Source organism: Actinopolymorpha pittospori (assembly GCF_014873875.1).
In the GTDB taxonomy this organism is placed as follows: Bacteria; Actinomycetota; Actinomycetes; order Propionibacteriales; family Actinopolymorphaceae; genus Actinopolymorpha; species Actinopolymorpha pittospori.
Window position 1 is genome coordinate 2,398,332 of sequence record NZ_JADBEM010000001.1, and the last position, 57,671, is coordinate 2,456,002.

Genomic DNA, 57,671 nt, shown 5'->3' on the forward strand with positions numbered 1-57,671 from the left:
CACCCGATATGAGGACCAGGTGGCCGCACTCAGCGGCGAGCCCTCTACCCAGGCCTACGTCTTCTCCTACGAGCCCGACCACGGCAAGCCTTGCAACCCCGATGGCGTCAGCCACCGCTACGCCGCCATGTGCGCCGACCTGGGCATCGACAGCCACCTACACGCTCTACGCCACTACTCCGCCACCGAACTCATCACCGCCGGCGTCGACATCCGCACCGTCGCCGGCCGCCTCGGACACGGTGGCGGAGGCACCACCACCCTGCGCGTCTACACAGCCTGGGTCGCCGAGTCCGACCGATCAGCAGCCAACATCCTCGCTAAGAGGATTAGTTTGAATCGCCCCGAAGCCTAATTCTGCATTGGTCGATCTGTCTCCTGATCATTGGTCAACAAGGAAAACATTCGGGCTATCTCTTCGTCATGGGCTTCATCTTCACCGCTCTCCTCGGTCGAGCTGTGGAGGGCTCGCGTGGGGCGTCGCGCCTTCTCTTGTTCGAGAGCTTGGAGCGCCAATCCATATCCGGGATAAAACTCATCTGGATCGCTAACTTGAGATGCCCAATTGAGCACATCCTCCAGGTCGCTAATAGCCCCCCTGCCAGTCTCAACGAAGTACTCTATCTCTCCTCTAGCCAAGTCGTCCAAATGATCCCTTGCGGATGAGATCATGGAACTCGATACTCCGTATTCGAGTCTCTCGAGCAAGTCGTATGCATACTCGCTGTTAGCCCAATCACTCAGGTCTTCATTGATCCACTTCAACGCTGACTTTGCGACCATCGCAGCCAATCCCCGAATTTGGGGGACGGTCGAGGCGGCTACCTCGTTAACTAGGTCGACGAGTGAATCACCGTCGATAGCGAAATCGTCAAGATCTAGTCCTTCGATAATCTGTCCAGTCTTAAGTTGGAAATCCTGATCGCCCCAATGGTGGGCGATCCTCAGCAGGTCGACTGCCCGCTTTACATGATCACCGTCGCCGTGCGAAGCGGCCTCCTGATAGGTTCTCAATGCGACCTCTCGAAAGACTGGCAGTGAAGACCGGAGCGCTAGTCTAAAAACCTGTGAATTCGCGTCGACGCTAACTTGGGAGATTTCTTTGACCTGATCGAAGAAGACTGCACTCTCTACCAGAGAGGCAAGGATATTCGGATGTGCCGCGAGATGATTTCTCATGTAATCTCGGATGGACGGATTATGGTAGGCGATCCTCGCGCGGTTCTGCTGCCCCGCCGTAACTCGAACCATTGTCCCCTCGAGATTCTTGATCGCCTTCCGGAGGCCGACCACGCTCCCATCGGCCCCTACGACCTGACTGGAATAGCTTGACCAAGCGACTGCAAGGTCGCTCATTGCGGCGGCTGGGAAGGAGAAAAGAAGTTCGAGTAATGAAACCTCTGTTGTAGAAAGTTGATTCTCTACAACATGACTCCACAAGTTCTCGGGATTTTCAAAATGGTTCATCAGAAGGGCGGATGGGTCTTCTGATCCTTCTTGAATGTCTGCGGGAACTGAGCCGCCGAAGGTCAGCGAAACTAGGCGCGGATTGAAGTTTCGGTGGTTGATGAGTGGCAAATAGACTCTAGGGTCGGCGAAGGTTGCTTTCGATTCTGGGGGGAGTTCTGAGAAGTAGACGTGGTTATACAGTATCTGGGCTCGGATTAGTGACGTGTATTCGTTGAGATCGAGGATGCAGGTGAGCGGATTGAAGTTATATCTGCTCAAAATTTCGTATCGATGCTTTGCTTGTGCGAGGATATATTCCCGCGTCGTCAATATGAATCGCTTATTACTCGACTTGTTAATCCTCTTCAGTAGTCGCAGGAGGCGGCTGTCTTCATTCTTTTGTAGCTTGTCGTCAAGGGAGGTCTGCCCCAAGAAGTCGTCGTAGTAAAAGAACTGAGGGACGTCATCGTCCCATGCCTTATTGATTTCGTCTATGTCCGAGGAAACTTCAATAAGTTCGTATCCCGCCGCCAAGTGATCCGCGGCGAGGACCTGGGCAAGGGTGGTCTTCCCAATGCCCGGCACTCCGGCGATCACGCAGGCGTGATGGCGCTCCAATAAGTCCGTTGCCCTCGAGTAGCTTGCGTTCGGGACGAAGACGCGCAAACTCTCGCTAACGTCGTTAACCAGATCCCGTGAACGGATAAGAATCTCTTTGTGTAGAAGGCTCTGCAAGACTGCGGAACTGCTGAGCCATAGTCGGAGGTGACTGCGCACAATATGCGGGCTCCTTCTCAGGATCGCTTCAATCTCCTCTAGGCCCAGTATGTCGGCTGGTGATTTCAGGTACGGGCTGAGACTGCGCTGGAGTGTATCTTTCGCCATAGGCGTCATCCCAACTGAGGTCGCTAAAATGTAACGCCTGGGACGAAGGCTCCTAACCTTCGTCGCTTCTACATTCTGCATGTGTCTAAGCAGTGCAGAACGACCACTCTTGAGCCAATGCTTACATTGAACAATGAGTGGTTCGACGCCGCCTTGGTGATCGCTCAAGTGACGTAAGTCGATGCCGCCGTCGGGTCCCGGTGAGAAGAGTTCTAAGTCTATGTCGAGGAGTTCCTCAAGGATGTCCTTGCAAACTGCCTCGAAGTCGAAATCCGTGAGCCGGCCCAATTCGAAGGAGTCCACAGGTCCTGTCCTTTGTGCTTGACGGGTTCCGTGCCAGTGAGGATAGTCCTATCAGAAGGGCAGGGTGCAAAGTTTGATCTACATCCCCCCGCGTCGGGTCGTGTGGAAGCAGATCAGCGCTGGCCAGTGTCCGCTCGGGAAGTCGGTGACCCGTTCGGGCTCGCGCATGGTGAGTACAGCTGTCTCACTCGGCACAAGGTGTACAGCGATGGACCGGGGATCGCCGAGCTTGAAGCTGATGGTCGAGTCGCTGGTGGAGCTTGCGCCCTCTATTGGGCTCCTCGCGATGAGGAACTGCACTCGCGCCCACGTCGGGATGGCGGGCATTCGACCCATGGTCTCATCGCTCCTGAGTCGCCGGAGCGGCCTCGGTATGTTCGCTAACGAGCTGTAGCTGATATCCCTACGGCTTGTAGCCGCCGAACGCGGGACCGGTAGGCCAGAGCTCACGCAGATCCTCAGGACTGAGCGGGTCGCGATATGTAGCCGTGAGCACGGCCTGGATAGCGGCGTCATCAGCGTCAGCGAGGTTGCCGAACCAGTCGATCCCTGTGGGGTAGGACCAGAGGTAGGAGCGGAGCTGTGGGTTCGCTCCGCGGTCGGTGAGGAAGTCTGAGATCTGGGCGTCGGTCCAGTAGGGCACGCGGGCGCGCACATGCTCTGCGCACTCCTGGATCGTGGCGCCGCTGTTGATCGCGAGGTGCAGCTCGCCACGGACGAGTTGGGTGTAGTGGTCTAGCCGGACCCGGGTGATGAGCAGTTGGTCGTCGGGAGCGATGAACAGCGGTAGGGCTTGGGCGAGGCCTTCGAGGAGGACCTGCTGGTTGGCGTGCACGGACATCAGGCGTACCCAGGGAACGTCCTCGCTGGCACAGCGGGCCGACCAGCTGGCGCCCTGGAGTCCGTGGCCGAGAACTTCGTGGAGGGCGAACTGCCGCGCAGCGACCTCAGTGAAGGTCGCTTGGCGCAGGTTCAGCCGTAGCCGTACCTGGTCGCCTACGCCGTCAAGCCAGTACGCCCAGTAGGCGTCGACGTCGGCGGTCTCGATGGTGAGCTCGAAGGGCGCGTCGGAGCCGGTCTCGCGGCGTACGGCCTTCTCGTAGGTGTCGACGGCTGCGCGGATGGCGTCCGGCGCGTCAGCGGTGTCGATGGGGCCCTCGACGGCCCTGAACTCCTTGTCGGTGTCCGGCCCCCATGCGACTCCCACGTCCGCGAGGGCGGCGCGTGCGATCTCGCCGCGCTCGCGCACGTACTCATCCGACCAGCCGGCGGCGCCGCAGCCTTGGGTGGCGCGAACATAGGCAGCGAACGGAGGACGTTCACCGAGCAGGCTGCCGAGGTATGCGAGGTCGGCGTTCAAGCGCGCTGCGACATGCGGCGTGCGGTAGTCGTCCGCACGGCCGCGGAGTTCCTGGAGCCGGCGGTAGACCTCGAGACGGCTGCCTGCGGGCTGGATGCTGTCCGTCGTGGGGTGGCAGTCGAAGTCGATGACCGCTGCTGATCCGCGGTTGACTTCGTACAGGTGCCAGGCCCTGAGGACCGACTCAAGCTCGTCCCGGAGGTTCACGGATCACATCCCAGTGCAGGCTGACGTACTGGTTGGGACGGAGGTAGTCGCGAGTCAGGGTCATGATCGCGTCCTCGCCCTCGTAGTCCCAGATGAGCGTATCCGCGGCTGACTCCTCCGATCCATCCGGGCGCTCCTCGATCGCTGAGCAGCTGCCCAGACGGATGCTCTTCTGCCGTACGCGCATCGTGAAGTGGCGGGTGAACCTGGGGAAGAACTGGCGCCAGTAGTGACTGACGTCGAACTTGCCGCCGCGGCAGGAGTAGCCGACCCGTGCCGTCTCGCCGGGCTTGATGGGTGGCGAGACCTGGAAGGCGAACTTCGACATGTCGGCGGTGTCGTGGATGCGCTGGATCGCGACTCGGCGCTCCGATCCGGCAGTGGGTTCGATCGCGAGCGATTCCCCATCCACGCACTGGAACCAGATGTCTCGTGGTACGCGGGCGAGGGGCCGGTTGCTGAGGTTGAGGAGGTCGAAGCCGTAGACGACGGTGGCCTGCCCGTCCGCCTCGATGTCGATGTGGATGGTCTCGGCCAGTTCGACGACGTGCCCTGCGAGGCTCGCAAGCTCCTGCATATCGTCGTCGCTGAAGCGTCGGATCTTCTGCAGCTCCAACAGGCGTCGACTGATGGTGCGAGCAGCGTCGCTGGCCGTATCCAGGTCAGCGCCGCTTGGGGCATCGGTCAGCGAGAACGTGGGTTGGCCGAGTGCGGACGGGCCTCTCACTGGCTGGCCCTTGCCCCACGCGACATCTGTGAATGTGGGCGCTTCGAGCCGCTCGTCCAGGACGCCGAGCAGCTGGTTCGCCTTCTCTGACCCCGTGGCCGCAGCCTCCCTGGGTGGTCGCTCTGCCTCCTCCGGAGGGCAGCGCTCAAAGAGCTGGCGAGCGGTGAAGCCGGTGAACATCTGCTCAAGTACGCGACAGTGGAACGGGTAGGGGAGTCCCTGCAAGTCGCCAGAGAGCCAGCGGTGCAGCTGGGCGCGGCTAGGGGCTTTGCCTACGAGTTCGGAGTCGACGACCTTCGCCGCCTTGTCGTACTCGGAGCAGAAAGTTCGGTAGGTCTGCCAGTGGCGAAGCTGCAGCAACGTCTTCAGTCTGATTGGGGGACTCCCCATTACCCACCCTTCGTCGCCCCCGACGAGACAGAGAAGCAGCATAGAAGCGACGCCCTGAGTACAAGAAGTTGAGGTAGCGACACGTGCGGTGTCGCAACGCAACATGTCTGCCCTGTTGACTATCTGTGTCTGGCTGGCTGGGTCGCATGCCGGCGACAGAACTGTCAGGAGGTACAGATGGAGCCCGAACCTCAGCGTGGCGAGGAGCGCAGCGAGGTGTTGGCGGGCAACGAGGAGGCGGGAGGTCTACTACCTGGCGAGCTGCGCGACATTGCCTCTCGGATTGCTCGACTCGCGTGGACTGTGGACGAGCTGCACGTCCGGACGGCTGCTATCGAGGCGGCTGTGCGGGAGGGCGACGCGTACCTCGCTCGATGGCATCAACTCGGTCGCTCAGCTGGTCGACGCTCGACTGAAGGGAGCTCAACAGCCGCATGATCTCGAGGTACTCCGGACTGTGGCGCGTTGCGTCGGCTTCGGTGGACCGGACGAAGACTCCCAACGGCGGGTGTGACTCCACGACGCCCTCGGACTTGAGCGTGTCGAGTGCCCGTTGGATCGTGTTGCGGCTCACGTCGTACTGCTCGGCGAGTTCCCGCACCGAAGGAAGGCGCTGCCCAGCGCTGTACTTGCCGCGCTCGATGGCGCGACGCAGATCCTCGGCCAACTGGGCGTACGGCGGCCGCGGGTCATCCTTGCTCACCCTCACAGCGGCGAGCCTAGTCACCTAAGCCACACCAGGCCAGCCTAGGACAACGCCGACCCATGACAGCCCAAGCTAGCTTGGGCTATATTGAGACATAGGTTCCTGCTGAGGCAAAGGAAACAGGAACGGTGCAGATGATCCGGCGCGCAGACCGGAGGCGGACCTCCGAAGCAATGCAACGTCACCCCGGGCGAGCAGCCCGCGAGGGGTCCCCAGGGACTCAGACGCCTGCGGTCCGCTCGCGACAGATACGCCGCTGTAGCGGAGCGAAGGAAGAAGAACAGCAGGAGTAACCCAAGCGGCGCGAGGGCGGCGTGAACCTTTGGCGAGAGACCCGCCGCCCCCGTGCCTTCCAACCCAACTCACAAGGAGCGGATGGCATGTCCGAGCTTAGTGAAGTCAATGGTCCTGGCAATGGCTCTGCCACCGGCCGGCCCGAGTTGCGCGACCGCGTACGAGGCCTCGCATTGCAGAGCGCGCTGCGGAAGCGGGCGGCCGGGGTGCCGACGTACTCGGTGCCTGAGGCCGCGGCGTTGTTGAGCGTGTCGCAGGAGCACCTGTATCGGCTCATCCGCGCGGACGCGTTCCCCGCGGTTCGAATGCGACTCGGTGCTGATCAGGGGCGCTACGTCGTGCCCGCGAAGGCTGTGGAGAGGCTGCTCGACGCGGCGACAGGCGCCGGCGGCTGCGTCGAGGTCGGGCAGTGGACGCCGACCTGGCAGGACCTGCCCGCTGGCTCCTCCGCGTTCCGCGGTGGTGATGCCGCATGAGGGCCAACGAACAGCTGGTTTGGGTCGACGAGGCCCACGACCGCGCCTACGCCTCGGACGGTGTGAGTCGTTACGGCGCCTACCTGCGGGATTGCCTGCTCATCGACGAGGGCGAGCCGCTGGACGCGGTGTCGTTCGCCGCCATGGCGTGGAGGATCGCCTGCCAGCCGGTGATGAGCCCCGGGTTCGTGCGGTTCGGCCGTGACGTGTCCTCGGTGCGGTGTCGGCGGAATGACGAGAACCCAGAAGAGCTGGTCACCGACCTAGAGGTACTGCTGCCCTGGCCCGTCCACCTGGACCGGCTCCGGCTTCGGGGCTGGCGGGACTGGGACCGCGAGCGCCCATGGGCGATCGACGACCCAGGCCCCTTCATCGAGCCGGCCCAGGAGTGTCGGGCGCTGATGTTCAGGGCGGACCTGCAGCTGCCCACGAGCACCGTTGGTCTGCCTGTTCCGGCGCTCCCGGGCGTCGACGTCGAGGCCGCCAAGGAAGCCGTCAGCCTGCTGTGTCAGCGGATCAACGCCGGCGCCGGACCGGTTCTCGACGCGCTGTCGACCAGTTGGCGGGAGGTGCGCCGATGAACGACATTACGCACGCGCGCGGCGGCCAGACCGTGGACTGCCACCGCTGTCAGGACTCCGGATGGGTACGGATAGGCGCCAACGACCCGGACGGCGTGACGCGGATCGTGGAAGCGTCCTGCCCGGACTGCTGCGGAACGCCGGGCCGCCTGCAGGACTGGCGGGACTCCCACCGCTGGTCGTCCCGCCAGATGCCATGCCGATTCTGCGCGGCCCCGACGAACCTGCGCGACCTGGACGGCCGGCCCGCGCACAAAGTGTGCGCCGAAGCCGCCCAGCCTGGCGACGCAGCGCCGGCCAACCACTCAGCCGAGGCCGCGCCAGAGCTGCGGGTCGCCGATCCAGAGGGGAGGGGCCGATGAGAAAGCAGGTCCGTCGAAGTGTCCTGCCCCAGGTCAGCCTTGTCGGGCTCGGGATCGCGGGCGTGGGTTGGCTGATGCAGTTGATGCCCGCCCGAACGCCGGGTCGGGTGTGGTGGCCGTGGCTGGTCGTCGCTGGACTGGCCGTGACGACGGTGGCCCTCGGCTTGGTGTGGAGTCGCCGCGCCGGCTCGGCCGGGCAGGTGGGTCGCTGGTCGCGTCGTTCCCGACGTAACGACGGGGTAGCGTCGGCCTGGACGATCCTTCGCGTCGCCAGCGGGTGGGCGATGCGGCGCAAAGCCACCGTGTTACGGCCGTCGTTGGCGCAGCTGAACGTCGCACGCCGCCTGTGGGTGTCGACGCGGGAGTTCGCCACTCCGCTGGCCCGGGTCGGCTGGCTGCTGGTGTGGTCGGCAGTCGAGGACGTCACGTTGCGGATCGGTGGCCCGCGGACCGGCAAGACGGGGGAGTTGGCGGGGCGGATCCTGGACGCCCCGGGCGCGGTAATCGCGACGTCGACCCGCACCGACCTGATCGAGCTCACCCGTGGGCTCCGGTCCAAGCGAGGGCCCGTCGAGGTGTTCAACCCCAGCGGAGTAGGCGGGTTGCCGTCGACGATCACCTTCGACCCCCTGTCGGGCTGCGAACAGCCATCGACGGCGACCTCGCGGGCGAGTGACCTGCTCTCCGGAGTGAGCGCGCCGGGAGCGGGAAGCGACCGGGAGTTCTGGGCCAGCCAGGCCCGCCGGGTCCTGGCCTCGTTGATGCACGCCGCCGCGCTCGGCAAAGCGTCGATGCGGGACGTGCTCGCCTGGGTCGCGGACCCGGATGCGAACGCGGCCGAGGTACGCCGGCTACTGCGGCGCTCGCCGGAGCCCGCGTATGAGTCGGATGCTCTGCAGTTCCTGTCCACCAACGAGCGGACCCGTTCATCGATCTGTTCCACGATCATGCCCGCGCTGGGCTGGTTGACCGATTCCACCGCTGCTGCCGCGACCCAGCCCGACCCATCAGGGCGGGGTTTCGATGTGGCCGCTCTGCTGGAACGGCGGGGCACGGTGTTCATGCTCGGTGCGGAGGACGCCCAGGTAGCCCCGCTGGTCACCGCGCTGACCGGCCATGTGGCGCGGGAGGCCCGCCGGATCGCAGCCGACCAGCCCGGCGGGCGACTGGACCCTCCGCTGACCCTGGCGCTGGACGAGGCGGCGCTGATCTGCCCTATCCCGCTCGACAACTGGACGGCGGACATGGGCGGACGTGGCGTGACGATTCACATCGCCGTGCAGTCCCGGGCGCAGCTGCGGCAACGCTGGGGCGACACCGGAGCCGGGGCGATCATGAACAACGCCGCGACCGTGATGGTGTTCGGCGGCACCCGCGACCCAGATGATCTGGCCGCCTACTCCACCCTCGCCGGCGAACGGGACGAGGAAGTCGCCACCCACGACCACGACGGCAAGCTCACCTCCATCTCCTACCGGCGGGTGCCGGTGCTCTCACCGGCACAGATCGCGCAGATCCCGGTCGGGCAGGTGGTCATCATCCGACGCGGCATGCCGCCCGCGATCGGCCGTGTGCAAATGGCCTGGCGCCGACGCGACGTCCGCCGCGACCAACGCCGTACCGACCGAGACATGCGCCGATTCCGCCACGCCGTCGCGAAGCAGAGCCGCCTGCAGGTCTCTGAACCGGCTCCCGCAGAAGCCGAGTCAGTGGAGGCCACCGGACACATGCGTGTCGCCGCCGACCAGGAGAAGGGAGAGGACGAATGAACGGCGCCGACCCGCAGGCCGACGCCGCCGCACTGGCCGGCCTTGCGCGGGAGGTTGAAGCGTTGCGGCTGGCGGTCGAGAAACTCAACGCGCTGCCCAAGCGGGTCGAGCAGCTCGCCGAGCTGGTCGCAGGGCTCGGGGAAGCCACCGCGGCGCGGTCCCGCAAGAAGGTAACCGAGGGCGTGGCGTCGTGGCTGGCCCTGCCCGCCGAGACCGCCGAAGCGATGGCCCTGCTCGAGGAACTGCTGGAGTGGCTCGAACGGGTGTACCTCCGCTACGCCGACGCGGCGGCGACGCTGCCGGAATGCTGGCTGTGGCACCCTGACGTCATCGAGGAACTGCTGTGGCTCAGCTACGCGTGGCGCCTCGCCTACGAAGATCCGGAGTCGTCAGCCAGCCTGCCGGGTGACTGGCACGACCGGCAGCGGCCCGGCGTCGTCCGCCGGATCAAAGCGGTCGCCGGTGCCTGCTCCCTGGAGAACCACCAGCCCGGCGGCGAACACCACCACCCGGCACCGACCGCGCCGCTGGCCGACGCGCTGGCGCTCATCGCCGGCTGGTGGGGCGCGCGCCGCGATGACACGGCCCCAGAACCCGGCGAGCACCACGTGGCCGCCGTCGCGGCACGACGTACAGCACGGAGGCGCCCATGAACACGGCGGCATCCACCGTGTCGGAACCACACGTCGACGGCACACAGAGCGACGTGCAGCCATCCGGCGCAGGCCACGAGTCCGGTCCGTGGCAGGTCGAACTGCCGACGGCGGAGCGTTCAGAGGACGCCTCCGCTCCCGCGCCGCCCGCCGCTGGGGAGGACCCTGCAGAACTCCGGGAGCAGGCGCGGCAGGCATACCGGGAGTCCGTCGTGGCTGGCTCGCCGCTGACGGGCAAGGCACTCGGCGCACGGTTCGGACGCGGCGAGCGATGGGGCCGAGCCAGAATCAACGAAGCCCGCACCACCACGGCGCCCGATCCGGCGGAACCGGAGCACCAGGGCGGCGCACCCACATCTGCGCGGCATGAGAACGCAGAACCCCCGGAGTCTGCGTCAGCCGACCTGCCACCCGCCGCGCGCGACGCGGCCGAAGCCGGTGTGCCGGACGAGGAAGACGGCACCCGCGCGGCACAGACTTCCGGACCGCCGGCACATGCCGGCACGGCCGCCGCACCCTCCGGCATGCCGGCGGATCGACTGGCCGGAGCGTCGCAGCCACGGGCGGCACGCCTGGTGGTGTGGTCGGCGTTCCTGCTCGGCATCGCGGCATCGATCGCGGCGAACGTGGCACACGCCCAGCCGGCCTGGGGCCCGCGGATCGCCGGGGCGTTCGTGCCGCTCGCGCTGCTACTTGCCGTGGAGTGCATGAGCCGGCCCTCCTGGCGCCGGTCCGGCCTGTGGTGGGGACTGGCCCGGTACGGCGGCACGGGCCTGGTGGCCCTGGTTGCCGCCGTCATCAGCTACCGGCACATGGCCGGCCTGCTGGAGCGCTACGGCGAGGACGCCCTCAACGCCCACCTCGGGCCCCTGGCGGTTGACGGCCTGATGGTCGTCGCGGGCTTCGCCCTGCTCGCCATCAACGACACTCACGCCCGCGAGGCGACCAGGAGTCCCGAATGACCACCAGCGATCAGCCGAGCTCTGCGAACCCAGGAGACCGACCACTGACCACCACGGGTGAGAACGAACGCACGGAGACGAGAGCCACCGGTCCACGACGACCCAGGGAGCGCAGCGACAGGACTACTCCCATGACCACATGTACGACCGAGAGCAAGCCAAAGAACAGGACCACCCGAACCGTCACCTACGACAGCAGCAGGACCAGATCCGAAGGTGACTATCGAGCGACGACCGACCCCCAGCAACACAACGTTGAAGCTCAAGAGGAGGAGCCGAAGAGCAGTACACACCTAGGCATCACGATCCGATGGGGGGTTCGGGCCGCTGGCGCGGCCCGAACCAACTGGGGTGGTGAGGGCCGGTGATGACGGTGTCGTCGGGGCACTCTGCGGGCTATCTGACCGGTGCTGTCGCCGCTGGGCGGGAGAACTACTACACCGGCGCCGTCGCGGCCGGTGAGCCACCGGGACGCTGGTGGGGCAAAGGCGCGGAGAAGCTTGGTCTGACCGGTCTGGTTGACGCCGAGGACATGACAGCGCTGTACGAGCACTTCATCGACCCGCGGGACCCAGCCTTCCGAAACCCCGGTGAGTGGGCCGAGGCCGACCGCCTCGGCCATACCGGCCGTCGCTACGCGAGTGCGGAGGAGATCTACGCCAAAGCGCTGGCGGCCGAGCCGGACGCCGACCCCGAACGCAGGGAGCAACTGCGCCTGGAAGCCGGGAAGAAGGCGCGCGCCAACGTCGCGTTCCTGGACGCCACGTTCAGCGTGCAGAAGTCCGTGACCCTTCTGCAGGCCGCGTTCGAGGCGCAGGAGGTGGCAGCACACCGTGCCGGGGATGAGGACGCATCAGCGGCATGGGCGGCACACCGGCATGCCGTCGAAACGGCGATCTGGGCCGGCAACCATGCCGCCTTGGAGTACCTCGCGGAACATGCCGGCTACTCCCGAGTCGGCCATCACGGCGGCACGGCGGGACGCTACGTCGACGCGCACGAGTGGACCGTGGCGTCGTTCTTCCAGCACGACAACCGCAACCACGACCCGCAGCTGCACATCCACAACGCGATCCTCAACCGCGTCCAGGGCGCCGATGGGGAGTGGCGCACGCTGGACTCCCGGGCGATCCACAAGTTCCGCGGCGCGGCCGCCGCCGTGGGGGAGCGGACCATGGAAGAACACCTCACCCGCTCCCTCGGAGTCCGGTTCGCGACCCGCCCGGACGGCAAGGCCCGCGAGGTGGTCGGCATCCGCAAGGAGGTGCTCGACCTGTTCTCCACCCGCCGTCGCGCGATCACAGCGAAGACGCGGGAGATGGTGAAGGCGTTCGAGACGAGATTCGGGCGGGGACCGAACTCGCTGGAGCTGGACCGGCTGCAACGCCAGGCCACCTTCGCCACCCGGCGGGCCAAGGCGCATGAGGGTGAGACGGTCGAGCAGCGCCTGAACCGGTGGGACCAGCAGCTGCGCGGCGAGGTCGCCGGCGGGCTTGCGGAGGTGGCCCAGACCGTCCTCGCCCTCGCCGGGGAGACACCTCGCGTCGACGCATTCTCCCCGGTCGATGTGGTGGAAACTGCGCTCGCCGAGATTCAGGCCACCAAGGCGGCCTGGACCCGAGCGGACCTCGTGCGTGCGGTCAACGGGGCCCTTCCCGACTACCTCGGGGGCATGGACGCAGCCCAGATCCGTGAGCTCGTCGAGAGCCTGGCGGACGCGGCGATCACCTCGAAGTGCCTTCAGCTGACCGCGGAAGCACCTGGCGCCAGCTCCGTGCCCGACGAGCTGCGGCTGGCCGACGGGCGTTCGGCCTACGACCGGCCCTCCGGCCGACTCTTCGCCACCCTCGACCACCTGAGCAGCGAACTAGCGCTGCGCGCTGCGGCCGTCGAACGCGGAGCTCCAGCGCTCACGGCCGATGTTGCTGCCAGCTTCGTCGCGCGGATGGCCGAGGCGGGGATCGAGCTTGGCGCAGACCAGGCCGCCGCCGTGCGCGGCGTTCTCACCTCAGGCGCGAAGGTTGAGGCACTGGTCGGACCGGCCGGCACAGGCAAATCGTTCGTCGTGGGGGCGCTGGCCCGGGCATGGCAGGACCCGACCCTGTGGGACGGCCGGCAACGCCTGGTGGTCGGGTTGGCGGCGAGCCAGATCGCCACCGAGGTCCTCGCCGGCGAAGGACTCGCGGCCCGCAACATCACCCGCTGGCTTGCAGGGCAGCAACGCCTCGCCGAAGGCAGCGCTGCAGGCGACGACCCGGCGTGGGCACTCCACGCGGGCGACCTGGTGGTGGTCGACGAGTCGGCGATGGCCGCGACCGCCGACCTCACCGCGATCCGTACGCACGTGCAGGAGGCGGGGGCGAAACTTCTTCTGGTCGGGGACCACCGCCAGCTCGCCGCAGTCGGCGCCGGCGGTGGCATGGGCCTGGTCGCCAGCACAGGCGTGTCCCACGAACTCGCCGAGGTGCGCCGGTTCACCGCCAAGTGGGAACGCGACGCGTCCCTTCGCCTGCGCGAAGGCGATGACACCGCGTTGGCCGAGTACCGCAAGCACGGCCGGATCGTCGACGCCGGCACCATCGAACAGGCCGAGGCAGCCGCCACCCGCGCCTACCTCGGCGACACCCTCGCCGGCCGCCACACCCTGCTCATCACCGACACCAACGAACAAGCCTCCCGCGTAGCCGCGCACGTGCGCGCCGAACTCGTCCGCCTCGGCCGCGTCAGCGAACACGGAGTGCAGCTCGGACTTCAGGGCACCGTTGCCGGTGTCGGTGACCTCGTGCAGGCCCGCCAGAACGGCTGGCACCTCGCCAACCACGCCGGGAACCAGCGCGGACCCATCAACCGCGAGCACTACCGCGTCCTCGACGTCGCTGAGGATGGCAGTCTCATCGTCGCGCCGTTACTCGCCCGCGGGCCCGACGGAGAGAACCTCGGGAAGCGCATGACCCTGCCGCCCGCCTACGTGGAGCAGCACCTGACGCTCGGCTACGCCAGCACAGTCCACGCCGCCCAGGGCATCACGGTCGACAGCTGCCATACCGTCGCCACAGCCCGCACCGGTGCCGCCGCGCTCTACGTCGGGATGAGCCGCGGCAGGGACAACAACACCGTGTACGTCACCACGCGCGCCGTTCCCGATGACGCGCCAGTCGGTGCGACCGCTCAGGCGGAGCACCGCGATCCGCTCGCCGTCCTCGCTGGCGCGTTCGAGGTTGCTCAGGACGACCTGGCCGCGGCGGCAGAAGCCGAAGACAGCGCCGCGGAGGCCGCCTCGATTCGTACGGCGGCGGAGCGATTCGCCGACGTCGCCGAACTCGCCACCGCCGGCCGGGCCGCCGCATCCCTCGACCGACTCGTCCACGCGGGTCTCCTCACCGCCGAGCAGCGACAGAACATCGCCGCCGACGAGGCGATGACCACCCTGACCCGCGTGCTACGCCAAGCCGAACTCGCCGGCCATAACCCGCACACCACCCTCGCTAGTGCCGTGACGTCACGGCCACTCAACGACGCGCGTAGCCTCGCGAGCGTTCTCCACCACCGCATCACCGAGACGGTTGGCCTCGAACCCACCGGAGACTCCTACACCGACTGGATCCCAGCCGTCGACGACCCCGCCAGGGCCCGCCACCTGACCGAACTCGCCCACGCCGCCGACACTCGCCGCGCCCAGCTCGGCGCCGAAACCCTCGAGCAACTGCCGCAGTGGGCGCAGGAGGCGCTCGGCCCACCCCCCGACGACCAGGCGGAGCGCGAGCAGTGGATAGGGATGGCTGGGCTCGTCGCGGCCCACCGGGAGCTCACCGGCCACGACGACGAGACGGTGGCGCTGCCCGGACCGCCAAAACGGGGGCAGATCGAGGAGTACGCCTCCTGGCGCGCAGCGTGGCGGGCGCTCGGGCGACCCGAGGCCGGCCGCGCCGAGGCTGAGATGAGTGACGGGCAACTCCGGGTCAGGGTCCGCGCATACGAGCGAGAGAAGACCTGGCAACCCGCCTATGTAGCCCACGAACTCGCGGGCACCAACCAGGCCGAACAACGCCACCGCCACACCGCACACATCCGAGCCGCAGAAGCAGAAGCCGCAACCGACCCCACCGAACGAGCCAGGCTCACCGCCGAGGCCGTCCAAGCGACAGCACTCGCGGACGCGCTCGCCCACCAGCGAGCGCAGCTAGAGCGAATCGACCAGGTACGGGCGCTGTGGTACGCCCACACGGCCGAAACCCGCGCCGTCGCCGAACGAGCCAGGGCTGAACTAGCCGGCCGTGGCGTCGACCCTGACCAGCTCGAGGACCGCACCACACCCGAGGAATGGCTCGCCGCCCATGCCCAGGCCGACCAGGAGGAGGACGCACACCGACCTATCACGGAGGCCGACCTTGCCGACGTCGACGATCGCCATACCGGCGGAGACCTGTCGACCTTCGCCGACGAGCCCCACCTGGCGCCAGACGATATCCGAACCCAGGTCGCAGAGGAGTCGGCTCCAGCGCAGACCAACACCGACGACTGGACCACGGTGCCCACCCCCGACCAAACCGCCGACACCATCGCCCGCGCGCAACGCGCCCTACGAAAGATCCAGCAACGCCACGAACTCGAAGAACGACACGCGCAAGAGGAAGCCCGGACCGCCGAACTCAGCCGATGGCGCGTAGACGACCAGGCCGAGGAACACGCCGACGCCGACCACCAGGGCCGCGGGATCGAGCTGTCGACCCCGTTGGACTAAGCGAGCCACCGCCATGTGCCCGGACCTTGCCCCGAGGTCCGGGCACGTTCGTATCCTCAGCGGGCAAGCAGTTGGTCGAACGGCTCCGAGCCCGGCACGAACTGCTCCGGAAGATCACGGACGCCGAGCCACCAAGCCAGCCACGAGTGGACGCCAAGCGCCAGGGTCTGATCCCCAGCCCGGTGACCCTCTAGGACGTCGACGGCGAGGCGCAGTTCGTCGGCTAGGGCCGCTTGGTCTGCGGCATGCACCAGCGCAGGGTTCTCCTGCACAGCCAGCCGCTCGACGTCGGCGCTTGTCAGGCCGGCGCGGGCCATCGGCCGCACATCCGTCAACTCCAACGCCCACTCCGCCGCCGTGTACGCGCCAACGATCGCCGGATACTCAAACTCCTGCCGCAGCCTCGCCACGCCAGCCCAGGCACCCTGGACCTGTCGCCGCGACGGCCGAGGAGTTCCCGGAACTCGCCTATACAGCTGCGTCACCACCATCAGCTAGATCTCCTCTGGTCCGGGGCACCTCAGCCTCCTGGAAGCCACCGACAGCCCATAAACGCGACGCAGGCTGCATCAAGTCTTGAGGCTCTGCGGGCGCCACCTCGCGCGGCCGGTGCTGATGCCGGCATGACGCAGCTCGAAGGGCGCTACCGTTCGGATCTACACATTTACAGCGCGTGGCGAGGCTGATGGTCCTAGATTGTCACTATGAGTAGTGTTCAGCTGAAACGGTGGACCGTCCAAAGGCACGATCGGCTGTATGTCCGCGCACACAACGGCAGCGAACGCGGTTACGTCGATCTACGCACCGGTCAACCGTGTCCCGAGGCTGGGCTGGCGTGGACCGACGATATAGCTGTTGCCGTGGGCACGTGGCTAAGGTCAAACGGATTCGCTGCCTACGCAGCCCGATGGCCGACCTCGATCAAGCCCGCCGCCGCCACGCAGAGTCTTGATCGTGATGTGACATCGGGCACTCAAGAAGCAGCCGAATCGCGAGAGCGGCATTCAAGCCGGAAAGGCAGCCGTCTGAGCGATGCGAGTGTAGAGAGACCGACCGACCTAGCCGCCAACCGAGCGGGCGAGGCGGCCCAAGCCGCGGCGAACGCTCGCAGGACAGGTTGGGCTCGAATCGCAGCACTGCTCGGGCGACGTACTACCGACCAGTCCTGGCGGGTCGGGGCACAAGGTGAGCGGATGGTCGGCAGGACGCTCCGCTGGGCGCGCCCGCTGGGCTGGCAGGCACTTCACGCCATCCCCCTCGGCAACCAAGGCGCGGACATTGACCACGTTCTTATCGGTCCCGGTGGAGTCCTAACCGTCAACACCAAGCACCATGCCGGGGCTTCAGTCGAGGCAACCAGAAAGGATGTTTACGTCCGAGGGACGCAACAGGACTATGCGATCAAGGCTCGTCGGGAGGCACGCCGGGCCTCTGAGATACTTGCTCAAGCAACAGGACGGTCCGTAACGGTTAGCCCGATACTTGTCTTCGTCGGAGCCAGTCGCATCCGCGGCCGCCGAACAGGCGACGTCCGTGTCTTCTCCCGCCGTGCGCTGCTGTGGCATCTACTTATACGTCGCCGCGTCCTCAGCCGCGCCGAGCGGGACGAACTGTACGAAGCGGCACGCCAGCCGGGGACATGGCGGACGAGAACTAAGTTCGGCTACCTTGCTACCCGGGATCCTGCAGATTCTAGGATCGTCCGACGTCGGAGCGAACGTCGAACGGCGAACGGGATGGGTTCTGGCTACGGGTCCGCACCCCTCCGGACGCGTCGCAGTAAGGGCCGGGGTAAACGATCCGGCACCCTTAGCCGAACAACCCGATGGGGTCGCCTAGATCGACTGCTTGGCTTCTGCAACCCAGCTACACGCTGGTGGCTTGAGCAGCAGGCTGATCTTCAGCTCATACGCACGTTGAGATGGGTTAGACCACTAGTAGGACTTTGTCATGTCGATCATGGTGGGGCGAGTGCTTCGATGTGGTCGATGGTGACTTCTTGTCGGCAGGTGGGGCATGCGCCGGCGATGAGGGCGAGCACGATTTGTAGCTCGTGTACGACTGCGTACAAGCTCAGGCCGGCGCATCCTGTTTTGGGTCGAGTCTGACCATGGTGCAGAAAGCTTGGGCGATCGCGACGAGTGTGACGTGGCGGTTCCAGCCGGTCCAGGAGCGTCCTTCGAAGTGGTCGAGTCCGAGCCCGGTTTTCAGTTCGCGGTAGTCATGTTCGATCCGCCACCGGATCTTTGCCAGGTCGACGAGCTGATCGATCGGTGTCTCGGCAGGCAGGTTAGAAAGCCAGTAGTCGGTAGGCTCGTTCGCCTCATCGGGCCATTCGACCAGCAGCAGCTTCGCCGGCAAGGTCCCATCGTCTGCGCGAGGGATGTCGCGGTTGGCCGGACGTACCACGAACACCGCGAACTTCGAGGTCATGGCAGCACTCGGATTACCTTTCGTTTTTCTGGTCCCCTGCCGCCACGCCACCTCCTGGTAGGCATCGCGGCCGGCCGCCATGGCGATCTCGCGCAGACTCGATGCCGGCTTCGGGTAGTGGGGCTTGGGACGTCTGCCACGACCACCGTTACGTGGCGGTCTCACCGGCTCCGCTTCGCCGGGGTGGGCGCTGGTGCCGGCTTTGAGTGCGACCACATAGTCCAGACCACGTTCTTCCACGCCGAGCCGGAACCTGGTGCAATCCCCATATCCGGCATCGGCAACGACGGGAAGCCTCGGCGACCCCCATTCGGCTTGCTCATCAAGCATGTCCAGCGCGAGCCGCCACTTCTCGACATGCCTCACGTCGTCAGGGACTTTGGATTCGGCTCGCTTCCGGCGGACCTTCTCGGCCTGCTCGGGATCATCACAGGCCTTGTCGTCCCAGCTTTCCGGGCAAAACAACCGCCAGTCAACCGCCGCCGAGCAGGTGTCGTTGACCGCGTGAACACTCACCCCGATCTGGCAGTTGGCGGTCTTGCCCAACGTCCCGGAATACTGCCAGGCCACACACGCCGAGGCAGGCCCGTCCTTGGGGAATCCGGTGTCGTCGATCACGTATGCCCGCGGCCCAATCGCCTGCGCAGCCCACGAGCTCAACCTGCGCCGCACCGCGGTGAAATCCCATGTCGAGGAAGTGACGAACTGCTGCAACCGCTGATGATCCACACCCAGCCGCTCCGCCATCGGCTGCATCGACTTACGCCGACCATCAGTCAACAGGCCACGCAGATACAACTCACCCGTGGCACGCTGATCCGAACGCGCAAGACAACCCAGCATGTCGGCTGCGAACTCGCCAAGCCTCGGCCGCAACTCCGCTATCTGATCAGGAGTCATGCACCGACCATGTCAGAACATCAACCACAGAACACGAAACGACACACCTAACAAAGTACTACTAGGTTGGCGCTCGATCTATGTTGAGCGAAGCATTCTCAACTTTCAAGTTGGCCACGTACTAATTGGCCCCGGAGGAGTTCTGACTGCCCATCCTACCTACGAACACAGGAAACACTTGAGCAAGGAGTCATCGGAGGAGTCTCAGAAAGTTCCCGCTGCCGAGGTCCTCAGCAGATTATCCGGACGGCCAGTCGGGGCTCGCCAAATCGCTGTGCTCATGGGCCCCTTACAGTTCAGAAGTCGATACCCGTGTGGCCAGCATCTAGTCCACCGCCGGGGCTTGATCTGGTATCTAATGCGTCTCCCGCGCAAGCTAAACCGTAAGGAAAGAAGGGAGTTGGTGCGGCTAGCAAGACAACCGAACGTATGGAGAGACTGGACTCGATAACGACACCGCTGCTTCGTGCGTTGGCTCAGTCGGACGGAGGGTCAGTCAGCCCCCAACCGAGCCTGTCAGGACTGCGGCGTGGTGGTGCCCCAGCGTTGGCCAAGTCCACTAGGCAAACTGCAGCGGCTTCAAAGACCAGTGACGGTCGTCGTCATCTGGCTCGCTAGACCTATCTGCGCATTTGCGCCGCGGACTCGCCACGCAATGCGGTGATATTGTCACGGTCCGTTACTGACGCCGTGAGAGATTGGCCATGACCGGTCCGGACCTGAAGGTCCTATGCAAACGAGAGGGCGCTAGAGTACGTTTTGATCATGGGGGGTGTGATCGGTGCGTTGTAGTTCAGTAATCTCCTGGACTTGGAGACTAAACCTCGACGTTCGAGCGAGCGAGCGAGCGCGTGAGGTCGCCGAGGCGCTGTCCAAGACTTGTCGCATGTCGCAGGGCCTTCTCGGGTGGACCAAGTGAACGTTGCTCTTGAAACGGCGCCTGAAGAAGACAGTGGTGCACAGACGCAGGATCGCTATGCATGGCAGCACCACTGCACTGCCGTTGATTGCGCCACGATGATCCTTGAGGATTCCGAGGTGCAACGAATCGTCTGTGAAATCCACGAGGATTACGTCGTCGTCCGTGGCGAAGATGACATTGAGTTTGTGAGCTGTAAGCACCGCGAAGCTTCCCAAGGACCTTGGTCGCTGATTGACATTTGCCTTGCTGGAGGAATAGCTCACCTGTTCTCTCGATGGCATTCCATGTCGGCCTCTCGCGTCCGCCTTATGACGAATGCAGGTCTGAAGTCAGGAGCAAGCGAGGCTGGGGGACTCTTGAAGGCATGCTCGCGGATAGCGGACGGCGAGCCGTTCGATGACGACTTGACCCTCTGCCGGGACGAGTTTGCAAACGCGCTCCTGGCGGCCCGGCGTCAAAAGAAGTTCTCGGGCATACCGGAGACTCCTAAGCCGCCCCGAAAGAAGGCGGATAGGTCACCTCCACCACCCGATTTCCTTGAGTTAGTAGAAAAATTCATGAGCGTTCTGCGTATCTGCCCTGATCTGCCTGCGCGTACTTATATTCGAACCCAGCATATTGAAAACGTCATGCGCCCAACGCTAGATGCGGGTGGCCATGACACTACGGCGTCAGGTGAATGCTATGACGCGCTGGTCACTCTCGTAGCAGCAAGGAATTCGGCAGACCCGCTGAGGGGACAGTATGCATCTTGGTTGACTGAACCGAAGTTCGGGAGTGCTAAGGCCAGCTTGGCTGCGTTAGTTTTGTCCCGAACCATTGTTCGCGAGGACGTCCTGCAGACGCTTGCTAGCTCCCCAGATAGGCCACTGCTAAGGCGATGGACAACCACGGGCCATGAACGCCTGCGCATTAAGCTGGTTGCAGGCGGAGTACGCGGTACACGGGTAAATGGGGCTCTTCGACTGAGAGAGGCCTGGCAGGCGCAGTGGGAGGAATCCAAGAGAGACCTCCCGGGCGATGAGGCGGAGCGTCAAGACCTGGAAGCGAAGATATTGGATCTCGCAGGGGACGTTGAGGCTGAGGTTGCGACAACGGACGCAGAATGGGGAGATCGTATGTACGAGACCCTCCGAGCCCGCCTTCGAGGCGGTGGGGTGACACCAGTGTCCAGCCTCGCTCTAACAGCCGAGCACCTATTTGGCCTTGCGTTGGACCTGGCTTCCGAATGTGAAGTGTGGTTCAGTGATGAATTCGACGTAGAGGCTGCACTCGCGGAGGTCGGGCGTGCAACTTCGTTTGGCGTGATACAAGAGTCGGGGGTAACGCAGTGACAGGCGCGGGGCAGATGCTCGATGACGCCGTTCAGGTAGCCTTGCATGCTGCAGCTAATCGCCAACTTGCGGTCGCGCGCCAGTCGAGGGAGCATTCGTCCACAAGCGCTCAAAGACTTTCCCGTCGTAAGCGCGAGACGATGCTCAGGGAGCGACGCGAGGCTGAATACCACCAAGCGCGGGTCTTGTTGCTGATCTCTGCGTTCGCTGGCAAGACTGGCGTTTTCGATGGGCTTACCAAGCTGGCAAAACTGGACTTTCTGCTTCGCTATCCTGTGTTCCTTGAGCGGCTAGCGGAAACGGGAGTGACGGCACTCGAGCTCGACGATGTAACACGGCCAACGCCGGAGGAGCGTGGAGCAGTCGAGTCGCGCATGCTCCGGTATAAATACGGACCGTGGGATGACCGGTACTACGGCATAATCGGTGCTCTCGTGGGCCGCGGTCTTGTCGAATACGTGTCCGGGAGACGCGGCAATGTGACCCTTCGGCTGACAGATGGAGGGCGCGCAATCGCCGGAATGCTCGCGAATGAGCCTCCGTGGCGGACAACAGCTGCGCGATGCGACATCTTGCGACGGGCGTTTGGCCGTATGGCTGGGAACTCGATTAAGAACCTTATATACGAACGCCTGCCTGACGTTGTTGATCGACCGCGCCGTACGGAGATATGATGAGCGTTCGGATGCGAGTTGACGAGATTTCCTTGTCAACGGATGCCGATGAGTACACATTTTCATTTGCTGCCCCGTGCACTGTTCTCGACGGCCCAGTGGGTACCGGGAAGAGTAGCTTGTTGGAACTGATCAAGCATGCGTTGGGCGGGAACGCGGTTCTGACTCCAGTCATTCGTAAAGAGGTTCACTCAGTACGGGCACGGCTGTCACTTAACGGTACTTCGATCATTGTTCAGCGGGCACTTGGTAGGGCGGGCACCTCGGTCGAGTTTCGAGATCCTCGGGACGACGGATTCATTGAACAACTATCGATTCGGTCCCGCGGCGACCAGGCAAGTGTAAGTGATCGGCTTCTCGGCTTACTCGGCATACCGGCTGTTGAGATTCCCCGCGCACGCACCCGAGCTACTGCCGCGTCCGTCCCCCTCACTTTCAATGACCTGTATGCGTATGTGTACGTTGAGCAGCAGGATATCGACCGCAGCGTCGTGCACCATACTGAGGTCTTTCGAGAACCTAAGAGGAGGGCCATCTTCGAGCTTCTATTTGGCCTCGCGGATCCCCAGCACCTTGCGATGGAGACGGAACTTGGCCGGGTCCGGGACGGCCTGCGTCACGCGGAGAGTCGTGCTGCTGCGGTCCGTACATTCCTTCATACGGCGACGGATCAAGATGAGGAGAGCCTTCGCCGTCGTAGGTTGGCGCTCGGTGAGAAGGCCGAGGAAGCGCGAGAGGGCCTTGAACGCCTCCGAGCCGAAATTTCCGCGAGCACTAGTGCCCACCAAACCCTTCGAGATGAAGTTCTTAAGGCTGAAGAGGATGCCCAGGAGGCTTCGGAAGGGGCTCAAGCAGCAGAGACCGAGGTCGCAAGGCGAGAGCATTTACTTGCTCAGATGCGGGTCAACCTAGTGCGCGAAGACAAGGCTAGGATCGCGAGCCGCCGGCTCTCTCCGTTGGAGTTCGTTGTTTGCCCTAGATGCACCCAGGCGCTGGAAGAGGGCAGATCGTCTGCTGGTGTGTGCGCCCTTTGCTTGCAGCCTGACCCTCTTGCAGGCATGGAGTTTGAGACTCCGCTCGATGATACGGACGAGCAGATCGCCGAGTTGGACAATCTTTTGTCGGTAGCGATCAATGACGCGGAGAGGGCTAGAGATGTCGCCCGCGCTACGAATCGTAGGTTGGCGCATTTGCGACAGGCACTCGATGTTGCGACCGCGGAGGCTGTGACACCCAGGTTCAATGAAGTCGAGCTATTGAGCGCCACCCGCGCTCAGGCGCTTGCGGACCTGGATCACATCCGCAATGTCTTGAATTTCTGGGATGAGTTGAAGGCACTCGATGCCACGGTGAGCGCTCTTATATCGGAGCGTCAGCGTCTTGAAGAAGCGCTAAGGCGATCACGAGCTAAGCTCGAAGCGCGACGGTCTGTCCTTGGTGACCTAGGTGATCGATTCAACGAAACCGTAGTGGCTCTTCAGGTCCCTTGGGCCGCAGATGGCTCGATTGACCATCGGACCTATCTTCCTCTCGTTAACGGTGAGCGGTTTGAATCGCTAGCTGTAGCTGGTGGAACTAAGACGATCGTTACCGTCGCTTACCATCTAGCGCTTCTCGGTCACGCCTTGGCTGAGCAAGATACGCTGCTACCTCAGATGCTTATCCTTGACACCCCTCGGAAGAATTTGGGGGTGAACCCTAGCGACAAGGCTATGGGAACGCGAATATACGAACGTATCCGCGCACTAGTGGATGCCTATCAAAACAAGGTCCAGTTCATCATTGCTGAGAATGACTTCTTGGATGAGGCAGATTGGGCGCGGTCGCTACATTTCGACTACGATAATCCTCTGCTGCCCCATGTGGTTCATCCTGGAGAGGAGGCAGTGAAGGCGGGCCGATTGGATACGGTGGAGACGCTGCGACGTCGTTAAAGGCCGAGGAGTATCCGGCCTGGAGGCGAAGAGGGGTCTGGTCTGACACGTTGGGGTGCGCGCCTCCGACAAAAGCGCCCACGCTGGTCAGTACCACACGCGTTACTGATGGGTAGGACGTCGCGGTCGCTCCGCTAGTCGTGGCCCTCCCCACAGGGCACTTTGGCCTACGCCGGTCGCACTCAAGTGGGGACCGACCGCCTGCCATCAAATGAAACCGCTGGTCGCGGTCGAAATCCGCCGCTGACGCCGTAGCTGACAATGACCGCCGGCGGTCCCGCACCGTCCGGATGCTCCGGATGGACGACATTCGCAACCCGACGAGGTTGCTGTCGTTCGGCGGCGGGACCGGAAGCGGACCGCCTTCGGGACGCCGGTGACCGCGATCCTGAGAGCTGAAGCGGTGCGCTTGTTACGTTGCACAACCTCAAGGTGCGGTGGGCGGGCATTAACTGGGGCGCGGACCGCGAGCAGCTGCATATAGGGACCACATGCCCGCGACACTTTGGCGCAGGCTGTGGTCAAGTCTTGATCCGCGTGGAGCGCCTTCGGCGCGCTGAGCCTCAAAGAGCGTTCCTTGCCATCCCGGCCCTTCAAGTCTGCGGGCGCGCTCCCGCCACGCAAGATCGTTCGTCCTCGCTGCGCTGCGGGCGCTCCATCTTGCGTTCTGGTCGCTCATACGCCCGCTGACTCTTCGGTGCCGGGACGGCAAGGAAGAAGGTCGGCCAGCCAGGGTGCGACCACCGTTCCGCGGCGAGCGGAAGGGTGGACTGTGGTGGCGACCGCAACGAAAACCAGGAAGACCCGGAACGACACGGCCAGGGCGCGGGCGGATCGAGCGGAGAAGGTCGCCGGACTGGTGGCTCAGATCGCTGACAAGGCGCAGGAGCTTGCCACAGCGGAGGGCTGGCAGCGGATGCTCACCGGAGCTGCGGCCGGTCTGTGGCGCTACAGCCTGAACAACCAACTCCTGATCCTCGCCCAAGCCGCCGAGCGAGGGATCAGCCCGACGCAGGTCGCGGGGTACCAGACCTGGCGCTCGCGCGGGCGCCAGGTCCGCTCCGGGGAGAAGGGCCTGGCCATCCTCGCGCCCGCCGGCAGGTTCCTGGTGGATCTCGACGAGACCGAGCACCTCGGCGAGGGCCGGATCGTAGAGCTCCCGGACGGCACGAGGAAACGCGAGATCATCCGCTACCGGACCACCTACCTCTGGGACATCAGCCAGACCGACAACCTCGACTCCGGCGAGCCCACGGATGACCAAGACTCTGGCGGGCACGCCGACACCCAGCCAGTACTGGTGGGGAACCTGACTCTTCAGGTCGTGGACCTCGAGGAGCTACGGGCCGGGCTTGCCGCCCAGGTCGCCGCAGCCGGCTACGCACTCAGCTACGGGACGCCGACTGCCGGCGCGGACGGACACACCGACCCTCACACCCACAGCGTCGTGGTGGGCAGCCACCTGAAGCCGCTACAGCAGGTGCTCACCCTCGCCCATGAGCTCGCCCACATCGCCCTGGGACATTGCGCGCCGACCTACGGTTACCACGCCCATCGCGGTCGCGCCGAGGTCGAAGCCGAGTCCGTCGCCTACGTGCTGCTTGGCGCCTGCGGAATCGACATGACCGATGCGCCGATCCGATACGTCGCCGAATGGGCCGGCAACGACATCGACGCGATCCGCGCCGCAGCCACCACGGTCACCAAGACCGCCAAATCCCTCCTCGACGCCCTCATCGGAGCCGAGGAAGACGCCGGCGAAGCCCTGGACTAGGACGCGCGGGCGCCTAGCCGACCCAGCAAGTCAGGCTAGGCGCCCGCACGATGCGTAGGCCGGCGGTGCTTGTACTGCGTGCATCGGGGCTTCGCGAGGAGGGCCGCGATCACTTCCGCTTCACGAAAGTCCCGCGCTGGGGAGCGGTCTGCACCAGGTCGTCTGCCACCAGGACGGTGAGAGCATGGCGGACCGTTCCTCTGGAGATGCCGTACTCCTCGGCAAGACGCACCTCACTGGGGAGCGGCTTGCCAGGCTTCCAGTCCCCGCGCTTGATCCGGGCCGTGAGGATGGCAGCGAGCTGCCTGTACGGCGCCTCGTAGGCGATGTGATCGATCTGATCGTCAGGCCCCAGCTCCATATCCAGGACGTTAGAGAGCTAACCGACGTCCGGGACGGGCACTAAGTCCTGCACGTACTGAACATCCTGGACTAGCTGTACCAGTCGGGCTACCGTGAGTCTCACCCCGGTGGGGCGGTCGGAGTTCGCGCGCCGACTCAGACCACACCCGGCCGCTTCGCCGGGACCCAACCGGGATCGCTGGTAGGAGGCGTATCAGCGATCCCTCACACATTGATCACCTACGAAGGGGAGGGGTTGTGGCAGACCGAGACGACGTGCTCCGAGCCGCCCGACTGAGGCTCGACGCGACCGCGGAGCTCGAGCGGATCAAGCTCAATGACGAGGACATGGAGACGGCTGCGCAACTCCTCGCCGACCTGTGGACAGTCCTGCACGCGTACGGCGCGTTCGACGACTGCATGGCCGACGTCGCCAACGTCCCCAAGTTGGCGGTCCTGACGACCCAGGCCGTGAGACGTCACAACCGCGCCCTCGCGGCAGTCGCAGACCCAGCGACCTACAACCCCTATGTGATCTCCGGCCCCCTGCGCACCCTGCCCATCGGGCAGGCGTCACCCACAAATCAAGGAAGGCGCAAATGACCCCACTCACCCCCGGCAACGGCTCCTCCAGCGGCAACGGCTCCAGCTCTGTCCTGATCGATGAACAGGTGCCCGTCTCGACGATCTGGAGAGCCGGCGACCCGATCGGCCGAACGATCGAAGAGTTCTAGTCCAGGCCCACCACGGCGATGCCGAGGGGTCCGGGCAACCCCTGGAATCCCTCCACAATCTATCGAACACTTGTGCGAACATCGCCTATGATGAACGCGACGGGGGTCGCACCACCTACCAAACTGGGCAGGGAAGTCGGCGCGGTGCGGCCCCCGCTTCGCTTCTGTGGATAGCGGCGACGTGGTGGCAAGGCGTGCGGGCATCCTTACGTGCACGTTCGGGGCGCGCCACCCTCGCGCCCGCCGGCCACGCCCATGCGGAGGTGGGGCGGGCACGTCGGAAGGAACCCCGAGCGCTGATCAACAACCTCGGCCATACCGTGGGAGCGATACCGCATCACCTGAGGTCCCCCGCAGTGCGCATCGCCGGGCCTATCGAGCCCATGCTCGCCAAGAGCATCGACCGGTTACCTCCACCTCGGGCCGGCGGATGGCGTTACGAACCGAAGTTCGATGGGTACCGCGCGCTGGCCACAATCCAGACAGATAGCTCCGTACAGGTCCATTCGCGGCGCGGCACACCGCTCGACGACGCGTTCCCCGAGCTGGTGGGCGCGCTGTACGCCTACCTGCCTGCAGGGACGGTCGTCGACGGGGAGATCGTCTGCTGGGCCGGGGGACGGCTCGACTTCAACCGTCTGCAGCGCCGCTACGCCCAGCGCCGTCACGCCCGCGAGCTCGCGGTCACCCAGCCTGTCCACCTGGTCGTCTTCGACGTGCTCGAGACCGCGCAGGACGGTGATCTGCGCCGCCGTCCGCTACGAGAACGGCGTGCCGTCCTGGAGCGGCTGTTCCGTCGAATCCCGGCCCGGTCGCCGCTGACCCTGGCCATGCAGACCTCGGACCCGGCAGTGGCCGAGGAATGGTTCGACACGATGGCAGTCGCCGGGGTCGAGGGCCTGGTGATCAAACCGGCGAACAGCCCGTACGTCTGCGGTGCGCGGGTGTGGCTGAAGTACAAGTCGCGGCAGACCACCGACGCCGTGGTCGGCGGGGTGACCGGCAGCCTCCACCGGCCGGCGGCACTGCTGCTCGGCCGGTACGGCTCTGACACCGGACGCCTCCACTACGCGGGCCGGACCACCCACCTGAGCGACGCGCAGGCTGCCGCGGTCGCGCCGCTGCTGGTTGCTGCGATTGGCGGGCATCCGTGGCCGGTCCGGCTCACCGTGAACTGACGGTCCAAGCCGACCGGCTACCACCAGGTCGCGCCGCTCGTGGTGGTGGAGATCCGCGCGGACATCGCCACCGATCAGGGCCGCCGGTGGCGGCACGCAGTGCGGCTGCTGCGGGTGCGGGACATCGCCCCGGACGAGGTGCCGCTCGACCTTGACCTGGAGGCGTGAATCGCGCGCCGCGACGTAAGCGGCGCTCGCTGCCCGGACTTCGCCGCAGCGATCGGGGCCGCACCAGCTTCTCTCGAACATCTGTTCGAGCAACAATGCGGCTGTGGGGCAGCAGCGCAGGTACGGGAAGCAGGGCGTCGACGGGTATGAGGTGCCGACCGGTGGGCGCCGGCAGCAGCTCGAGGTAGCCGTGCAGGCCATCTACGACCACGTACGACAGACCGGGCAGGCTGGCATCTACTCCGGTGACGGCACCTGGCGCGCAGCCGCCACCGACCAGCTGCTCGCCCCGATGCTCCAAGGGCCGGACCGGATACGCCGCGGCGAGCGCGTCGACGGCGCCGACACCATCCTCGCCGCCCATCCGACCGAGACCCGCGAGGACATCCAGGACCGGCTGTACGGGTCGCGGCATTACGCCTCTCCCCGCATGCTCACCCGCCACCGCATCGCCGAGGTCCTCTACGCCGGGATCGGCGCCGGCCTGCTCGAGCCCGTCCCGGCCGCCCAGGTCGACGACACCATCGACCTGGTGCTCCAGGCGATGGCACGCGGGCGACTCCGTCCGAGGATGCTCGCCGCACACGGTCAGGGTCTTCGCCAGTGGCTGGGGCTTCCCGCCGGCAAATGGACCGCGGCCGCCAAGGAGGCAGCGAAACGGGGCCGCGAAATGTGCGCCGCCCCCGGCGCAGTCACACCCGTACGGGAGCCAGGCGAGTGGGACGGGAACAAACGGGCGCTGTGACCTGACACGACATCATTGCGATAGTCGACGGAAAACCGCGTGCTGAATACCGCCGTCAGCCAGCATCCTGGAGACGGCAGGACTCTGGGGAGGAGCTATCGCGTTCCAGAGATGCATCATCGCCCAAGGCCCATGCTCGAGTAGATCAACACTGAGGTTAAGCTCGCCGGCAATAGCCCCCATAAGGCTTTCGGCGGCAGCCCCAACGATTGTCCGCATTGAACTCTTAGACGGCACCTCACTAGCGATCACATGACACCTCCGATAGCTCGTGCCTTCACTGCCAAATCTAAGGCCAGCTGGCGAATTCATCAGGCAGAGTGCATTGGTGTATGCGTCGAGGCGTAAATTCTCCGTCACAGAATTTGTTTGTGTCACGAAGTCCTTCAGGTGATGCTCATTGTAAGGTGGCTTGAAATGAGATATCAGCATCACCTCGGCAAGCTTCACTTGCTCCTCTACCCTGGTTTTCACTGGGCGGATGGATCGATCATAGGCGGCGGCGAAGTTTACACGGTCGAGAGCGGCAATGCTGTCCGGACCGCTGACGACACTTAGGCTCGCCGCGGCTTCAATGCGGAGCAGTGTAAGGAACACGTCATGATTATTTGATAACTGTTCCGAATAGATCCGCTGGAGCGTGCTGTGGGAGCTGATTCGATCGAAGACGTCTCGACTGCCCTCGGTTCCCCAGGCCCTGCCAATGTATAAGACCTCATGATCAGTGAGAAGAGTCTTTCTGGGATCAACGGCATGTATAGCCAACGCCGTCGGATCTCCTATTGCTATGGTATCGCCAGTCTGTCTATCGACAATGCGCCATCGATCGGCCTGCGGAGATTCCCAAAAATACTGTCCCGACCGAGAAAGTCTCGGAAGATTCAGGGTGAACCCCATCGGCTTGCGACCATGAATTAGGAGCCGGCCGGCGATCCTACCTCTCCGGATACTCACCGCTTCGATAGTTGTGCGCGGACGACGGCTGACGACATACAAGAAGCAGTTGTGGGCTACTGCACGTACGGTATGGTCAATATGCTGCTGGCGTACGGTAGCTACTGCGACGCACTGTATAAACTTTGCGAATCCCATGCTCTCCCCCAGGCGTGTGCTTCTGCAGCACTAGTTGAATCTGGTATGCGTAGCGCTGGCCCCGCTGCGACGTCTCGATACGTAGGGAATAAGTCCCTGCTAGGAAAGCTATCCATCTGTTTCGCGCTCGAACAAATCATCTAGAGCGCAGTAGTACCGACAGTCGCGCCTCGCTCTGGCCAACCAAGTTGTCAGCCGACAATGTCGAGAGGAGTATGGAGATGAATAGTACTATTCCCGCAGCCGTGAAATTCACCTGACGCGTCACCGTCAAGTCGGCTCCAAGAATCAACGTTGAAAGGGCGAGGACCAGTGTTGTCGCCTTCGCCAACGTTTTCGAATTTGCGAGCGTTTCTTCGTTTAGCCAGTTTGTAGACAGATTCGCGATGATTGCGCATAGTGAAGAATTGCAAATCAAGAACATCGCTAGTGCAGGTACGAAGTTTCGGTGATCGGACTGGCCGATCTGCCGACCTAGGATGTCCCATGGACTGAAAAGTAACGCTGCGCAAAGCGTGATGACTATAATCACATAGGCAGTATAAGAACGAAGCTTTTCTTCAGGAGTGATATGAATATTGATGGCCGTTCGAAGTGCGATCACATGGTCTTCCAAGTCCACAACATCGCAGGATGATTCCTCTTTGAGCTCATGAATCTCGGCCATCAATTGGCTCCGGAGTCGTGGGGAAATCCTTGTGGGATCTTGAATCAATTCTTCCGTATGCCTCCGTAGTAGCTGACCAAATTCCGACACTTTGATTGGCGCCGCGTCCTCCTGAAGTTTGGGGTCGAAGTACTCCGCTTTACGGACTTCGCTCACGCGATAACCCGGGATCGCGTATGGAAGATTTCGAAGGATTGTAGGAAGGATGATTAGGGCAGATTTCCACTCCTTCGGTTGCTGCTTCTCGAGGAACTGTACGACGTGAGACATGTCGGCCGTCAAGGCGCGCTCGCCATATACTTTGCTCTGAATCTTCCCTTCCTTGCATTGGCATCTCGTCAACGAGTTGCCAATTCGCCGAAGGACCCACTTAGTATCGTCCGATGGGGCTGCTATCTCATTCGCATCCGGCGTAGTGGATAGCAGTCCATACTTGCTCACCCTGGTGAGCATTAATCCGCACGCCTTGACCCATATACCTATGGCAAGCGTCAGAGCAGCTAGACCCATATGTGAGTAGGTAACTCCCTTGGTTGTGTCCTGCGTTATCTGCATCGGCTCTTTCAACCCTTCAATCTCATGGCTCGCTCGATACGCCTGCTGTCACGGAACATGCGGCGACTAGGGGCCAATCCTCAACGCCTAGCGCGCCAGCTGTCCGCACTCGTTCGTTGGCGCCCCGACGAGCCAGGGTGGGGCTCATGGCTCAGGTCGGGCTTCTCTGCCATACCTCGCGTGATAGGCGCTTGGTCGCATGGACTGATCGTAGACAATCATTCCGACAATCAGTACGCAGTCGCTTGCGAAGGTTAGTCGTCTACCGGCGGGTGCAATCTTGCACATCCGATCGCCTAGGTCCCCTGACTGCTGTCATGCCTAGTACCTGTGATCCGACAGCTGATCCGCGACACATGTCCGCCAGCTGAGGTGCGACACCTTGGCCTCGATGTCCCACCGGCTCTACCGGTCACGCGGCGCGTGGCCAGGTGTGGACGATCACCTATTGCCCCGCGGCTAAGAAGTGTTGCGTACCACCGTCCTAACGGCGAAACTCGCTGGCTATCGCATCTATATGAGTGCTGTCACTTCTGTCGGGAGGACGCGTGTACCCCAAGCTCGACCCCTACGACCACGCCATGCTCGACGTCGGCGACGGGCACCGCATGTACTGGGAGACATGCGGCAACCCCGACGGTAAGCCCGCGCTCGTCGTCCACGGCGGCCCCGGCTCAGGATGCGGGAGCCCATACCACTTCGACCCCGCCGCCTACCGCGTCGTCCTGTTCGACCAACGCAACTGCGGCCGGAGCACCCCGCACGCCAGCGAACCGGTGATTGACCTGTCCACCAACACCACCGACCACCTGATCCGCGACATGGAGCAGCTGCGCGAGCACCTGGGCATCGACAAGTGGCTGCTGTTCGGCGGCTCCTGGGGCTCGGCGCTCTCGCTGACCTACGCGCTGCGCCACCCGAAGCGGATCTCGGAGATGATCGTGACCGCCGTCGCCACCGGCAGGCACTGCGAGATCGAGTTGATGACCCGCGGCTTCGGTGGCCTGTTTCCCGAAGCGTACGAGCACTTCCTCGCCGGGGTCCCCGACCCTGGCGAAGACATCTCGGCCGCCTACCACCGCCTACTCATGGACCCCGACCCGACGGTGCACCGCAAAGCGGCCGACGACTGGTGCGCCTGGGAGGACGCTATCGCCACGGTCCCACCCGGACGCGACGTCGAGCACGAACCGTGGGAGCCCCGGTTCCAGCTCGCCTTCGCCCGCCTGGTCACGCACTACTTCAGCAACCGGTGTTGGTTGCCGGACGACGAACTGGCCCGCAAGGGGCACGTACTGAAGGACATCCCCGGCGTAATCGTGCACGGGCAACTCGATCTCGCCGCGCTCGCCGGTGCTCCGTGGGTGTTGCACAACGCGTGGCAGGGATCCGAACTAGTGATCGTCGAGGACGGCATGCACGCCACCGGAACGACGGAGGACCTCATCGCCGCGACCGACCGCTTCGCCAAATCCGCCGTTCGCACTTCATAGCGGGCAACAGCGTCGCCAAGAGAACTCAGCCCTCGCCGATCCGCCTCTCCGCTCCCGACGGCGACGACGTGGGGCGGGGCCAACACGACGCCTGTGTCGCGCATCAGCTGTCGGACGTGTGTCGCACATCAGCCGACGGAGCACACCCTTGTAGTCGGGTGACTGTCGAACCGACCTCTCTTGAGGTCAAGGCGCGCCGCAAGCGGCGCGCACCGCCCCGTCCTCGTCCTGCGGGCGGCCTGGCGGCCGTCCTCGGACGGGCCGGCGCGGCCACAGGCGGTCTCGCATGACTGGTTGAGGTCACCTCAAACTGAGGTCTTCCCTGGGGGGGCGCTGCCCCCTGACCCCGGTCCTCCTCGGGGAGTGGAGCGCCGGGTTCCTCTCCCGCCGGTCGGCCACCGCGAGCGGTGTACCCGGAACCTGCACAGGGTCGCCGGGCCAAGCCGCAAGCGGTCGACGAGCGAGCCCGGCGACCCTGCACAGAACCCGGATGCGGACAAGCTGTCCGACCAACGGGAGAGGAAGAACGCCACGGGGCGTGTGCATGAAAGCCTCGGGGTCCTCCGTGGTGGGTTGCTGCCCCAGGGTGACGGTCTTGGAGGCGCAGGCGAGGGTGGTACCGCAGAACGGACGGAACGGAGTTGATCAACAATCATGGATCTCCCGCGCACAGTCCTTGGCGTAAACAGTGCACTCCTGCTCGAACTAGAGGCCGAGGCCGTAGACCTCGGGTTCAGCCAGCGCTTGCCGCCCGAGCAACTGGATCCGCACCTGGCCCCCGACGCCATCCACTACCTGTTTCCGGCGCTTGTGCACATCCTCGACCACCTACCCGATGTATCCCCGCAATGGCGCTGTGAGGCGCTCCTCACCATGAACGATGACACTCAGGTCCTCAGCCTCCTGGACGTACTGCCAGCCACGTTCACTCGACTGCCTGAGACGCTAACTCGCGCCCAGAAGACCGAAGCCGTTCTACGCATGCGGCAGGCGCCCTCAATCGGTAGTTGGCTGGAGAACCACGCTTGACGTAACACCGGTCCGTCACCAATACACCGGCAGCCCATCGTTCCATTCGCGTACCATTAGACAGGGCCCGCTCCGGTCATGAGCGGTCGGTCAGGAGTAGCCGCCACGCGACTTCCAAGCTATTGCTCATCGAACCGCAGACAGGTTCGCTCAGTCCGCAAGCAGGGTGTCGATGGTCTGGATGGACGTCGCGGTGGACTCGTGAAGCACGCCGTGCATCCCGAAGGCTCGCGCTCCATCGACGCAGACCTGTGAGTCGTCAACGAAGACCGTCTCGTGTGGCTCGAGGCCGAGCCGGTCACAGGCCGAGCGTAGATGCGCGGATCAGGCTTCAGTAGACCGACCTCATGCGAGTAGATGATCGGGTCGAAGTACGTCGAGAACCCGTAGCGGCTCTCTTCGACCTCGCGGGCGCCGCTGCCTGAGTTGCTGATGATCGCCGTCCGGTATCGCCGCCGTAGGTTCGCGGCGTACGCCATCAACTCCTCGTCCAGCTGGCCGCAATACCAGTCCCACATGTCGGCCACGAACGCATCCGCCTGCTCGGACGACAGTCCCAACTCATCGGCGCACCTGTCTCGCCAGTCGTTGAGGCTCATGTGGCCGGTGCTGATGCCGTTCTCGGGGTCGGCTGCGCCAAGAGCTGCGGAGAACGCGTCATCAGTCATACCCAACCGTTCCCGCCACGGGTCGAGCCAGACGTGCATCCCTTCGATGCGTTCCAGAACGCCACCGACGTCGAAGATCACCGCACGTACGACCATGCGGCATTGTCGCAGATCGTCGACGTGTGCCTGACCCAACGAGCTGCAGCACCGGGCGACGATGAGCACCAGGCCGACGACCTCCTGAGTGCGGACGAGCAGCCCGTGATCACGGTGCCCGTCCCTGCGGATCAGGAGGTCGGTTCGGACGCAGCGCCGCCCGCTGTCCCGTGCAATCCACGTGCGAGGGCGGGCGGTCAAAGAGGCGATCCATAGCACTGGCGGTAAGTCATGCTTCGCCATATTGCCGGGTCAGGGTCTTGGGCAGGCGCGGGTCGAAGTCGACCGTCCGCCTTTCAGGCCGGCTCCAGGGCGGTGCGGGCGTCGACGTCCTGCAGGGAGTAGCGGTGAAGTGTGACTCCTGGTGGGGCCAGGCGGATGAGGTCGGGCACCGTGAGCACTTGGCGTGGGCTGAGCCATTCCTGACCTGGTTTGTGCAGTGCCCAACCGCCTCCGATGGTGACCGCCGCATGCGTGTTGTTGCCGTCGGCGTCGCGCCATACCAGTACGGTGCCTGGCAGGTCGTCGCTGCCTCCCGCCGTGCAGTGAGCTGCTAGCCAAGCGTCGAAGGGCTCATCGTCGGCGTCATGGACACCTGCTGCCGCCATCACGGTGGCGAAGCAGTATGTTGCGCTTCCTCTGGCGATGGAGCTTCCTCTGCTCCCGCTGGCGAAGGTTCCGCTCAGCGCTCGGGCGTTGGGAAGTATGGAGGAGGCCGCGCGCCAGATCTCCTCCGGTACCGACATGCGCTGGCAGGGTAGCTGCCACTCACCGAGGACGCGCTCGAGGACGGCTTCGAGATGATGCGTCACCAGGGTTGGCCACCAGACGAACCGATGCCCGTCGGCCTGCTCGCGCAGCACCTGCGCGTCGAGGATGTCCGCCCAATCGGTGATGGAGGGCACTGCTCCTCGCCTGTGTCTGACCTGCGACAGGACGAGCCTGGCACGCACCTCGCGTGGCTGAGCATGGAACGCGTCTTCGTCAAGCCACACGGCTTCTAGATCCTTGGCGAGGTTCCACACTTCGTAGGTGTCGCGAAGCTCGGGCGAGAGGTCGTGCGGGGGACTTTCAGGTGTGAGCCCGAGTTCGGCTGCTTCGGTGACGGTCAGGAAGAACGGCTGACAGGCTGGCGCCAGCCAGGTAGCCCAGCGGCGCACCAGCGACGTTTCGACCTCGATCCCCAACACGTCCACCGCCGCATAGTACGAGCCGGGCGATAGCAGGTGCGACATAGATTTCCCAGGCTGGCGTCGTCCGAGCGGCCCTCAGGCCGGTCGTCCCGACGGCCGCCACTGACCATGGTTCTGCCCATGAACTGCGGTCTGGATTGCACGGGACAGCACGCGATTCTTGCGTTACTCCGAAGGTGGTCGACCAGGCGCTCACCGTCGCCCGGCGTTGCAGGTCGTTGAGATCACGCTGGGGTCAAGTCCTCGCTGGCTGTCGGGTCGGTGGCTCTCCCTGCCCGCATCCGGACTGGCATACTCACGCCGTGGAGTCCTCTGTCGAACCCGACGCGTACCTGGTGCTCGCGATGACTGAGGCTGCCCAACGAGTCTTGTCCGACCCGGCTGCCACCTACCGGATCGCGCACGATGCGATGGCCGAACTGCTGCCACTTGTACCCACCGCACGCCATGGCGGCGTTGCCTACTCGATGTGGGGCTCGCTCGCCGACCTGCAAGGCGATCCCCGTGGACCTCAGTCCGAACGTGAGTGCATCCTTCGAACCCGGCTCGCAGCCGAAGAGTGGCTCGCAACAGACAGCTCGAGGCACGAGCCAGTAGCGGCCTACTTCGCCCGATGGGACACGCGTACTGGACCGGCCTGGGACTAGGGCGCCGCCGGATCACCCCTGCCTTGCAAAAGCACATTGAGGGTGCACGCTCGGCTGAGCGTCGATCGGCCAGGCGTCTGAACCGCGCCGTCGTGACCGCGGTTGACCGTGACGGACCATGATCGGCCGTGTCATCTGGCACGCACGTGGCACGCCGACCCCGAAGTGCGGGGATAGGAGCGGTGATCCATGACAGACATGACGCCAGCGCACCGCGCAGTTGAGATGGAGGACCTGCAAGCACTCCGCGATCTTCTGGATGGCGGTGCCGACATCCACGAGGAGTACGGCGGGTTGAGCCTGCTTCATCATGCGATCGATGTCGAGATCGACGGCCATAACCAGACGGGCGATCCGCTCCACGTCGACACCACTGCGTACCTGCTCGCCAGAGGCGCTGACCCGACCCGCCGTTCTGGCGCAGGCACCGGAGTCTCAGCTGAGACCACGGCCTCCGTGGCAGGTCACTGGCTTGCTACGTGTCTCATAGAGGACTGGAAGCGTAGCCACCCTGACGGCCAGCCGGATGAGCTTGGACGGTAGCCACGGCTTACCTCCAGATTCGTAGGAACAGGCACCGTGATCACGAGCTGGTCGTCCGCGCTCTGGAGGTCGTCGGCCTGGTGCTCATCGTCGCCCGGTGTTGCAACTCGTTGGGGTCACGCTGGGCTCAGGGCCGGGCAACGCATCTCGGGTTGGCACCGCTGGCGCGTAGGCGTTCGACGAGTTCTTCGTGCTGGGTCGGCGTGAGCAGCATCCACAGTCCTGTGCCGGTGTCGGTCGCGCTGTAGATCAGATCGTCCGCGTCGGTGTAGCCCTCCGCGTTGATGGTGAAGGGCGATAGCGCCACCAGGAGGTCGAACTGGTCGTCATCACTGACTTCGACCTCGATGCCGACGTAGCCCACCGGGTGGCTCGGGTCGTGTTGGCGCGCCTCTTGTGTTCTGGCGAGGTCGATCAGGCGCTGGACGGCGTTCTGGGTGTCCTCGGGCCAGGGGTCGTCGGAGATGGCATCGACCCAGGCCCGACGAAGCGTGCTACGCAGAACATGCAGTGCCTCGCGGTGAGCGGCGATCACAGTGGCCCCGTCCGCGGTGTCGTCAAGGACGAACGCCTGCCGGCCGATGGGTCTGGACACCTGGCCGCCCTCCTCTGCTCGGGGGCGTGAGCCGAGTGCGGGCATCTTCCCATTCGCTGCGGGTCCGCGGCGTCCGAGTTTAGGGTCTGGGCCTCTGTGATGGTCTCGGACGCGGCGAGGAGCGGCAGGGTCTGGTCGGTGTCCTCCCCTCGGCTCGCGGAGGCCGGGGGCCATAAGCTTCCGCGCGGAAGCGGCCTCTACTGGTGCCGCATCGCAGCGACCTCAGGAAGGGCTTGTCGACATGAAGTTGAACTTTCAGGTCGGTGACTCCACCGTCCTTTTTCGGCGTAGTCCGTGGACAGGTGTGGAGTCGATCATCGTCGACGGCGAGGAGCAGCGGATCAGAGACTTCGCGCAGGCGAACAAGCCGACGTTCAACCTGGACCGGGAGACGACGACGAGCATCAACGGCACGACGGTGACGATCCGTGCACTCCGTCCGCGCTGGTTCGGTGGTCTGCGTCCGCACGATTACAGGGTCGTTGTTGATGGGAACGTGGTGCTGACACAGCAGGGGTACTAGGGCTTGGTGCGGAGTCTGTCAGCGACTCGCATGATGAGTACAGCGGGGGGCTTATTCATAAGGTTGCCAGAAGTAACAGATCTCCGACACCTGATCTGCGACACGTGGGCCGAGGAAACTTAGAGGTTAGCGGTCCGGGAGGCGGTGTCGGATCGGGGTTGAGGCGTTCGTGGAAGGGGTGAGCGCCGCCCACGAGGGGCGCCGCCCAAGCCACAGGAGATGATCCGAGATGCCAAGGAGCGTGCACACCGTGGCCGCGGAGAACGTGAGCGCCACCCTGACCGTCGCCGTGCCCGCCGCGAGGGTGTTCGCGGTGCTGGCGGACCCGACGACCCATTCTGCGATCGATGGCACCGGCTGGGTTCAGGAAGCTGTCGACCGGGCGCCGCTGACCGAGGTCGAGCAGATTTTCCGGATGGACATGTATCACGCCGACCATCCGAACGGTGGCTACCAGGTGGCCAACAAGGTCCACGTGCTCGACCCGCCGCGCGCCATTGGCTGGCTGACGGGGTACGACCCCAAGGGCGACGGTCACCTGGAGTTCGGCGGCTGGTTCTGGCGTTACGACCTGGCGCGGTTCGGTCCGTCCGAGACTGAGGTCACGCTCACCTACGACTGGTCGGCCGTGCCGCAGTCCATCCGGGAGTACCTCCAGTTCCCGCCGTTCGGCCCTGAGCATCTCTCCAACTCGCTGCACCACCTGGCCGAGCTTGCCGCACCGACGTCCCGGGCCTGACCGCCGACATTGAGCAGGCAGCCATCCAGGCAGCCACTCATCGTCGGGCGTCGGGCTGTAGCTTCCAATTGAGTGGACGAATTCTTTTGAATTTCCTCAGTGGTTACTCGGGTCAGCTAACAACATCTGATCAATCTCGCAGATGATGCGTGTCGGGCTGGAAAAGCAACGGCTCCTCGCATGAGATTTTCGCGGACGTCCAAATCTGCGGAAACCATCTGGAGAAGCCGTTGCGGTATGAGGCTATGACAGGGCTGACCGATGGGCAACTGACCGAGCTTGCCGGGCGTGTCCACACACTGATCGGAGACCTCCACTCGCGCGGCCGTCCGTACGCGCTGGGCCTGTACCGCTCGATCGCGATGGTCGTGTCGCTGATGCGCAAGAACATCACCCAGGACTTCGCCGGGGCCATCTTCGGGGTCAGCCAGCCCACGGTGAGCCGCCGATGGGACCTGCTACGCCCGGCCATCGGGCAGGCCCTGGCCGAGTTCGTACCCGACCCGCAGCGGGTGGTCGGAGCTGGAACCGTGCTGGTCGACGGCACAATCTGCCCGACATGGGACTGGCGAGGGACCCCCGACCTGTTCTCCGGCAAGGCCGGCTACGCCGGCATGAACATCCAGATCGCCGCCACCATGGACGGAACACTGGCCGGCGTCGGCGCCACGCCGGTACACGGTGCTCGCCACGACGCCTACGCCTACTCCGCGTCCGGACTCGCAGAGAAGCTCACCAACATCCACGCCCTCGCCGACCTCGGCTACGTCGGAGTCGATGGCATCGACATCACCCCGATCAGAAAACCCGCCAACGGCGAACTTCACCAAACCCAGGCCGACTTCAACACGCAACTGTCCAAAATCCGAGCCGCCGTAGAACACGTCATCGCACACCTCAAAACATGGCGAATGCTCAGCGAAGAAGGCGGCCGCTACCGGCCACCAATCTCCAAATACGCCAGCATGCTGAAAGCTGTCACCGGCCTATTCTTCTTCCGCACTTATGAATAAGCCTCCGGGTCCTGGGTGCATACATGAAGTGGATGTGGAGTCGAAGTGGGTTTCTTCGGTACCTACGCCTATGACGGCAGCCGATGGGTGGCAGGTCAGTCGCAACCTGTAGCGGAGCCATGGTTGCAGCTGGATATACATGACAGCGACATCACGACGGTTCGCTATCGCCCGGTAGGAAGTGGGACCGGTGTGGCCTATCTCGGGACCACCCCACGCACCTACTTCGAAGACCAGATCGCCTCCGCGCCGACGGACGTGGCCCGCGAAGCGGCAGGACTCGCGAACTGGTGGGCGCAGCTCCGCGGCGGTGTCAATGAGGTCGAGCGGTCCGACAAAGAGGCTGAGCTTGCCGGCTACCTTGCCTACGACGAGGACCCCGCAGAGATCGACCTGGACGAGGATGAAGACGTCGATCAGCTTGACGATGCGGAGATCTTCGTGGAGGTCAAGACCGCTCGCTTCCTCGAGACGCTTGGCCTGCCACTCCCGGAAGACCTCGCCGATGCCACTCGACGATGACGAGCGTGCTGAAGCCCCTCGCTGCGTGGTCGTTGGTGGTGCTCTTGATGCGTTGGTAGCGGCGCCATGGCTCCCGCTGGTGACCTGAGTTGCTGGAGCGTAGCCGTAGGTAGTCACCGGGCCAGGCTTCGTAAGCAAGGATGGAAAGATCTTGATTCCGACGAACTACCAGTACGTGCCATGAGCGCATTTCGCATGTATCTCAGGGTGGTCAGCGAGTCTTTGCAGCCGGAGGAAATCTCCGAGAGGCTAGGAGTGGAGCCCGACGAGTCAACGTCGATCGGAAGTCGCAAGCGCCCGGAGTCGCGTCCGCGGTCGCATGCGACCTGGATCCGACGTGTCGTGGCGGCGGAAGGCTGCGCAAGGCCAGAGGATTTGGAGCCGGTGGTCGTCGGGTGGGGTCCGGATCTTGCGGACGCCCTCGGGCGACTCGCCGAGTCCGGGGAGGCCGCCGTCTCCCTGGAGATCGTTCAGGAGATCAGAGACCTCAACGACCCACGGCAGAGAGGCATCTTCCTCGGGGCCGACCTGCTGGCGTGGATGGGTACAGCCAGGGCATCGCTCGACATCGATCAGTACGTCTATCACGAGTGCGGCGATGAAATTGAATAGTGCCGCGCCACCCAACCAAGCTGGTGCTCGCGTCAAGTCACGCTCGACTTGCGCCGTCCAAGTCGAGCGACGACGTGGCCGTCAATTCTGGGGATCTGTCGCACGCAGCGCTTGACGCATGTCCTCCAGAAGCCGGCCGGCGCCGCTGCGGACCAGCTCATCATCGTCGCCCGACGTCAGCGCGGCGCACTCCGCCATCGCTACGGCTAGGTCGCTTTCGCTGTGCCCAACGGTGTCCTCGACAGCGGTGAAGATCCAATCGGCAGTCTGGTCATCGGCCGATGCAAAGGCGGACGCGATCATCGCAAAGCCGGCCCGATCCATCCGTCGAAGGAGCGCTGCGGCCGTCCACCTGGTGACGTAGGTGTCCACAGCGTCGAGGACGAGCCGACGCAGCGTGGCGCCAGCCTCGGGCATCTCAGCGTAACTGGCCAGGCACGTCCCCGCATCAGCGCGATCACGGTACTCAGTGCTGTCGGCCAGCCTGATCAGCGCCGCCACCACAGCACGCCTGGACTCGTCACTCATGCACGAGAGTGTCGCTCACCACGGGTGAGGTCCCGGCGGCTGGCGAGCAAGTCAGGCGCCCAGCCGGGGTTGCCCTGTTGGGCGAGGCCTGGTCTACGAGCGGTGTGGCGCACTTCGCCTCATGTGAGGTGCGGATTCGGGCTCTGAAGGTGTGTCCGAATCCGGACTCTGCGTGACCCCTTCGTTCTGGGTGCCGTTACTTCTTGCGGATCTTGTCCGGCCGTGTGGCCTGTTGGTTGGGGTGGGGAGTCGTATGTCTGCGTGGGTTCGTCGTGCTCGAAGTGCCCGGCTCGGCGGTGCCGCCACGGTGCGGAGGCCGTGGTCGTTTCCGCGGCGGGTGCTGGTGGTGGCGTCTGCGCTGGGGGTGTTGCTGGGGTTGCTGGCGCCGCCGGGGGCGGTTTCGGCGTGGGCGGCCACCTCGGCATCGGCGCAGGTGAGCGCGTCCGTGCGGGCGGGCGGATCCGTATATGCCACGGCTCCGGTGCGAGCGGGTGCGCCGCGGCAGGCGGTGACGTCGAAGCGCGTGAAGGCTGGGGCGCCGGCTGCTGGGGTTCGGGCGAGTGCTCCGTCGGCGTCTTCGGGGACGGAGGCGGCTGGTGGGGAGTATGTGCCGCTGCCGCCGACCAGGATTGTGGACTCCCGAAATGGTCTGGGGACGACGCAGGCGCCGCTGGAGGAGGCCACGTCGCGTTCGTTCCACATCACCGGCGCGGGTGGTGTCCCGCTGTCGGGGGTGTCGGCGGTGGTGTTGTCCGTGACGGCCACAGACGCCTCAGCTGACACGTGGTTCACGGTCTGGCCAACGGGTCAAACGCGCCCCACGGTCTCCCAGCTGTCGGTTACGGCGGGGAACTGGGAGGCGAACACCGTCATCACGAAGATCGGCACCGGCGGCGACATCGACGTGTTCAACCGGTGGGGCCGGGCGCACGTGATCCTCGATGTGCAGGGTTACTTCACCGACTCCACGGTCACCGCGGCTGGTGGAACCTTCGTGGCGGTGACGCCGAGCCGGGTCTATGACACCAACCTTTCCGGCCGGACCCCGCTCGTGGGCGGCGAGATCCGCGACATCCAGGTGACAGGGCTGGGCGGTGTTCCCACGAGTGGGGTGTCGGCTGTCGCGGTGAACCTGACGGTCGACAACACGACCGTCAACACCTCCGTGCAGGCTTTCCCTTCAGGTGGTTCCCAGCCGGGTGTGTCGACGTTGCAGGCCTCGGCTGGGCAGATCGCGTCTGCTTTGGCGCAGGTGAAGCTCGGTGCGGGCGGGAAGATCAGCGTCTTCGCGAACCTGGGCCAGATGCGGCTGATCGTGGACGTCGAGGGTTACTACCTGGACTCCACCCAGAGCGGTCGGGACTTGTATGTGCCGATCAGTCCACGCCGGATCTACACCAGCAGCACCGATTTTGCTGGGGGTGAGACCCGCGCGATTCAGATCTCGGGTGCGAAGGACGCGAGCGGAAACGTGGTCGTCCCCTCCACTGGTGTGACCTCCGTCGTGGTGTCGGTGACGGCGGTGCAGCCGGCGGCGAAGGGGATCATGATCGGCTGGCCGGCGGGCCAGCCGCGGCCGGTTGCACAGATGCTGAGCTACAACCTGGCGGACAACAACGTCACCGGCACCGCCATCCTGGCGCTGGGGACTGGCGGAAAGCTCAACATCTACTCCTCGGCCGCATCCGGGCTGACGATCGATGTGCAGGGCTACTTCCAGTCCAGTGTCGATCTGAAGGTTCCCGAGCTGGTGTATGCGACTGGCGCGAAGCTGGACTGGGCGCCGTATGTCGACCCGAGTTCGGCTGATGCCAACGACATCGTTGAGTACCAGGTCCACCGCAGCACCAACCCGGAGTTCACTCCGTCGGCGGCGACGCTGGTCGCCCCGGTGGACAAGACCGCGACGACCTACACCGACACCACCGCGATACCGACCCCGGCCGACAGTGAGGACCTCTACGGCGCGACGTACTACTACCGGCTGGCGGTGAAGACCAAGGACGGCGGACTGACCGTTTCGAAGGTCAGGCAGGTCCGGCTTCCGAAGGCGGGCCGGATCGTCCGCCTGTTGCAGGGCCCCCAGGAGACGGACGACGCCACATTGTCTCTCACCCCGGCCGACACGCCGCGAGGTGGGGAAACACAGCTGTGGGTAAGCAGCAGCCCTGGCGTCACAGGTGGCGACCGGGCGGTCTTCAAATTCGACCTCTCCTCGATACCGGCAGGTGCGGTGGTCGTGGACTCTCGGTTCAGTCTGTGGCGCAATGGCGGCAGCGGGGACCCGCCACTTGGGACCTCCTGGGACGTGCACAAGCTCACTCAGGACTTCGACGAGCCCACCGTCACGTGGAACAAGGCGAGTGCAGCGACCTCGTGGACCCCGGGCGGTGCCTACGACACGGCGGTGGCGGGAACCCTTGGGAAGTTCACCGGCCAGACCGGGGCGTGGAGCACGTGGAACGTGAAGGGCGCGGTTATCGACTGGATGGCGGACCCGGACCAGTCCAGTAACCACGGCCTATTGATGCTGTTCAACGGAAGCAGCACGACCCCGCTGAGTGCTTCGTTCCTCTCCAGCGAGGCGGACGGGTTTGGTCTGCAGCCGAAGCTTGAGGTCACCTATCTGGAGAAGACGGCGGAGTCGACGTACTACGCGCCTTACACGCCGGCGCGGATGGTTCCGGGCGACACGTATCCGGTCGATGTGACGGTGACGAACACGACTGGGGCGGAGTGGGCGGCCTCGGACTGGGTGGTGTCCTACCGGTGGGCCCTGCCGGACGGTAGCCCCGTGCCTAAGGCGGGGAGTTCGACGCAGACGGCGCTGACGAAGGACGTGCAGCCCGGGGACAGTGTCACCGTCAGCGCGCCGTTGAAGGCGCCAATCAACTCCGACTCGGGTAACAAGCGCAACGACTACGTGTTGCAGTGGGAGTTGTTCAACAAGGTCACCGGGCAGTGGCTGTCGGACCTATCGCAGACGCCGAAGATCCCGCCGTTGGTGCAGAACACGACGGTGGAGGACCCGACCTCCAACCAGCTGGGTCTGGAGAAGTTCTACTCCTATGTGGGGAAGAACACCGGTGCGGGTTCGGCGGTGATGACGAACACCTTCGCCGGGAACACGGTCTGGTCCTACGACGCGTTCTCCAACCCCTCACGCGGTATTTCGACGTTCGTCAGGTTGGCGTACAACTCCCTCGACACCTCCGACACTGTGGCCGGGTACGGATGGTCGCTGCAGGCGTCGTCGCTGACCCGACTGGGCACGCCTCTGGACTTCCACCCCAACAAGAACCCCACCGAGGTGACCCTCACCGACGGGGACGGCACAAGCCACATCTTCAGCTGGGACGCGACGGCGAACGAGTGGACGAGCCCGGCGGGTGTGCATCTGTTCCTGCAGCGCCTGGTGGAGTGTGACAACAAGACTGAAGAGTCTCGTGCCTGGGTGATGACGCGGCCGGACCGCACCAAGTTCTTCTTCGACTGTGACGGCTACCTGTCGGCGATCGCCGACAACAACGACAACGAGCTGACCTTCACCTACGAGCAGCGGCAGTCGAACAACCAACCCACCAAGTTCCTGAAGCGGCTGACCGACGCCGAGGGGCGGGACACGCTCACCCTGGACTACTACGCCAAGGGCGATGGCTACAAGTGGATCGATGACGCCGGTGTCGAGCAGTCCGGATCTAGCCTGACCAACCCGCACATCATCGACCACCTCAGGCAGCTGACCGATATCTCTGGTCGGACGATCACCTTCACCTACACCGACAAGGGCTTGATGGCCAAGATGGTCGACGGTGCCGGTGACCCGTTGGCGAAGACGTTCAAGTTCGCCTACGACGCTGCGCAGGGCAACAAGAACGTCAAGCTGGTCAAGGTTACTGACCCAAGGGTCCACGACACCAAGCTGGACTACTACACGCCCGTAGTAGGCGATGACCCAAAGTTCCACTGGTTCGCGAAGACCATCACCGACCGGCTCGAGGGTGGCACGACGTTCACCTACACCGATCCTGACGGTCAGGCCAGTGCGGCGATCCAGACACAGGTCAAGGACGCGGAGGGCCACACCTCGACCTTTGTGACGGACGGGTTCGGACGGCCAGCGCAGACCACGAACGCCAAGTCCCAGACGACCAAGGTTCGCTGGGACAACGACAACAACGTGGAGCGGCTGGAGGAGGACGGCGGGGCCGTCACCACCTGGAAGTACGACCCCCAGACCGGCTACCCCCTCCTGATTACGGATGCTGAGGCGAACAAGAACGGCACCGCCGGCACGAACCTGGAATACAACGGAGATCTGCTCAAGCAGCACATCGCCCAACTGGATTCGAAGACGTCGCCGGAGGGCCGGAAGTGGGAGTTCACCTACACCCCCGATGGTGATCTAGAGACGGTGACCGACCCGGCCGGCACCGCCACCGCGGCGGACGGTGACTACGTCACGGCCTACACCTATGACGAGTTCGGGCAGTTGAGGACGTCTGAGGACGCCAACGGGAACGTCACCAAGTACGACGACTACGAACTGTCGTCCGGTTACCCGCAGCTGATCACCGACCCGTATACCCACACGACGGGGTTCGAGTACAACAAGCGCGGCATGGTGACCACGGTTACCGACGCGTATGAGAAGGACACCACCCAGGAGTACGACCTGTTCGGCCGCCCGGGTAAGCGGACGGAGCCCAAGGACGAGGACAAGGGCGAGTTCATCGTCACGCCGGCTCCGGTCTACGACGCGAACGACAACGTCAAGGTGGCGACCGCGCCGAACGGGGCGGTCTACACGGCCACCTACGACGCGGGCGACCAGTTGGAGACCTCGACCGAGCCGAAGGACACCTCGGGCGGCCCGGAACGCAAGAGTGTCTTCACCTACGACAAGGTCGGGAACCTGAAGTCGGAGACGGAGCCTAAGGGCACGCTCACGACCACTGACCCCGACGACTTCGTCACCAGCTACGGCTACGACGAGATCTACCAGTTGATCTCGGTCACGAACGCTGAGGGCGACGAGATCACCTACGGCTACGACAACGTGGGGAACCTGAAGACGGTCGTCGACCCGCGGAAGAACGCGAGCGAGGCTTCCGATGACTTCACCGCCAAGTACAGCTACAACCTGAACCACCAGGTGACGGTGACCACCGACGCTGACGGGCACACCACCGGCACCGGTTACGACCTCGACGGCCTGGTGAAGTCTACGAAGGACCAGGACGGCAACGAGACCCTCATCACCCTCGACGAGCGGGGCAAGCCGTCGCAGGTGCAGGTGCCCCACAAGAACGACGGCGGGGTCGTCTACCACATCACCCAGTACAAGTACGACGAGGTCGGCAACACCACTAAGGTGATCAGCCCCCGCGGTGTCGACACCCCCGAGGTGGATGACGACTTCGTGACCGAGACCGTCTACGACAAGCTCAACCGGGTCAAGGAACAGCTGACGCCCTACAAGCCCGGCGACCCGGACTACCACTCGGCGAACAGGACGACCTACACCTACGACAAGGTCGGTCGGCTGGAGAAGGTGCTCGCGCCGCCCTCCGCCGGGGACGGCGCGACGACCAACGACACCACGTTCACTTACTTCGACAACGGGTGGACGGAGACGTCGACCGATCCGTGGGACATCACCACGGTCTATGACTACACCGACCTTGGCCAGCAGAAGTCTCGGACACTGACGGCTGGTGGTGCGGCCGGTGACGGGGCGGACCGGGCGATGTCGTGGACGTACTACCCGGACGGGAAGCTCGCTACCCGCAGTGACGACGGTGTGCCGGCCGGGGCGCAGATCGTGGTGGCCGACAACAGCGACACCGAGAACATCACCAAGACCGGCACCTGGACCACCGGCACCACAGGCTCGGATCACCAGGGCACGGACTACGCCACCCACGCCGCCGGCGCGGGAACCGATGCGTTCACCTGGGAGCTGAAGATCCCGCAGGACGGCACCTACCAGGTGTTCGTCAGGTACCCGCAGGTCACCGGCGCCGCGAGCAGCGCCGCCTACACCGTCACACACGCGACCGGCACGGCTCCCAAGACGGTGAACCAGACCACCAACACGGGTTCGTGGGTGAGCCTCGGCTCGTTCACCTTCGACGAGGACAAGACCAACCAGAAGGTCACCCTGGCCCAGAACGCGACCGGCGTGGTCACCGCGGACGCGATCAAACTGGTTCGCGACCGGTCCGGTGACCCGGCCGATGATGAGAAGTCCTCGTTCGAGTACGGCTACGACCCGAACGGGAACCTGACCGACATCGCCGACCTCAGCCCCAAGACGGCGATCGGCGCCTACAAGGTCACCTACGACGGTCTGAACCAGGTCGAGAAGGTCGAGGAGAAGGCGAGTTCTGACCCCGACGCTGAGGTGAAGCACACCACCAGCTTCGGCTACGACGAGAACGGCAACCCGAAGACCCGCACCCACGACGGGCAGCCCTCGGCCTATGACTATGACAACCGGGACCTGCTGTCGAAGGTGACCGACAAGAAGTCGGCGTCGGATGCCGATCCGAAGGTCACCAGCTTCACCTACACCTCCCGCGGTGAGCGGGAGCAGGAGACCAAGGGGAACGGGAACACCGTCGAGTACTCCTACTACCTCGACGGGCTGTTGAAGCACCAGCTGGAGACCAAGCCGAACGGCACCGTGGTCACCGAGCACACGCTGACCTACGACCCCAACGGCAACCGGAAGAGTGACGTGGCGGTCAAGATGAACGCCGACAACCACGCCGCGACCCTGTCCACGACCAGCGACTACACCTACGACCCGCTGGACCGCATCGCCCAGGTCACCAAGACCGGGACAGGTGCGGGCACCGAGACCTACAAGCACGACGCGAACAACAACGTCATCACCCAGACGATCAAGGGTGTCGAGACCGACTACGACTACCAGCGGAACCGGTTGCAGTCCGCCACGACCGGCGGGGTGAAGGCGTCCTACAACTACGACCCGTTCGGCCGACTGGACACGGTCACCGCCGCGGGTAAGACGCTCGAGCGGTACGTCTATGACGGCTTCGACCGGATCAGCCAGTACCGAAAACTCGGCGAGACCGGCTCCACCTCCGCCACCAACTACACCTACGACCCGCTGGACCGGACCTCCTCCAAGACCGTCAACGCCGGCGCCACCGGGGAGAAGACCACGACATACGACTACCTGGCCCTGACCGACCAGGTGCTCACCGAAGCCGTCGGCGGTGAGGTCACGAAGTCCTACCAGTACAGCCCGTGGGGTGAGCGGCTGTCCCAGGTCACCCACAAGGCCGGTGGGGTCGAGGAGGACGGCTACTACGGGTACAGCCCGCACACCGACGTCGAAACCTTGACCGACGATGGCGGTGACACCAAGGCCACCTACGGCTACACCGCCTACGGCAACAACGACGACGCCCAGTTCACCGGAATCGACAAACCCGACACCCAAGACCCCACCAAGGAGCCCTACAACCCCTACCGCTACACCGCCAAACGGTGGGACTCCAGCACCGCCAGCTACGACATGGGGTTCCGCGACTACAGCCCCGGCCTGAACCGGTTCCTGTCCCGAGACTCCTACAACGGCGCCCTCGCCGACATGAACCTGACCACCGACCCCTTCACCGGCAACCGCTACGCCTTCGCCGCCGGCAACCCCATCACCCGCATCGAACTCGACGGCCACATGAACGTGGCCGACATCTCTGACCTTGGCGGTTCGGGCAGTGGTGACTCGACTCCCACGCCGACCCCGAGCCCACAGGCCGCTCCTCCTCAGCCATCTGATCATGGCTCCGGGAGCTCCGGTGAGGGCACGAAGATTGGTCTGACTGGGGTACCACCGATTTGGCGGAGTACGGCCGTCCGCGCCGCAGCTGATGACCTGCTGGCGGGCGCAGCGGAAGGCGCCGTGCGAGTAGTAGGCGTGCTAGGACTCCTACTTATGACCTGCGGGGACTCGCCCCAGGCCGCCGGATGCCAGGATGACAGTGACGGTGACAACAGCCGTTGTGAAAAGCGCCAGGGGGAGTGCAAGAAATATGTAACTTATACGAAGGTGAATTCCATAACTGGCCAGAGGTATACGGGGCGTACGTCCGGATGGGGCACGCCGGCCCAGATCGTCGCAGCTCGCGATTCCGGGCACCACAGGACCGCCAAAGATGGGTGGGGAGCCGCAACGCCCGATAGATCCACTGTCTCCACTCTTCCCTACGCGCAACGCCATAGCGACCCTGCGTATCAGGCCATCCGAGGTCGCGAGCAGCAGCTCATTGACTTCTGGGGAGGCGCGAAGAGCGACGGAGGGACATCGGGGAACTCCATTCGTGGAATTGCTCGCGATAATCCACGCCTTCCTCTCTATGTGGGTGCCGCAACCGCTCGATTCGGGCTGGTAGAATCTAGGCCAGGTTGGACTCCTTAGTAGTGACGCAAGGAATGGAGGGGTAGTGCGGTGGCTGTACGTTTCTCGGCCGGCGGGGTTCTGAGGGTGCCGCTCGCTGATGACCGCTTCGCATACGCGGTGATGCTGGAGGTCTTCCCGTATATCGCGTTCTACCCTGCAGCGAGCGCGCTCAACGATCAACGCCCGCCAGGCGAGTCTCCACTGTTTATACTCATGGTGGAGCGTGGAGCGTACTCTCGTGACGGGTGGGGTCCAATTCTGTTCCGCCTCGATAAAAAGGACCTTCCTTCAATTCCGCTATTCTTTTGGCAGGACGTAGTTGATCCAAATCAATGCACCCTCGTCGATCCACTAGGTAATGAACGAGAGGTAAGTCCAGCTGAATGCATCGACCTGGAACGTGTCGCAGTCTGGGCAGCCGACCATGTCGAGGGTCGTCTCGAGGATTATTATGCCGGTCGGCCCAATGTAACCGCTGAAAGTTTGCGTGTGGAGCTTGGCTGAGATCCACACGATCCGCCTGCGAGTTTAAGGGGTGGCTACATGGGTACATGGGGTATGGGTCCGTTCGAGAACGACCCGGCAACGGATCTGTGTCGAGACCTCGGTGACATGGATTCCGCAGGAGTAGCTCGAGAGTTGGAAAGAGTACTCTCGTCAACTCTTGAGGCGTCAGTCGGGTACCTCGATGTAGACCTGGGTCAGTCTGCGATAGCGGCTTCGGTTATCGTCATGGCGAAATTCAAGTCCGAGGGGGATATCCTGCGGGAGGTTGACTTGGAAGAGATCGTTTCAGACCTTCCCCCCGACTTGTTGACGCTGGCATCTCGGGCGCTTTCTAGGGTTTTGCGGAACGATTCAGAGATTTACGGGCTGTGGGTGGAGGGGAGTGAAGGCGTGGAATGGAAAACCGAGACTGAACGCCTCTTGAGCGAGGTCGACGGCGCCATTGCGCAGCTTTCTAACTGAGACCGCAAACCTGGCGCCATAAATAAGTGCGTAGCCAGTAGCAGGATTGAGCTCCTTGGCGGGTTGGGAGTGATCCACGCCGGCAATCAGTCGGAATCCACATCCCGTCGACTCGGTGACCGGAGTGAAGCGGTGCGGCCTGATCGACGTCAAGGCCTGTATGCAAATTACAGTCCGCCATTGGTCATGCCTACGAATGGGCGGCATCGGTCTTGCAGGCCGATCATGGTCGGCCTGTTGTGGCCCAGGCATGGTTTGTGGCATGAACGGCGGACGATCTACGGCGTCTGGTGGGGTGGGGAGCGGTTGGGGGGTGAGTCGCAGGTAGACGGCGTGGTAGGCACTGCCGAGCGTTCTCGTCCCTGAGAGGGGCAGGGTAATGAGGGCCGAGGCGCTCACTGCCGTCATCAAGCCTGGCGAATGGCTACAGCTAGCCACATCCGCAGGCAACATCGGTGACCTGTGGCGTGGACACGAAACCGTCAACGTCAAGGACATCCTTGACGTTGAACTCGATCTTTCGCCCATACACCGCCTGCCAGGACCCATAACAGGCCGGCTCTGGTCGGCCGTCGCAGTGGACGAAACGGCAGCTCATTGACGGGATCCGGTGGCGGGTTCGGGTGGGCGCGCCGTGGCGGGACGTTACCGCGACGGCGCGGGCAGCAACGGCGCCAGCACCGCCCACTGCGCATCAGTAAGGTCGAACCGCCTCGTCACCGCTATGGTGGCCACGAGGTCTCCGGTTGGGGGGTCGCGGCTGCTTGTTGCCAGCTACCAGGGCCGCGGTGAATATGACTTGGCGACGGGTGCGCGGGTGGCGCGTGATCGTGATGAAGGCAGCTCGGCGTGGTTCGACGCGTCCGGCCCTTCGTGTTTGACGGTGACGTCCAAGGAGTGGGTTCGGGTCGCGGGCCTCGCTGGCGGCTGGCTGCCGAGGGAGTCGGGCCGCTGGAGGATCGCGATCTCCGGCGAGGAGGTCATGGTTGTTGCGGGTGATAGTCCGGCTCAGCAGTTGTGCGAGGGCGAGGAGGTCCGCGTCGCGGGTTTCGCGCCTGGTGGTGACGTGCTCGTGATCGGCCGACCGATGGATGTGTGGATCTTTCGTGTCTAAATGTGCTCGCTCGCCAGTACGCGCAGCACCTGGCCGAAGACCTTTAGAGCGCGCGGCCGGCCTGGTCGGCGTGCAACTATCGTGCAATTAGCCACGGCTTCCGGCGGTCATGTGCGGTCGTTTAGGGCTAGCCGCCAGGCGAGACGGGAGGCGTGACCAGGGGTCCGCGCCAGCCTTCAAAGCTCGATCTCCCGCGGCGAGCTTGCAGGGCGTCTGTCACCGTCCGGTGATTGATCAGACGCAGGCCTGGCCGCGGTCGAGACTGGCGGCGAGATCGTCGAGGGTCGTGGCGAACTCCGCGACCTCCATGTCGATCTCGAAGACTGTTCCCGCATGTTCGGGATGCTTCACCAGGTGCTCTTCACGCCAGAACTGGAACGTGATCGCCAGGCGCGTCCCTTGGCGAAAACCGAGGGCCGAGATGTTGTCGGTCGTGGGTCCCCACTGGAGGATCCAGAACTCCTCGCGCAGCCCGTCGTCCTCCTCCGGGTCGATCGCGAACCCGGCGAGCAGCCGCCGATGCGTGGCTGCGACAGGTAGGCGGGCGAAGGGCGGAGGCGAGCCCTGGCCGGACCGCACCCAGGCAGCAGTGTCGCTCACAGAGCTGCGGAACTGGGGGACGAAGGCCATGTTGTCGTCACAGGTCAACCACTGATCGGCGGCCCACAGGTCTACTCGACACAGGTTCGGACTGGCCCAGTCGCCGATCTCGGCGGCGAACTTGTGCTTGTCCCCCAGCAATGCCTCCACTCGGGCAGCGTGGCAGAAGCAATGTCGAGGGCACAACCAGGGCAACCCACAGCGTCGGGCCTGCTAACGCCGTTGCTAACACAAGACCTGGGCAACCATGGACGGCGATCGCTCGCGCGGGCCGCTCACACCCCGGATGCTCGCGCAATATGGACGATCACGGACCTTGCTGGCAGGTCGTCGGCCTGCTTGTAATCGGGTGTGATCCGACAGCTGATGCGCGACACATGTCCGCCGGGTGATCTGCGACAGGGCTAGAAGCCTGCCCGCCACATGACGGACGGCAACGCACGGATCTGCCGATGATGGGGCGTTCTGGCCCAGTAGGGTTGCAGGCGACCGTGACGAGGATCTTGACGTCGACAGCGCCGGAGGGAGACGGCAATGACGCCGCGTGAGGCGATGGATGGCGCCTTGAAGGATGCGATCACACAGCACCTACGTCCAAAGGGATTCACCGGATCTCTACCGCACCTGCGTCGCCGTTCCGACGCCCAAGTCTGCTTGATCAGCTTCCAGTTCTTCCAGCTGGCGGAAGGTTCGCCGTCGAGGTCGCTGAGTGTGGGCCTGACGGCCTCACTACCTCCTGGGGCAAGCACAAGGCTCCTCACAAGGTGACGGCCCAAGACATCCCCGCGCCTCGGCCGCGACTTGGAAGTGCGGACTTTCCCCAGGGCGATCATTGGTTCGTCTTCGGGCCGCGAAACTACGAGGCGGGCGCGGCGAAGCTGCGGCCCCATGAGGACTACGAAGCGCTCGCTGCTGGCGTGCTGGGGTTTGTCGAGTCGCAGGCAGAGCCGTTCTGGGAGCAGCAACTCTCGGCGCGGACGTAGATTCAGCCGACCCGGCGGCGTACCCGTAAGCCCCTACTGCCGCTTCGCTGCGGGTGCGGCGTAGATCCAACGCCCTCATCTGCCGCGATCCGGTGCTCGTACCGATGTACGGGACCATCAGGCCCGGAAGGTCTGGCCCGTTGGACGGCCGTGGCGGATCTGTTCGAGTGACCACGCGTCGTCGGAGTAGTCGTCGAACGCGCATCCGCCCTCGGCCAGGAGACGCTCAACAAGATCACGCATCTCAGCCTGGTAGTCCCCGCGACCGGACACGCGAACCTCGACCCACACCCCCGCGAGTTCCTGGCCCTCCTGCCGCAGGGCGTCCACCTCGGACGCGGAGAACGAGCGCTGGTCCTCCAACGCCTGGATCAGGTCTTGCGCTATCGAGCAGGGACAGCAGCCGAGGCAGGTCCATGACCGGGAACACCTGCACCGACCTCATGGCCGAAGTGTCTCAGCCGCCCACCCAGACGTCCGCACATGCCGCGATCCGCGCTCTCGCTCTGTCGCACATCACCCGGCGTACGATCGTCGCGTCTCGCCCGCCCAGACGAGTCGTCCCTTGTCTTGACGCAGTAGGTGCTTGACGGAGCTGTGCCAGCTGCTGACGTTTCGCCGCGGCTCAGGCCGCGATCAGTGCATCTCGGAGTCGCCTGGCGAACGCAAGCAACTGGGCGAATGCCTCGAGGTCCTCGGGCGTGACTTCGTGTATCGGTTCTTCGCCCAGGCTCTCAAGGGCGGCATCCAGGACGACGCAAGAGGCTCCGTCCGCCCGCGCTCGGGAGTCTCGAAGTGCTGGAGCCGCCGATAGCTCGGTGAGCGTGACTGCTGCCGCGGCGAGCGGCGGTGCTGTAAGTGAGCCCTCTGAAGCGCTCAGGGCGGCGAGGACGTCGCTTCCGACTTGGCCGGGGTCGAAGCGAAGACTGAGCCACGCGCCCATCACGACCGGTCGCCACGCGCCGACCCTCAGCAGCCAAACGACGTCATCAAGCTCGGCGGTGCGGCCGACCTGGACCAGATCTTCCCACACCTCGTCCCCAACCCACGTGGCGTTCAACCTCATCAGATTCAGGTAGAACGGCACCACGAACGTCGTTTCGCGCGGAGTCAGCGCCATACGTTCCAGTCTTGCATCAGGCCCGACGGCACCACGCGAATCGAACAGCCCGCTTCTGCCGCGTTAGGTGAATGGGTTGACGGTGTGCTCTGGCGACCCTGCACTCGGTATATGGACACCTACACCTCTCCTTCGGGGCCGGCCGTCTCCGGCGTTGTCGTCGCTAGAAGCTCGCTGCTGCGGATGGCCGTCGCCGCCTACTTGGCCCGGTTCAAGGGTCAGTCGCGGATCCACACCGAATCGGACCTGCGCGGTTACCTGACCTGGTGTGAGGACCGTGCCCTCGATCCCTTCACAGCCGCACGACCTCACATCGAGCTCTACATCCGGTGGCTGCAAGAGGTCCGCGGTTACCGTCCGTCAACGGTCTCGCGGGTCGCGTCGGTGGTCGCCGGGTTCTATCGCACCTGTGTGATCGACGGCGCCCTCGAGAACTCGCCGGCCGAGTACGTCCGCCGTCCCGCCGTGCCGGCCGAGTCGCCCACCCTCGGCCTGACCCACCTCCAGTTCGAGGCACTGCTCAGCGCCGCCCGGAACTTCACCACCATGCTCGACGCCGGCGTCGACCTGCGCGACGTCCAGATCGCCGCCCGCCACGCCGACCCTCGCACCACCATGCGCTACGACCGAGCACGCAAGAACCTCGACAGACACCCCAACTACATCCTCGCCGCCTACATAGCCTCGGGCACCTGATCCGAAAGCACGAACGTGCCGAGAACCGGGCGGTTAGCGACTCCACTGCCCGCGGATCCTGACGCCCGGCGGGCGGATGGGCTCCGGCATGTACTCGACTTGGTAGCTGGCTCCCAGTTCGTCCTGAAGCTGCGAGACGAGCCGCTCGCCCTCGGCTGCGAACTGCTCGGCGTCCAGCTCGGTCTCGAATCCTCCTGCCGCGGGCCATCGCGAGAACATGGCCTGGAAGTGCCCGTCCCACCGAGCAAGGTCGGAGCGCAGGCCGTCGCTAAGTGGCAGCAATTCCGGATCAAGGTCGAGATCGTCAGAACCCGCCGTCTGTGTGAGGGGAGATCGCCCCTGAACCGCCATGAGCTTGACCCAGCGTCTGGGCACCGGCCGCGTCCCCAGCTCGCGCGCCTCCGCGACCATGGCGGCCTCGAGTTGTTCAGCGTCTTCGGGGTGATCGTCGAGCATCGACGCGAGGCCAACAAAGATGCGTAGGTCTCCGCTGTCCCTAACCTTCTGATAGGCCCGCCACAGCTCCGTGGCACCGTGGGCAGGCCTGATTCGTCCGGTCACCATGTCGGCCGCAGTTCGGCGGACCAGGTGCCACCGCGCAGTGTCCGCGTCGAGAAGCTCGATGCCAAGTTCGTCGAGGACGACACGAAACAGGTCCACGGACTCGCGGACGTCATCTCGTTGTTGTCCGGCGAGCATGCACAGGGCTGGACTATCGAGGCCACGGACGAGCGCCTCCGTCGCCAACTCGGGCAGATCCTCGGGCGCCAGGGTTCCGACCGCCAGTCGCCAAGCTGCCTCTTCCAACGGGTCTGCGCCTGTCACGCAGTTCAGCGTAGGTACGACTCCGATGCTGGGCGAGTCGTTTGTTGGCCCGCCGCCGTCCTGTCGTCGTGGGACCTCCGTGGCCGCACGCATCTGCTGCTGTCCGCGGGACGGTGCGGTCATCGATCCACCTGCCATGAGGCGTCACCCGGGGGCACACCCTCCGCCACAAGGTGGGTCACGATCCTCAAGGCCTCGCACATGGGGACGGTGTCACGGTCGGGGTACTCATCGAGCTGGCCGTTCTCGAGAACGAACCCATCGCTTGACCCGATCCCCTCGGGGTCAATCGCGTGTTCGCCAGGGTCACCGTCGTTGTGCTCCAGGAGCATCACCATCGCTCGTGAACCATTGCTCACGAAAGCGATAGTGCGGCCGAGGGAGCTCTCCAGCCAGGTCATCATCGTGCCCTGCGACACTCGGCGCTCAATCAACTCGACAACTGTGCTCGCCTGAATCGGCCCCGGTTCATCCCCGATCTGCCACTGCTCCTGCATCTGCCGGAGGTTACTCACATGACCGCTCATGCGCTCATCGGCACTGCGGCAGTAGCGCCCGCTCATGCTGCGATCCGCGCGCTCAGCGTCGCGCATCAGCTGGCGGACGAGTGTCGCGCATCACCCGATGGAGCACACCGGGCCTGACTTCTTGTCGTGTGCCAGGTGATGCTTGACGGATCTGTGCCAGGTGATGCTTGACACCTGGCCTAGGTAACTGAGGGGTCCGTCCGCGGTCGGTGGGGTTGGATGCTAGGCGCTTAGGAGATCGATCCTGACTTTCGCTGCGATCTCGGAGTAGGCGGATGCAAGCTCATGGTCGATCATGAGTGACTCGGCCGGGTCGAGTACGAGTTCGGCAGCCTCGCTTTCGCGGGTGCCGGCGAGCCTCAACCGTAGGTGCGTAGGCGGATGTGTGGCGTCCACGCGGAGGGACTCCCGTTCGGCAGCTCGGGCGAGACGTTCGAGCTCGGTCCGCGGAATTCCGGCCACGAACTCGCGTTCGACCTGCCAGATGCCTCCCGTATCCCTGCTGCGCTGAGCCGCGAAGGTCAGGGCGCGCATGCACCCCGGACCCAGCATGGTGGCCCGCAGCACTCCGGCCGATGCCTGACTGGACGCCAGCCGAACGGCTAACTGTCGACGACACGTGAAAAATGACCCCCTGGCGTCGGATGAAAACTGACCCCTTCTCGAGACCCTGGCTCAAGTCGAGCTGGGGGAGGAAGCAGGTGTTGTCAGTGGAGGATTGGGCTGAGATCCGCCGGTTGTCTCGGGCGGAGAAGATGCCGATCAAGGCGATCGCGCGGGTGATGGGGATCTCCAGGAACACGGTCAGGCGGGCGTTGGCTGCTGATGGTCCGCCGCGGTACCAGCGTGCGGGGCGGGGATCGATCGTGGATGCGGTCGAGCCGC

Annotated in this window: 52 protein-coding genes (2 of these 52 cut by a window edge); 33 read left to right on the forward strand and 19 right to left on the reverse strand. The window is 64.4% G+C overall.

Features of this window, described 5'->3' with window-relative positions; genetic code table 11:
* Positions 1 to 355, forward strand: the final stretch of a protein-coding gene (locus HEB94_RS11380; RefSeq protein ID WP_192749867.1) for a tyrosine-type recombinase/integrase. The gene continues 950 nt to the left of window position 1, outside the view; 355 of the gene's 1,305 nt are visible here — the last part of the coding sequence; its start codon lies off the left edge, out of view; it ends in the stop codon at positions 353 to 355.
* On the opposite strand, the gene HEB94_RS11385 is transcribed toward HEB94_RS11380, so the two are convergent.
* The 4 genes from HEB94_RS11385 to HEB94_RS11400 form a co-directional block, all read right to left on the reverse strand.
* On the reverse strand, positions 352 to 2,637 hold the full coding sequence (locus HEB94_RS11385) for an nSTAND3 domain-containing NTPase (protein WP_192749868.1): 2,286 nt from the start codon (positions 2,635 to 2,637) through the stop codon (positions 352 to 354). The two genes, HEB94_RS11380 and HEB94_RS11385, sit on opposite strands and share 4 nt — an antisense overlap.
* A 403-nt stretch (positions 2,638 to 3,040) precedes the next feature.
* Entirely contained in the window at positions 3,041 to 4,204 is a 1,164-nt protein-coding gene (locus HEB94_RS11390; protein ID WP_192749869.1) for a hypothetical protein, read from the reverse strand.
* Positions 4,182 to 5,291, reverse strand: a complete 1,110-nt coding sequence (locus tag HEB94_RS11395; RefSeq protein ID WP_192749870.1) for a hypothetical protein — start codon at positions 5,289 to 5,291, stop codon at positions 4,182 to 4,184. Before HEB94_RS11395 ends, HEB94_RS11390 begins: the two co-directional genes overlap by 23 nt.
* Before the next feature lie 361 nt (positions 5,292 to 5,652).
* Positions 5,653 to 6,030 carry a GntR family transcriptional regulator gene (locus tag HEB94_RS11400; protein ID WP_192749871.1) on the reverse strand — a complete coding sequence of 126 codons (378 nt, stop codon included), beginning with the start codon at positions 6,028 to 6,030 and terminating at the stop codon, positions 5,653 to 5,655.
* A gap of 377 nt (positions 6,031 to 6,407) precedes the next feature.
* Here HEB94_RS11400 and HEB94_RS11405 point away from each other — a divergent pair, with 377 nt between their 5' ends.
* From HEB94_RS11405 to mobF, 7 genes are all read left to right on the forward strand, one after another.
* Positions 6,408 to 6,797, forward strand: a complete 390-nt coding sequence (locus HEB94_RS11405) for a helix-turn-helix domain-containing protein (RefSeq protein WP_192749872.1) — start codon at positions 6,408 to 6,410, stop codon at positions 6,795 to 6,797.
* The gene (locus HEB94_RS11410) at positions 6,794 to 7,378 is read left to right on the forward strand and encodes a hypothetical protein (RefSeq protein ID WP_192749873.1); all 585 of its coding nucleotides are present in this window, start codon (positions 6,794 to 6,796) and stop codon (positions 7,376 to 7,378) included. Before HEB94_RS11405 ends, HEB94_RS11410 begins: the two co-directional genes overlap by 4 nt.
* Entirely contained in the window at positions 7,375 to 7,740 is a 366-nt protein-coding gene (locus HEB94_RS11415; protein WP_192749874.1) for a hypothetical protein, read from the forward strand. The genes HEB94_RS11410 and HEB94_RS11415 overlap by 4 nt, the downstream gene beginning before the upstream one ends.
* Positions 7,737 to 9,509, forward strand: coding sequence for a type IV secretory system conjugative DNA transfer family protein (locus HEB94_RS11420; RefSeq protein ID WP_192749875.1), 1,773 nt, complete (start codon positions 7,737 to 7,739; stop codon positions 9,507 to 9,509). The genes HEB94_RS11415 and HEB94_RS11420 overlap by 4 nt, the downstream gene beginning before the upstream one ends.
* Positions 9,506 to 10,162, forward strand: coding sequence for a hypothetical protein (locus HEB94_RS11425; protein WP_192749876.1), 657 nt, complete (start codon positions 9,506 to 9,508; stop codon positions 10,160 to 10,162). The genes HEB94_RS11420 and HEB94_RS11425 overlap by 4 nt, the downstream gene beginning before the upstream one ends.
* Positions 10,159 to 11,124, forward strand: coding sequence for a DUF2637 domain-containing protein (locus HEB94_RS11430; protein WP_192749877.1), 966 nt, complete (start codon positions 10,159 to 10,161; stop codon positions 11,122 to 11,124). The genes HEB94_RS11425 and HEB94_RS11430 overlap by 4 nt, the downstream gene beginning before the upstream one ends.
* 367 nt (positions 11,125 to 11,491) lie before the next feature.
* On the forward strand, positions 11,492 to 15,865 hold the full coding sequence (gene mobF / locus HEB94_RS11435) for a MobF family relaxase (RefSeq protein ID WP_192749878.1): 4,374 nt from the start codon (positions 11,492 to 11,494) through the stop codon (positions 15,863 to 15,865).
* A gap of 56 nt (positions 15,866 to 15,921) precedes the next feature.
* On the opposite strand, the gene HEB94_RS11440 is transcribed toward mobF, so the two are convergent.
* On the reverse strand, positions 15,922 to 16,275 hold the full coding sequence (locus HEB94_RS11440) for a hypothetical protein (protein WP_192749879.1): 354 nt from the start codon (positions 16,273 to 16,275) through the stop codon (positions 15,922 to 15,924).
* A 294-nt stretch (positions 16,276 to 16,569) separates the two neighbouring features.
* On the opposite strand from HEB94_RS11440, the gene HEB94_RS54490 reads away from it, so the two are divergent.
* Positions 16,570 to 17,973 (forward strand): nuclease-related domain-containing protein, encoded by a 1,404-nt coding sequence (locus HEB94_RS54490; RefSeq protein ID WP_192749880.1) that lies wholly within the window; start codon positions 16,570 to 16,572, stop codon positions 17,971 to 17,973.
* Here HEB94_RS54490 and HEB94_RS11450 read toward each other — a convergent pair.
* Positions 17,939 to 19,198, reverse strand: coding sequence for an IS701 family transposase (locus tag HEB94_RS11450; protein ID WP_192749881.1), 1,260 nt, complete (start codon positions 19,196 to 19,198; stop codon positions 17,939 to 17,941). The genes HEB94_RS54490 and HEB94_RS11450 overlap by 35 nt on opposite strands.
* A 915-nt stretch (positions 19,199 to 20,113) precedes the next feature.
* Here HEB94_RS11450 and HEB94_RS54495 point away from each other — a divergent pair.
* From HEB94_RS54495 to HEB94_RS11465, 3 genes are all read left to right on the forward strand, one after another.
* On the forward strand, positions 20,114 to 21,454 hold the full coding sequence (locus tag HEB94_RS54495) for a dsDNA nuclease domain-containing protein (RefSeq protein WP_420481584.1): 1,341 nt from the start codon (positions 20,114 to 20,116) through the stop codon (positions 21,452 to 21,454).
* Positions 21,455 to 22,250: 796 nt separating this feature from the next.
* Positions 22,251 to 24,062, forward strand: a complete 1,812-nt coding sequence (locus HEB94_RS11460) for a hypothetical protein (protein ID WP_337917614.1) — start codon at positions 22,251 to 22,253, stop codon at positions 24,060 to 24,062.
* A gap of 775 nt (positions 24,063 to 24,837) precedes the next feature.
* Positions 24,838 to 25,836: an ArdC-like ssDNA-binding domain-containing protein gene (locus tag HEB94_RS11465; protein ID WP_192749884.1), complete on the forward strand. Its 999-nt coding sequence runs from the start codon at positions 24,838 to 24,840 to the stop codon at positions 25,834 to 25,836.
* Positions 25,837 to 25,945: 109 nt separating this feature from the next.
* On the opposite strand, the gene HEB94_RS11470 is transcribed toward HEB94_RS11465, so the two are convergent.
* Positions 25,946 to 26,197, reverse strand: a complete 252-nt coding sequence (locus HEB94_RS11470) for a GntR family transcriptional regulator (RefSeq protein ID WP_192749885.1) — start codon at positions 26,195 to 26,197, stop codon at positions 25,946 to 25,948.
* Positions 26,198 to 26,436: 239 nt separating this feature from the next.
* Between HEB94_RS11470 and HEB94_RS11475 the strand changes: the two genes are divergently transcribed.
* The 5 genes from HEB94_RS11475 (at position 26,437) to HEB94_RS11485 (ending at position 29,003) form a co-directional block, all read left to right on the forward strand.
* A complete protein-coding gene (locus tag HEB94_RS11475) occupies positions 26,437 to 26,781 on the forward strand; it encodes a hypothetical protein (RefSeq protein WP_192749886.1) in 345 nt (114 codons plus the stop codon).
* On the forward strand, positions 26,778 to 26,912 hold the full coding sequence (locus HEB94_RS52390; protein WP_273375380.1) for a hypothetical protein: 135 nt from the start codon (positions 26,778 to 26,780) through the stop codon (positions 26,910 to 26,912). Before HEB94_RS11475 ends, HEB94_RS52390 begins: the two co-directional genes overlap by 4 nt.
* A 383-nt stretch (positions 26,913 to 27,295) precedes the next feature.
* A complete protein-coding gene (locus HEB94_RS11480; RefSeq protein WP_192749887.1) occupies positions 27,296 to 28,090 on the forward strand; it encodes an ATP-dependent DNA ligase in 795 nt (264 codons plus the stop codon).
* A gap of 39 nt (positions 28,091 to 28,129) precedes the next feature.
* Entirely contained in the window at positions 28,130 to 28,258 is a 129-nt protein-coding gene (locus HEB94_RS52395) for a hypothetical protein (protein WP_273375381.1), read from the forward strand.
* Positions 28,259 to 28,361: 103 nt separating this feature from the next.
* A complete protein-coding gene (locus HEB94_RS11485) occupies positions 28,362 to 29,003 on the forward strand; it encodes a hypothetical protein (RefSeq protein WP_192749888.1) in 642 nt (213 codons plus the stop codon).
* A gap of 12 nt (positions 29,004 to 29,015) precedes the next feature.
* On the opposite strand, the gene HEB94_RS11490 is transcribed toward HEB94_RS11485, so the two are convergent.
* A complete protein-coding gene (locus HEB94_RS11490; protein ID WP_192749889.1) occupies positions 29,016 to 29,600 on the reverse strand; it encodes a hypothetical protein in 585 nt (194 codons plus the stop codon).
* Between the two features lie 631 nt (positions 29,601 to 30,231).
* Positions 30,232 to 30,918: a hypothetical protein gene (locus tag HEB94_RS11495; protein ID WP_192749890.1), complete on the reverse strand. Its 687-nt coding sequence runs from the start codon at positions 30,916 to 30,918 to the stop codon at positions 30,232 to 30,234.
* Between the two features lie 947 nt (positions 30,919 to 31,865).
* Between HEB94_RS11495 and pip the strand changes: the two genes are divergently transcribed.
* Entirely contained in the window at positions 31,866 to 32,810 is a 945-nt protein-coding gene (gene pip / locus HEB94_RS11500; RefSeq protein WP_192749891.1) for a prolyl aminopeptidase, read from the forward strand.
* Between the two features lie 654 nt (positions 32,811 to 33,464).
* Positions 33,465 to 33,839 (forward strand): hypothetical protein, encoded by a 375-nt coding sequence (locus HEB94_RS11505; protein WP_192749892.1) that lies wholly within the window; start codon positions 33,465 to 33,467, stop codon positions 33,837 to 33,839.
* Between the two features lie 119 nt (positions 33,840 to 33,958).
* On the opposite strand, the gene HEB94_RS55095 is transcribed toward HEB94_RS11505, so the two are convergent.
* Positions 33,959 to 34,804: an HAD family hydrolase gene (locus HEB94_RS55095; protein WP_238361491.1), complete on the reverse strand. Its 846-nt coding sequence runs from the start codon at positions 34,802 to 34,804 to the stop codon at positions 33,959 to 33,961.
* A gap of 95 nt (positions 34,805 to 34,899) precedes the next feature.
* The gene (locus HEB94_RS11515) at positions 34,900 to 35,799 is read right to left on the reverse strand and encodes a hypothetical protein (RefSeq protein ID WP_192749893.1); all 900 of its coding nucleotides are present in this window, start codon (positions 35,797 to 35,799) and stop codon (positions 34,900 to 34,902) included.
* A gap of 299 nt (positions 35,800 to 36,098) precedes the next feature.
* On the opposite strand from HEB94_RS11515, the gene HEB94_RS11520 reads away from it, so the two are divergent.
* Together HEB94_RS11520 and HEB94_RS11525 are read left to right on the forward strand one after the other, a co-directional pair.
* Complete coding sequence (locus HEB94_RS11520) at positions 36,099 to 36,443, forward strand: hypothetical protein (protein WP_192749894.1); 345 nt, start codon at positions 36,099 to 36,101, stop codon at positions 36,441 to 36,443.
* A gap of 189 nt (positions 36,444 to 36,632) precedes the next feature.
* On the forward strand, positions 36,633 to 36,986 hold the full coding sequence (locus HEB94_RS11525) for an ankyrin repeat domain-containing protein (protein WP_192749895.1): 354 nt from the start codon (positions 36,633 to 36,635) through the stop codon (positions 36,984 to 36,986).
* 127 nt (positions 36,987 to 37,113) lie between these two features.
* On the opposite strand, the gene HEB94_RS11530 is transcribed toward HEB94_RS11525, so the two are convergent.
* Positions 37,114 to 37,581, reverse strand: a complete 468-nt coding sequence (locus HEB94_RS11530) for a hypothetical protein (protein ID WP_192749896.1) — start codon at positions 37,579 to 37,581, stop codon at positions 37,114 to 37,116.
* Positions 37,582 to 37,822: 241 nt separating this feature from the next.
* Here HEB94_RS11530 and HEB94_RS11535 point away from each other — a divergent pair, with 241 nt between their 5' ends.
* The 5 genes from HEB94_RS11535 (at position 37,823) to HEB94_RS11555 (ending at position 40,990) form a co-directional block, all read left to right on the forward strand.
* Positions 37,823 to 38,104, forward strand: a complete 282-nt coding sequence (locus HEB94_RS11535; protein ID WP_192749897.1) for a hypothetical protein — start codon at positions 37,823 to 37,825, stop codon at positions 38,102 to 38,104.
* Between the two features lie 229 nt (positions 38,105 to 38,333).
* The gene (locus HEB94_RS11540; RefSeq protein WP_202896204.1) at positions 38,334 to 38,843 is read left to right on the forward strand and encodes an SRPBCC family protein; all 510 of its coding nucleotides are present in this window, start codon (positions 38,334 to 38,336) and stop codon (positions 38,841 to 38,843) included.
* Between the two features lie 245 nt (positions 38,844 to 39,088).
* Positions 39,089 to 39,856: a transposase family protein gene (locus tag HEB94_RS11545; protein ID WP_192749261.1), complete on the forward strand. Its 768-nt coding sequence runs from the start codon at positions 39,089 to 39,091 to the stop codon at positions 39,854 to 39,856.
* Between the two features lie 123 nt (positions 39,857 to 39,979).
* Positions 39,980 to 40,378, forward strand: a complete 399-nt coding sequence (locus tag HEB94_RS11550) for a hypothetical protein (protein ID WP_192749898.1) — start codon at positions 39,980 to 39,982, stop codon at positions 40,376 to 40,378.
* A gap of 195 nt (positions 40,379 to 40,573) precedes the next feature.
* On the forward strand, positions 40,574 to 40,990 hold the full coding sequence (locus HEB94_RS11555; RefSeq protein ID WP_238361492.1) for a DUF4279 domain-containing protein: 417 nt from the start codon (positions 40,574 to 40,576) through the stop codon (positions 40,988 to 40,990).
* Positions 40,991 to 41,071: 81 nt separating this feature from the next.
* Here HEB94_RS11555 and HEB94_RS11560 read toward each other — a convergent pair whose 3' ends face one another.
* Positions 41,072 to 41,518, reverse strand: coding sequence for a hypothetical protein (locus HEB94_RS11560; RefSeq protein WP_202896278.1), 447 nt, complete (start codon positions 41,516 to 41,518; stop codon positions 41,072 to 41,074).
* A gap of 607 nt (positions 41,519 to 42,125) precedes the next feature.
* On the opposite strand from HEB94_RS11560, the gene HEB94_RS11565 reads away from it, so the two are divergent.
* The 4 genes from HEB94_RS11565 to HEB94_RS11580 all read left to right on the forward strand — a co-directional run bounded on the left by HEB94_RS11565 (position 42,126) and on the right by HEB94_RS11580 (position 52,035).
* Positions 42,126 to 49,970: a golvesin C-terminal-like domain-containing protein gene (locus HEB94_RS11565; protein ID WP_192749900.1), complete on the forward strand. Its 7,845-nt coding sequence runs from the start codon at positions 42,126 to 42,128 to the stop codon at positions 49,968 to 49,970.
* Positions 49,971 to 50,000: 30 nt separating this feature from the next.
* On the forward strand, positions 50,001 to 50,456 hold the full coding sequence (locus HEB94_RS11570) for a hypothetical protein (protein ID WP_192757191.1): 456 nt from the start codon (positions 50,001 to 50,003) through the stop codon (positions 50,454 to 50,456).
* A gap of 39 nt (positions 50,457 to 50,495) precedes the next feature.
* Complete coding sequence (locus tag HEB94_RS11575) at positions 50,496 to 50,921, forward strand: DUF4259 domain-containing protein (RefSeq protein ID WP_192749901.1); 426 nt, start codon at positions 50,496 to 50,498, stop codon at positions 50,919 to 50,921.
* A gap of 634 nt (positions 50,922 to 51,555) precedes the next feature.
* Positions 51,556 to 52,035: a hypothetical protein gene (locus tag HEB94_RS11580; RefSeq protein ID WP_192749902.1), complete on the forward strand. Its 480-nt coding sequence runs from the start codon at positions 51,556 to 51,558 to the stop codon at positions 52,033 to 52,035.
* Positions 52,036 to 52,269: 234 nt separating this feature from the next.
* On the opposite strand, the gene HEB94_RS11585 is transcribed toward HEB94_RS11580, so the two are convergent.
* Positions 52,270 to 52,785 carry a hypothetical protein gene (locus HEB94_RS11585; protein WP_192749903.1) on the reverse strand — a complete coding sequence of 172 codons (516 nt, stop codon included), beginning with the start codon at positions 52,783 to 52,785 and terminating at the stop codon, positions 52,270 to 52,272.
* 614 nt (positions 52,786 to 53,399) lie between these two features.
* On the opposite strand from HEB94_RS11585, the gene HEB94_RS11590 reads away from it, so the two are divergent.
* The gene (locus tag HEB94_RS11590) at positions 53,400 to 53,618 is read left to right on the forward strand and encodes a hypothetical protein (RefSeq protein WP_192749904.1); all 219 of its coding nucleotides are present in this window, start codon (positions 53,400 to 53,402) and stop codon (positions 53,616 to 53,618) included.
* A 117-nt stretch (positions 53,619 to 53,735) separates the two neighbouring features.
* Here the strand turns inward: HEB94_RS11590 and HEB94_RS11595 are convergent, their stop codons facing one another.
* On the reverse strand, positions 53,736 to 53,981 hold the full coding sequence (locus HEB94_RS11595; protein ID WP_192749905.1) for a hypothetical protein: 246 nt from the start codon (positions 53,979 to 53,981) through the stop codon (positions 53,736 to 53,738).
* Between the two features lie 262 nt (positions 53,982 to 54,243).
* Positions 54,244 to 54,738, reverse strand: a complete 495-nt coding sequence (locus tag HEB94_RS11600; RefSeq protein WP_192749906.1) for a hypothetical protein — start codon at positions 54,736 to 54,738, stop codon at positions 54,244 to 54,246.
* Positions 54,739 to 54,849: 111 nt separating this feature from the next.
* On the opposite strand from HEB94_RS11600, the gene HEB94_RS11605 reads away from it, so the two are divergent.
* A complete protein-coding gene (locus HEB94_RS11605) occupies positions 54,850 to 55,434 on the forward strand; it encodes a hypothetical protein (RefSeq protein WP_202896280.1) in 585 nt (194 codons plus the stop codon).
* A gap of 33 nt (positions 55,435 to 55,467) precedes the next feature.
* On the opposite strand, the gene HEB94_RS11610 is transcribed toward HEB94_RS11605, so the two are convergent.
* The 3 genes from HEB94_RS11610 to HEB94_RS11620 form a co-directional block, all read right to left on the reverse strand.
* Positions 55,468 to 56,133 carry a hypothetical protein gene (locus tag HEB94_RS11610; RefSeq protein WP_192749907.1) on the reverse strand — a complete coding sequence of 222 codons (666 nt, stop codon included), beginning with the start codon at positions 56,131 to 56,133 and terminating at the stop codon, positions 55,468 to 55,470.
* A gap of 245 nt (positions 56,134 to 56,378) precedes the next feature.
* On the reverse strand, positions 56,379 to 56,756 hold the full coding sequence (locus HEB94_RS11615) for a hypothetical protein (protein ID WP_192749908.1): 378 nt from the start codon (positions 56,754 to 56,756) through the stop codon (positions 56,379 to 56,381).
* 252 nt (positions 56,757 to 57,008) lie between these two features.
* Positions 57,009 to 57,320, reverse strand: a complete 312-nt coding sequence (locus HEB94_RS11620) for a hypothetical protein (RefSeq protein ID WP_192749909.1) — start codon at positions 57,318 to 57,320, stop codon at positions 57,009 to 57,011.
* 167 nt (positions 57,321 to 57,487) lie between these two features.
* On the opposite strand from HEB94_RS11620, the gene istA reads away from it, so the two are divergent.
* A protein-coding gene (gene istA / locus HEB94_RS11625) for an IS21 family transposase (protein ID WP_192749910.1) crosses the window boundary here: on the forward strand, positions 57,488 to 57,671 show its beginning. 1,097 nt of this gene lie beyond the right edge of the window; only the first 184 of its 1,281 coding nucleotides appear in the window; it begins with the start codon at positions 57,488 to 57,490; its stop codon lies beyond the right edge, outside the window.

Coding starts and splice junctions, on each gene's coding strand:
- HEB94_RS11405 (WP_192749872.1), top strand. CDS start 6,408: ATGTCCGAGCTTAGTGAAGTCAATGGTCCTGGCAATGGCTCTGCCACC.
- HEB94_RS11410 (WP_192749873.1), top strand. CDS start 6,794: ATGAGGGCCAACGAACAGCTGGTTTGGGTCGACGAGGCCCACGACCGC.
- HEB94_RS11415 (WP_192749874.1), top strand. CDS start 7,375: ATGAACGACATTACGCACGCGCGCGGCGGCCAGACCGTGGACTGCCAC.
- HEB94_RS11420 (WP_192749875.1), top strand. CDS start 7,737: ATGAGAAAGCAGGTCCGTCGAAGTGTCCTGCCCCAGGTCAGCCTTGTC.
- HEB94_RS11425 (WP_192749876.1), top strand. CDS start 9,506: ATGAACGGCGCCGACCCGCAGGCCGACGCCGCCGCACTGGCCGGCCTT.
- HEB94_RS11430 (WP_192749877.1), top strand. CDS start 10,159: ATGAACACGGCGGCATCCACCGTGTCGGAACCACACGTCGACGGCACA.
- mobF (WP_192749878.1), top strand. CDS start 11,492: ATGACGGTGTCGTCGGGGCACTCTGCGGGCTATCTGACCGGTGCTGTC.
- HEB94_RS54490 (WP_192749880.1), top strand. CDS start 16,570: ATGAGTAGTGTTCAGCTGAAACGGTGGACCGTCCAAAGGCACGATCGG.
- HEB94_RS11450 (WP_192749881.1), bottom strand. CDS start 19,198: ATGACTCCTGATCAGATAGCGGAGTTGCGGCCGAGGCTTGGCGAGTTC.
- HEB94_RS11470 (WP_192749885.1), bottom strand. CDS start 26,197: ATGGAGCTGGGGCCTGACGATCAGATCGATCACATCGCCTACGAGGCG.
- HEB94_RS52390 (WP_273375380.1), top strand. CDS start 26,778: ATGACCCCACTCACCCCCGGCAACGGCTCCTCCAGCGGCAACGGCTCC.
- HEB94_RS11480 (WP_192749887.1), top strand. CDS start 27,296: ATGCTCGCCAAGAGCATCGACCGGTTACCTCCACCTCGGGCCGGCGGA.
- HEB94_RS11505 (WP_192749892.1), top strand. CDS start 33,465: ATGGATCTCCCGCGCACAGTCCTTGGCGTAAACAGTGCACTCCTGCTC.
- HEB94_RS11525 (WP_192749895.1), top strand. CDS start 36,633: ATGACAGACATGACGCCAGCGCACCGCGCAGTTGAGATGGAGGACCTG.
- HEB94_RS11535 (WP_192749897.1), top strand. CDS start 37,823: ATGAAGTTGAACTTTCAGGTCGGTGACTCCACCGTCCTTTTTCGGCGT.
- HEB94_RS11540 (WP_202896204.1), top strand. CDS start 38,334: ATGCCAAGGAGCGTGCACACCGTGGCCGCGGAGAACGTGAGCGCCACC.
- HEB94_RS11545 (WP_192749261.1), top strand. CDS start 39,089: ATGACAGGGCTGACCGATGGGCAACTGACCGAGCTTGCCGGGCGTGTC.
- HEB94_RS11555 (WP_238361492.1), top strand. CDS start 40,574: ATGTATCTCAGGGTGGTCAGCGAGTCTTTGCAGCCGGAGGAAATCTCC.
- HEB94_RS11560 (WP_202896278.1), bottom strand. CDS start 41,518: ATGAGTGACGAGTCCAGGCGTGCTGTGGTGGCGGCGCTGATCAGGCTG.
- HEB94_RS11575 (WP_192749901.1), top strand. CDS start 50,496: ATGGGTACATGGGGTATGGGTCCGTTCGAGAACGACCCGGCAACGGAT.
- HEB94_RS11600 (WP_192749906.1), bottom strand. CDS start 54,738: ATGGCGCTGACTCCGCGCGAAACGACGTTCGTGGTGCCGTTCTACCTG.
- HEB94_RS11605 (WP_202896280.1), top strand. CDS start 54,850: ATGGACACCTACACCTCTCCTTCGGGGCCGGCCGTCTCCGGCGTTGTC.
- HEB94_RS11610 (WP_192749907.1), bottom strand. CDS start 56,133: ATGCTCGCCGGACAACAACGAGATGACGTCCGCGAGTCCGTGGACCTG.
- HEB94_RS11615 (WP_192749908.1), bottom strand. CDS start 56,756: ATGCAGGAGCAGTGGCAGATCGGGGATGAACCGGGGCCGATTCAGGCG.
- HEB94_RS11620 (WP_192749909.1), bottom strand. CDS start 57,320: ATGCGCGCCCTGACCTTCGCGGCTCAGCGCAGCAGGGATACGGGAGGC.